This is a genomic window from Nocardia sp. CY41 (assembly GCF_009829325.1).
Taxonomy (GTDB): domain Bacteria; phylum Actinomycetota; class Actinomycetes; order Mycobacteriales; family Mycobacteriaceae; genus Nocardia.
Window position 1 is genome coordinate 57394 of sequence record NZ_VUOS01000024.1, and the last position, 57671, is coordinate 115064.

A 57671-nucleotide genomic window follows, 5' to 3' on the forward strand; every position below is an offset into this window, starting at 1 on the left:
TGGTGTTCTCCACCTCCGACAAGGGCGGCACCGGACGGTCGGTGACCAGTTGCAACATCGCCTACCGGCTGTGCCGCTCCGGTCTCAACGTCGCCTACGCCGACTTCGACCTCGGCTCGCCCACCGCCGGTGCGCTGTTCGAGATCAGCTCGACCGAACGCGGCGTGCCCCGCGGCGGCGTGCATTCCTACCTGCTCGGTGAGAGCGGAACCGTGGCCCGCGTCGACGTGGGCGCGGCGACCGATCGGCCGGAACTGAGGCGCATCGGCCCGAATTCGGGCCGGCTGGTGCTGCTGCCCGGGGACGAGGGCGGCGCGGAATTCCTCACCGACGACGACGCGGTGGTGCAGCGGTGCGCCGAACTGCTGGTGGCGCTGGATCAGGAATTCCGGGTCGTGATCGTGGATCTCAGCGCGGGACGCTCCGCGGCGCTACAGATCGCGCTGCAGGCCACTGCCCTGCCGCAGTTGCGCGAGCGCACCGCGCGCTGGCTGATCTTCCACCGCTGGACTCGCCAGCACATCCTGGCCGCCGCCGGCCTGGTGTACGGCTCACACGGATTGCTGAAGGCCGGCGCCGAATGTGGTCACGACCCGGAGGAGTTGCTCGGCTCGGTGCGTTACGTGCGTACCGCGGTGCCCGACGCCAACTGGGACGGAGTCGCCCAGCGACCCGCGCAGGCGGCGTGGCTGCAAGAACAGGACACCGCGTTGCGGCGGCTGGCGACCGCCAAACGACTCGGCACCACGGCGGTGCTCGGCTCCACCCCGATCGAGCCGGTGTTGCAGCGGCGCGAACAGCTCATCCTCGACGCCGACGTCAACGCGCAGATCGCCAACGAGGGCACCGCCCTGGCCTATGCCGAACTGGCTCGCCGACTGATCGACATCGCCACGTGGGAGAGGCTGTAGATGCGGGATACACAGGGCTACAGCGAGGCGACCGAGGAGCCCCGAATCGCTTCCATCCCGTTGTCGCACTTGTCGATCGAGGTCGGGCATTTCTATCCCAACGACATCACCTCCGATATCGAACGGGTCGGTGCGGAGTTCCGCCGCATCGTCCCGCTGGTCGCGGCCTTCGTCGAGTCGGCCAAGGTGCAGTACGGTCCGAACGCCAGGGTGAGCACCTGCTACCTGATCGACGACTACTTCCAGCCCGATACCGACCCGTCCGCCATCCTCGCCAAACTGCTGGCCGCCGCGGAAGAGTCCGGGCTGGTCATCGACTACCTGGCGCGCGAGTCGGGTTGCTGGCGCGCCGCCAGATTCGTCGACGGTGTGGCGTTCGGTGAGCCGATCCCGGTGGCGGAGCTGGTGGCCGCGCGCATCGTCGCCGAGCCCGCGCCGCCGAGCACCGGCCGCAGGCCACCCACCGCGGAATCGGGGTGGTTGTGCAACGGCCGCCGGTCCTCGGAGGACGAACGCGGCCAAGCCATGCGCCAGCGCAGTTATCAGCCGCCGGAGGAGTTCGGCCGCCGGGAACACTCGATCTTCCTCGACGTGGAATTGTGGAGCAAGCACGTCGTCGACGGGGTGACGGTGACCCGGTGGTCGTGCCCGTTCCTGGCCGCCGTCTGGCATCTGCTGCGACTCGGCATGCTGCGCTATCACGGTGACGCCGTCGTGGATCCGCAACCATGGCACCGCGACGACCTCACACCGCGCCGTTGGCACGACATCCCACCGGTGGTGCAGCTCAACCCGGCCGCGGCACCCTTCGCCGCCTACAAGACGTTGTCGATGCTGCCCAAGCGATACATCGGCATCGAGCACGCCGTGCGGCTGGTGCTCGACCACCTCGATCTCGACGACGACGTGCTCGAGCAGGTCATCGGCCGCGGCGCCGAGGAGGTTCCGCCGGTGCCGGTGCCGCGCCAGGTCAGCGAGCGGCTCTCCCACCTGCTGCTCGACGGGACGTGACATGGCCGCGACCACGCCTCTGGTCGTCCTCGGTGAGGTGCGCACCTGCCTGCTGCCGTCGGCGACCGCGCTGACCGGTGCGGAGGCCTGCGATCTGCTCGCGCTGATGCCCGGCTGCACGGTGCGGTGGCGGGAGCGGCCGGGGACGCTGGCAGTGTCACCGACCACGGCGGTCGGCGTCGACTGCGACCTGTCGCTGGGCGAGCAGACCGCGCACATCGTCGGCACCGTGGCGACCAGTGCCGTCCTGTCCGGTGGACGCGTGCTGCAGTCCACCGCGCGTACTCAGGTGATCCGTGCAGGCAGTCGGCGCAGGCAGACCTGGTCGCACTACCTCAGCCGGAAGGGCGTGACGGAGGTGATCAGCCGCATACCCGAAAGGGCTACCGCCGCCCAGGCTTTGGCCGAGGGATATCTCACCGGGCCGATCGGCGACGACACGCTGGACCTGGCCTCCATCAGCGAACGCCTGCTGGCTCGACTGCGCGCCGACACCAGGCTGGACCAGAAGCCGCCGGTGCGAGCCGGAACCACCCGGCTGCGCTGGACCGCGCAGATCGGGGGAAGCGCGGGTCCCGCGGCCGCGCTGTATCTCGACGACGCCGCCCTCCGTACGGTCCGGATGATCGTCCGCGAAGAAACGGATCTGGAGGCGGCGCAACGATTCTGCGAGGACCTGGCCGCGCACGATTGGTTGCTGACCGTGGTCGCCGATGCGCTGGCCGAGGCCGACCGCTTCCCGTCGCACAGCCGGGAACGCACCGACCTGCTGGCCCCGGTGCTGGAAGACCTCACCGGGCTGTGGATGCCGGGAGCCCACACCCCGGCATCGATGCGCGCGTTGTGGCGGGATCTGCAGGTCGATCCCGGGTTGTCCCGCCAGTGGAGCGCCCTGGTCGCGCGGCTGCGGGATCGTATCGCGGTCGCGACGCTACATGCGTTGCAGCACAAAGCCTTCGACACCGAGTGGTAGCGGTGGAAACTACATCCGGAACCATTTGCGCACCAGCAGCGCGAAGAACACCGACATCGACACTGTGCCCATCCACGCTTCCGCCGCGAACAGCGGCCGGGCGGCCGGGCGCAGATTCTCGGTGTCACCGGGCCCCAGCGGATTGATGAAGGCGGTCACGCAGGTGTAGACGGTGGCGGCCGGGGAGGGGTCGCCGTTCAGGACCAAAGCGGCGGTCGTGAACAGCAGTAGCTGCACGACCACCCAGCCGAGCAGCCACGACGGCCGGAAACCGTGGCCGCACAGCACGTAGGACAGTTGCCCCGTCCAGCGCCGCGGGCCGGGCGGCAGCGCGAGCGTGCGGGCCCGGGCCAAGCGCAGACCGCAGCGATCCTGGGCTTCGTCGTCCTCGTTCATCCGATACAGCGCGGCGCCTCGCCGGTAGGCCAGCGCCGCGTGAGCGGGCAACCCCGCCGCCGAGAACTGCGCGCCCAACTGCTCGTACTCCTCGGCCAGCATGGTGTTCTGCCTGCTGCTCAGTCGCAGTGGACCACGGAATTCGATCTCGGCCGCCAGCAACGCCGCCGGGATCGCGCTCGGCACCCGCCAGCCCGCTTCGTCGGGCGCCGGTTGCCGTGCGGCGGTGTAGAGATGCCGGAAGACCAGGGAGTCGGAGTGCCGCCGGGTACTGGGCGGGTCGTAATCGGCCAGGATGGCCTCGACATGCGCGGTGAAGCGCTCGAGTTCTGCTTGCTCGGAACGGCCGCCCCGATCTATCTCGGCGGTGTATTCCACTGCGCGCCTGGTGATCCGGGTCGAGACGGATGCGACGAAGGGTGAAAGCTCCCCCATGTCACGAGTCTAGCGGGCGGCTCCTCAGCCGGTATTCGAAAACGTCGCGCGGCTCGCCGGGCCCGAAGTACCTGTCGTCGTGCTCGACGAATTCGAATCCCGCTCGTTTGAACAGGTTGCTGGCGTGCTGATTGTCCGGCCGCACGGTCAGGTACACCACTTCGGCTCCCACCTCCCGGCAGGTCTGCAACGTGCGGCGCAGCAGGCCCCGCCCGAATCCTCCGCCCTGATACCGCTTGGCCACCGCGAAGGTGAACAGCAGTGCCCGGCCCTTCTTCTCCAGGGTGAGCGCGTACCCGATCACCGTCCCGCCCACCTCTGCGACCAGCCATTCGGATCCGTGCAGGTCGAACAGCTGGCGCAGCATCAGATACAGGTACGGCTCGGCGAACACCTCGGCCTCGATGGCCGCGATGTCGTCGAGATCGGCGAAGCAGGCCTGCCGGTATTCCGGCTGAGGCGCTTTGGCGATGTTCATCCGCTCCCTATTGCCAGGGCATAAGCCGTCCGATTCCAGCTTAAACGTCATTCACCGAGCGGGGTCAGTGTAGAACCAGCGGAATCGGTCCCCGGCGCAGCGGGTCGTCACGTGTCGCGTCCGGGCCGGACGAACCGGGAGCGATGGCACGAGACGGGCGGCCGGTCGGGTTCGCTCGCCGCGACGCCGGTTTACTTCGGCGGGAAGCGCAATGCGCCCTTATCGCTCTCAGCTGCGGGCGAAACCATGCGCGCAGAAATTCCATACTTCGGACCCGGTGATCGGATGCTGCGTCTCCTCGTCGAACGCTCCCGCGGACTGCGCGGTGCACATGACGGTCTGTATGACCATGGCCGCCGTCCGGCGCGAGTCGACCTCGGGGCGCAGTTGGCCTGCCTCCTCGGCCGCGTCCATGAGCTCGGTGAACAGTGCCAGCATCGGCGCGTGCGCGACCCTCACATGGTCGGGATGCGAGATCAGCAGCTGCGATGCGAAATCGGTGAACAACGGCCGCTGCGCGGATGGGTCCGGCCGGCACAGCTCGAACAACAGCTCGACGGCCACCTGAAGCTTGTCCAGCGGGTCGGTCCGCCCGTCGGCGGCGGCGCGCAGCTGGTCGGACGTGCGGCTCAGGGCATCCTCGAAAAGGGCGAGCAGCAGCTCGTGCTTGCCGTCGAACTGCAAGTAGAAGCTGCGCAGCGATTGTCGTGAGCGGTCCACGACCTCCTGCACCGTGAAGTCCGTACTTCCCTTCTCGGTGATGATCGCCTGGGCGGCGTCCAGGAACCGCTGCACACGCTCCTCGGCGCGCAGCTTCGCGGTGCGTAGCGAGCGCTCGACGGCGCGCTGCTTCCATGCCGGATTCTCGCCCAGGCTGGTCACGGGCGCCTCGGTCCTCGGTCATATGAAGAGAACATGACTGCACTGTACCGGAGAACGGTGTGCTTCCCGGGGTACTGAAGGACCTTGTTCGCGCCAAACGGAACTTTCCGACATCGGGAACCATACTCTCGGCGTCCGTAAGAGTCCGCGCCGACAGATCACCCGCCTTTGTGTTGCCGATCTCCGGAGACGGTGGTTCATCGCCACAGTCGCTGGCAAGGCATGGGCCGCAACGCTTCCCGCATATCCTGGTCGATTCGGATGATCGCCATTCCCCTTTCGTATGCTGCCTTCGCGAACGTGTGGGCTGCTACGGAGTCGGCCCGGTAGTGCATCGGCGGCCAACCCGGGAATTGGACTGTCACATGGCATTGCATTACTTCGGTCCCGAATATGCGGCTGTTCGACGTTCCGGGGCGCCGCGGCCTCGGCGTTCATTCGCCATTCAGGATCGGCACCGCACCACTGGGGACAGTCGTCGAGCTGGGCCACAATACGTCGCGTGAACGCAACACGCCCCCGTCCTGATCGAAGCCGACCTCGCGGCCAAGCGCCCGCGCCGCGGGCCGCTGTTCCGGACGAGGCGGGGGAGAACCGCCTCGCCCTGGCCGCGACGACCGACGCTCTGATAGCGCTGATCGTCGGATTCGCGTTGTCGCAACGCGTCTTCCATGCCTACGACGGTGTCGCGGAATTCCTCGGCGCGTTCGTTCCGTGCGTGCTCGCGGTGTCGTTCGCCAACCACGTACTCGGCACACTGCTGTTAGGTGGCAGTTTCGCGAAACTGCTGTTCGGAATGCGGGTAGTGCGATGGAAGGACGGCCGGCGTCCACGTGTATGGCAGACGGTCGCACGATGGTTGTTCGGGTTCGTGGTGATCGGGCTGCAGTACCTGCTCGAAGGCGCGAGTGTAGGCCAAGCCTGCGGGTTGCGCACGGTGCGCCGAAGCGGCCGGCGCCACCCGGCGTAGGAATCAGCGGCAAGCCGTCGAAAGACGCTGCGCCGCAGGCCGGGACTCAGCCCATGCAGCAACGGTCCCTGCCCCAGCACCGGTCCGAGCCCGATGATCAGTGAGTCGTAAGCCACGCCGAGAGCCACCAGGCCCAGCAACCAGATCCTGGCGACGCGGGTAGCGCTGGTGAACAGCAGGACCCCGCAGCTCAGCTGGACGCAGGCGGTCAGAAGCAGGACGGCGGACGCCATGACGACTCGGAGGGTGCCCGGGCTGCGCAGTATGCGAGCAGAGCGGCTCGCTCGGCCCGTCGGTGCAGTCACGCCGCGGTACGAGGGCGCTCGGCGCCTGGGGGGAGCGGCTGTGCGGGCGTCGAGACGCGTCCCGGCGACGGCGACGATCGCGTCGTTTTCCCGCCGGATTCTCGGGCTCGGTGCTCCTAGCGTCGGTGCGATGGAAACTGATCCGTCACCGCGCGCGCGGGGCACCGCGCTGCGCAACCCCGTCGTTTGGTTCATGGCGCCGGCGGCCGCGCTCGGCACCGCCACCATCTATCCGCTGCAACCGGCCATCGCGGAAGTCGCCGGTTCGCTGCATGCCTCGCTCGCGGCGGTCGGCACCGCCCTGGCGTGCGGGTCGCTCGGCTATCTGGTGGGCTGGCGCTATTGGTACCGCTGGTCGACCGGTTCCCGCCGCGGACGGTGTTGTCGGCGCAGTTCGGTGCTCTGGCCATCGCTCTGGCGGCGGGCGCGGTGGCCGGTTCGGCCTGGCTGCTCGGCTCGGTGGTCGGCCTGATCGGGGCGGGATCATCGGTCGGCGCGCAATTGAGTTCGGTCGCCGGACGGCTCGCGCAACCACGGCGGCGGGCCACCGTCCTGGGGGTCGTGACGGCGGGCATTTCGGCGGGGATCCTCGCGGGGAGGATCGTCGGCGGGTGGCTGACGGATGCGATCGGCTGGCGCGGAACACTTTTCGCGTTCGCAGTGGCCTGCGCGGCGGTCGCGGTCACGGCTCGGTTCGCGTTGCCCGCCGTAAAAGGGAATGCGACCGGAGGTTATCTGGCCACGGTGCGCGGACTTCCAGCACTGCACCGCCGATATCCGACGCTGCGCCTGGCCGCCGGTCGCGGCGCCCTGTGGTTCTTCGCCTTCTGCACGATCTGGGCCGGGCTCCCGGTAGCGCTGTCCCAGCCGCCGTTCTCGTACCCACCCGAACGGATCGGCATGTACGCCTTCGCCGGACTTCTCGGTGTCGTCGCCACGCGCATCTCGGGCGCGTGGACCGACCGCATCGGCGCGCGGCGAGTGATCGCGATCGGGCTCGTGCTCGCCATCGCCGCCTCGGCAGCCCTGGCGGCTTTTCTTTCGAATACCGTCGTAACCCTCGTTTGCCTCGGTCTTTTCGACGCCGGGCTATTCGCGGCCCAGGTAGCCAACCAGAGCACGGTCCTCGCCATCGACCCCGGCGCCCCAGCGCGCTTCAACAGCGCCTACATGATCGTCTACTTCATCGGCGGCAGCGCCGGAGCCGCGTTCGGCGCCGCCGCCGTCGGCTGGTTCGGTTGGCCCGCCACCGCCGCCATGGCCGCCGCGGCCATCGCTGCCGCCATGACGGTCACCCTGACCACTCCCCGCACCGGACAAACTCTCCGGGCGCCTACGTCCTCGGATTCCGAATCGGCCGGTTCCCGCTTGTCGGCGTAGCGTCCGGTCAGCGGCAGGACGGCAGCGCCCGCCGGATTTGCCCGACTCGGGACCGGCCGAAGATCGGCATTTCGACCACGGCCCCGCTCCGAACTTCGAGCTCCCGGCCCGCGTCCTGCGTGGACGTGGGTTTGCGGCAGGATGGCACGGTGACTCGCACTTCTGACGTGCCACCGGTTGACCTTTCGCGCGTTGTTCCTGGCATCGAGGCGCATGTGCGGCGCAGCGTCCGGCTCCATCCTTGGGTGAACTTCTTCTGTCAGCGAGAGAACGATGAGTAGTACACCAATCCAGCCACGGGCACTGACCGATCTCGAAACCGGCGTAGTCACCAAGCTGCTGTCGTCCGGCGTCGCCTCGGAATATCTCCGGCAGGTGCCGTATTCGCAGGTCGTCGCGACATGGGGTCTCGGTTCACCGAGCGTCGATCTGGCGGTGCGGCCCGGTGCGGCGCAAGCATCCGGTTCGCCGGACGGCATCTTCGCCAGCGGAGCGGTCACCGACCGCAACGGATCACCGATCGGCGAGGTGATGGTATGGGTCGAGAACGGCTGGCTCAGCGGAATCGAATATGCGTGGTATACGGACGAACGCCCACGCGCGTTGCCCGAGCCCGATCAGATCGAGGTCCTCTAGCGCGAGTTGATATTCGGGTGTGTGGCGTTGCCGTGGTCGTCACGATGTCGCTGCCACGGATGCCGCCGCGATCACCCAATTGCTGAACTCGCATGCCAGGTGCCATTGGTGCTGATGAATGAGCCTGGCGGGCAGGGTGGCGGGGAACTGCACCGTCAGCACTGCTTCGAGGGTTCCGTTGCGGTCACGGAATTGGTGGCGGACGCCGCCGATGACCAGGCCGTCGTCCAGCAGGGCTTGGCCCGCGATCTGGATGGGATAGTCCGGATCGACGGGGATGGTCAGGGCTTCGCTTCTGCTGTAGTCGATGAGGAATCGGGACGCGGTCGGGGATCCGCCGGTGGTCTCGACGACTTCTTGACGGCCGTCGGGCAGGCCGCGCAGTAGGTAGTGGTCCGGGCAGGCGTCGACCATATCGGTCTCGGCGTTGGAGACGGTGAGGTTGTCGAACCAGTCCGCGAAGTGTCCGGCGGAGTAGTTCGGAACTTCGAGGCGGGTGACGGCGTACTTCGACCGGCCCCTGCTCATGGCCACACCGATCCGTGCCATCCGCTCGGACAGGGCCAGGTCGCGTTTGAGCATGGCGTAGATTCCCGCGTGCCCGAGCCGCGTTTTCGCTGTGGTCAACACGGACCGCTGCACATCGAGAGGACCGCGGGCCGACCGGCTGGGGATCGCATCCGGCATGATCTCGGCCGCCGCGCGATCCCCGAGGCGGGCGGCGAACCTGGCGAGCACCGCCTTCATTCGGCGCGATTCCCATGCCCGCACCTGGTCGCGCGAGACTCGCGTCTCGCCGACGATCGCACGGATGTCGATGGAATCGTCCATGACCGAACCTACCTCTCCCGTTCCGGCTCCGACGCCGATGACAGTCGTCCGATGTGCTTCGCGTTCCCTGATGCGCCGCGCACGAGGGTGGACGGTGAGCTCGAGGGACAGCCCGGCCTCACGTTAAAGCCACATATACTTGCTTTAAGCATGCACGGCGAACCGCTATAAAAGCAAATTTCCATAGCTTTATTGATCACCGGTCGTCGCCGGCGCGGCTCGGGCAACCGGTGCTCGGCTTCGAAGGTCGCGTTCCCGCCACGGCGCCGGGTCTGCACGTCGCCGAGCATCGGTGGCACCTGGCGTGCGAACTCGGCAGGTGGATCGGCGCATACCTGCGCTGATCAACTCGCGCCGCGCCGCACCGGGTTCCCGGGCGTATTCGGCGCGCGGCAGCGCTGTCGAGTAGAACAGGGCCATGGAGCAGCGTGGCGGAGACCTCGACAACGAGCAACCGGCGACACCGCCGGCTCCGCGCAGGCGGACCGGGGGACGTTCGGCCCGCGTGCGCGAAGCCGTGCTCACCGCGACGCTCGACCAGGTCGCCGAGCACGGCATCGAAGGCTTGACCGTCGGCGATGTCGCGGCCCGCGCCGGAGTCGCCTTGACGACGATCTACCGTCGCTGGGGCACCCGCACCGCGCTGATCGCCGAAGCCGTCACCGAGCTCGCAGCCGCCGCCAACCCCGCACCCGACACCGGCACCCTGCGAGGAGACCTCCAGCAGCTGGCCGAGCAGATCTCGCATCTGATTTCACGTCCTGGCATCGCGCGGCTGGTCGGCACCACCATCGCCCTGTCGGCCGACCCGGAGGTCGCGGCCGCACGCCACCGCTTCTGGGAGGATCGTTTCCAGCAAAGCTCCCGGGTCATCGCCAGGGCCGTGGAGCGCGGCGAACTAGCCGAGGATGTGGACCCCCGCGAGGTGCTCGAAACGCTCTCGGCTCCTTTGTATTTCCGGCTGCTGGTCGCAGACGCAGCACTCGACGACGCTTTCCTCGTGCGATGTGTCGACAACACCCTCACCCTGCACGGCAAACCGGTCTAGCGAGTCACTTAATGCGGGTGGTCGGCCGCGTCCGGGTTGGTTGAGCGGGAACCGGCCCCCTCGTCCGCCCGGCGGTAGGCGAATGTACATCCTTCCTCGTCGGTGACAACCAGCTGATCCTCCACCACACGAAAGGCATAGGTGAGGATCGCGTCGTTGACCGTGGAGACGGCCAGCCGGCCGCCGCCCGAGATCTCGTAGGTGCCCACGTCCCAGCGGGGATGTTCCCGAGAACCCGGAGACATGCGACCGACGTAACTGCCGTCGCCGTGGAATTCGATCTCGTCGGGATAGCCCGCCCCGCACGGCTCGCCGCCGATCCTGATCCATGTGCCGACCAGGTCGGTCTGCGTCATAGGGACTCGAGCCGTCGCAGCGCGCCGTCGGCGCCCAGCGCCTGCGCCTTCGCGCTCAGCACGGCCACCAGCGGTGCGGTCTCGCGCCCGCGGCGGGTCGCCATATCCAGCAGGCGCGCGGCCTTGTCCACCTCGGCGGCCGACATGACCGTCTCCTCGTCGATCAACTCCGCTGTGCGGCCGAGATCGGCCGGGCGGTCGAAGAACGGCGCGGCGACCCGTTTGGCCTCGATGAAGGCGAAGTGGGGTCGTAGCACGTCGTTGCCGATCGCGGCCTCGATCGCCTCGACGCCCCGGTGCAGATGATCGCCGCCGATGGCCAGCGTAACCAACGCGTCGGGCGTGGTGAGCACCCGCAGCGCCGCGGCGGCGTGCGCATCGTCGACCGCCGCGGTGACCATCACCGTGGCCGCACCGGACGCCTGGAACGGGACACCGTCGATTTCCCAACGCACATCCACGCGCACCGTGTGTGGTCCCGCCGCCGGGAACAGGGCGCCGTCCCGGCCGCGCAGCAAGGTCAGCGAACCGATCACATCCGCACCGGGCCGCAGGTCGGCCAGGCGTTGTTCCTCCATGCACCGAACGAGTGTGCTGAAGCGGCGTGACGTGCCAGAGGGATCGGTGACGGTGCCCGAGACATGCCCAGCCCGCAGCGAAAGGTCCACCGGGGCGGCGATCGCCGTCGTGCCGCGATTGCGCAAGGTCAGGTCCACGCGCACCGGTGCTCCGATCGGAACGGTGTCGAGCAGTGCCGCGACGTCCAGCTCGACACCGTCGGGCGTCAGCACCGCGTCGTCGGGTGAGATCGGTGCGGTGCTGTAGGCGGCGCCGAACGCGACCCCGCCTGGGCGCACCCAGAGATCGGGCATGTGGCGCAAGCGCTTCTGGTCGTCCGGGGCGTGCGACCACCGGATGTTCTGCGGGAACTGCTGCGGCGGCGCCGCGCTCGCGGCGATGACATCCGTCGTGTTCATGAATCCGGTGTCGGCAGTGTTGTGGTAGAGGCCCATCGCATGGCCGAGTTCGTGGACCGCGGTGCGGAAGTACGCATCGACCGCGGTACCGAAGCGCAGGCCCTTGGTGAGGCCCCATGGGTCGGCGTTGGGGATCGTCCAATGCGACGCGATTCCCGCACCCTCGCGCGGCACATTGTTGGAATCCCCGCCGAAAGCATCGAACATGATCCCGCGCTCGGTCGAGTCCAGGCGCCGGGCGCAGACCACCCAGTACCGCCACTCGCGGTCCAGATCGGACGCGTCGCGCCGGGCGAGCATGGTGGCGTGCATTTCCGCATCCGACCAGGACTCACCGCTCGGTTCGGCGAGGTCGGTGTCGCTCTGGTCGACGTCGACCTGCCATTCCACCTGCTGGAACAGCGAGGCCCAGCCGTCCCCCGCGGCGTTGGCCAGCGGCGCCTCCGACTCGGGTACGCGGTCGATCTCCACGGTGATACGGCGCAGGTAGGTGGACACCCAGCCCATCGACAGCATTCCGACGATCGCGCCCGCCGCGTTCCGGACCAGCCCGAGCAGGAAGTTCGATGCACTCGGGTAGCCCGGCGGTGCAGGCATCCACCCCATCTTCGCCGTGCACGTGTCCTCGAGTGACCACGTCCCCGCCGCGTGGTCGAAGCGGTGCAACTCGAACCCGAGGGGGAAGTTCCAAGCGTGCGCCGCACCCTCGAGGATCTGCGTGACCCGCACGTAGTAGCGGTAATCGGCGATCGGGAAGACCGGCACGCCCAGCGCCGGGTCCGGCTCTCTCGGCGGCAGGGGTGTGAGCTGGGGCTGGTGCAGGTACAGGTCGCCGCTCGCGATCGTATTCACCTCATCGCGCTCGACCCGTAATGTGCCGTCGTAGTGGACCGGCAGCCCGACCGTCGCGTGCGGCGTCGGCGTGTAGCGCAAGAGGTAGCAGCCGGCCCGTAACCGGCGCGGCTGGGGGAACGGGAGGTCTGCAGGCGGGGCGACCGGCCGCGCGACGTCTTCGGTCAGCAGGTCGGCGATGTCTGCCCCGGCGACGTAATCGGGTAGAGGCGGCGACAGCACGCGCCCGTCACCCCGGTGGCCCGGCGCGAAGGGCGCCTTCGGGGCGCGGCTTCCAGGCACGCCGGCGCTGCGGTTGACTTGCTCGATCGACACGATGTCCTCCTCAGCTCGAGACTTGCAGGCATGGCGCCGCATGGCGGCGGGCGACGAATCGGTCATATCGAGCAACCGAAGTCGCCCATATGCTCTTCGGCCCGAAACCGCGAGCGGCGACGCTTTTCAGCTTCGCGACGGCACCGTCGACCAGCACGAGTGGCCGACTACTTGTCTTCACGCCGGGGTGAGCGCTGCAGCGGGTAGCGCCGCCCGACAAGCCCACGGCAGTGAACGGGAGGTGGGTCATCGATCGGCCGCATTCGATGGTCGAAGCCCGGCAGCAAGTAGTGAGCTACTTGTGAAGCTCGGCTGTTCCGGCGTCCTATGTCTTCTTCGAAGGTGAATCGCCACGGAACGCCGGGACGCTTCGACCACCGGGATACGCGACACGGCGACTCGGCCGATCGTCCACCTCCACAGCACGGGGGCTTCTCGTGGTCCGGCTCCGTTCTCGTCGGTGTACCCGGCCAGGTGACGGCCAGTGAAAACCGCTGTGCTCATGCTGTTTCGGCGGTAGCATCCTGGCTTGGAGAAGCGACTCCGAAGAATCCGTGTCCGGGGAGGACCGTGGATCTGATGACGACCAGCGATTCGATACCTATTCCGCGGCGCACGCTCCTGCGTATGGCTGTAGGAGTCGGAATAATTACTGCTGCCGGTTATTTCGTGATAGAGAACGCCGCGCCGGCCTCGGCAACACAGCGCCTGTGGAGAAGGTGTGCGCGTTGCAGTGGGCTCTGGTTCTCGGGCAACGGTACCCGCGGTGGCTGCCCAGCCGGCGATATCCTCGACGGCGGCCACCATGAGGATGGAACCGGCGACTACATCCTGAAGGAAGACCCCGACGGCGGACAGGGCCAGTCCGACTGGAGATGGTGTCGGCAGTGCCAAGGACTCTGGTTCGAAGGGAATTTCGGCTTTCACGGAATCTGCCCTTCACCGCAATTCAGTGAGCAACCCGGTCACGTGGCTTTCGGATCCGGCAACTACCGACTGGAAGACGTGACCAATCGAGACGGTGTGGGCGGAGAACAGAAGTGGCGCTGGTGCCGCAAGTGTTCGGGCTTGTTCTACGACGGCAAGACTCCAGCAGCCTCGGGTGTTTGCCCGGCCGACCATCAGCACCACGACATCATCGGGAGCGGCAACTACGTTCTCCGCGCCGCGGATTCCACACGTCTACCGTCACCGCCCTACTGATCTCTGCGGCTTGCGAGATCGGATTACTGTTCGCAATGGTGACTGGTCGGTCCAAGTCGCTATAGGACCCCACTATGTGCCACGCCTCGGCGCGGCGGGTGAGCATCGCAGAGCGGCGATTCTGGTCACGGCCGCCCGGGTATCTACTGCTGTCCTGCGTCGTCATTCCGTGTCTCGGCATACTCGCCTGGGCGAGTGATCCCGGCGGCACCGTGCGATGCAGTCCGGCCTCGCCATCAGGATGGCCGCGAACCCCCTCGAGGCCGGTTTCGAGCCGACGTCCGAAGAAAGTTAGTGGGTCGAGATTTCCCCTGCAGGGCTTCGATGTTCCCCAGTTCGTCGGCACGCGACGCGAGCACGATGTGGCCGGTCCGCAGCAGTACCTGCGCTCCGCAGGTGATCATCCTGAGATCGTCACGATCGAGCGGACTCGGGGTGACTCGGCCTCCGACCGCCCACGATGCGGAGCGCGAGGTCCGCGTAGTAATCGCCGATGTCCTCCGGTGACCAGGAACCACCCTCGTGATACCAGCGCGCGATATCGATTCCCAGCGAAAGCAGGGCGGTCGCGGCCATATGGATGTTCGAATTCTCGAACTCCCCGGCATCCGCCCCTCGCTCGATCAGGCTCCGGACCTCTCCTTCGATCGCACGCCGGGTTTCCTTGATTTCCTGCTGGTGTTCCGGGCTCAGCGCGGCGAGCTCGTAGTTGATGATCCGGGCGACGGTATGGGCGCGTGCGTGATGGATCGTGAACTCTCTCATCACGGCGATCAGTTGTTCGGCGGGGTCTTGTGCTGATGCGATGGCAGCGCGGACGCGCTCGAGGGTGTCCAGGTGACCGGCGCGCGAGATCTCGTAGAGCAATTCTTCCTTGGAACGGTGGTACACGTAGATCGCCCCCGTGCTCACTCCGGCGATCGATGTGATGTCGCGCGTCGTCGAGCCGTGGAAGCCGCGTTCGGCGAAGGCAACCACAGCCGCGTCGAGCAGCCGCGCTCGGGTCTGGTCCGCGCGCGAGCGGTCCTCTGTATCGGTCACCTGGACAGTATGGCGCTACACAGCGAGCACGAGTTTGCCGGTGTTGGCACCCGTGAACAGCATGTTCAAGGTTTCACCGAAGCGGGCGACACCGCCGTCCACGACATGCTCCCTGCTCTTGATCCTGCCCTCGGCCAGCCAACCGGAGATCTCCGCGACCGCCTCACCGTAACGATCCGCATAGTCGAAAACGACGAAGCCCGTCATGGACGCCCGGTGGACCAGCAGCGACATATACCGCGAAGGTCCCGGAGGGAGCTTTTCCGCGTTGTACGCCGAGATCGCACCACAGATGACGATGCGGGCACCACGCCGGAGGTTGGCCAGTGCGGCATCGAGGATGTCACCGCCGACATTGTCGAAGTAGACGTCGATCCCCTCCGGAGCGACTTCCCGCAGCCGCAGCAGGACGCTCTCACTCCGATAGTCGATGGCCGCATCGAAGCCGAGTTCCTCGGTGAGCATCCGGCACTTCTCGGCGCCGCCGGCGATACCGATCACCCGCGCACCTTTGATCTTTGCGATCTGACCGGCGATGCCGCCGACGGCGCCTGCGGCCGCGGACACCACCACCGTTTCTCCGGCTCGCAGCTCGCCGACCTCGAGCAAGCCGAAATACGCTGTCATTCCCGGCATTCCGAGCGTACCCAACCAGGTCGGACCGGCCGCCGAACGCAAATCGACCTTTTGCACCCCCCTGCCATCATGGATCGCGTATTCGGTCACGCCGAAAGTTCCGCTGACGGCGTCGCCGACAGCGAAGTCCGGATGCGTCGACTCGACCACGGTCGCGATGTCCAGCGCCCGCATGACCTCCCCGACACCCACCGGCGGGACATAGGAGCGCACGTCGTTCAGCCACCCGCGCATGGCCGGGTCGAGCGAGATGAAATCCACCTCGACCAGGATCTGGCCCGGGGACAGCGCGGGCAGTTCCTCGGTTGTCAGGTTCCATGTGCCCGCGTCGGGCAGCCCCGACGGCCGTTTCGCGAGCCGCACCTGCTGGGTAGTTGTCACGTGATCTCCTCTTGTTCGCCGAACAGATCGGACCCGAGTTCCGGATCGGCCATCACGGCACCAGCACCGCGACCGTCTCGGCCACGCACGCGGGCTTGTCCGAGCCCTCGAGCTGCACGGTCACTCGGGTCACCGCCTGTGACCCCATCGTGCCCGGCACGAGCGAGACCAGTTCCACACCGGCTCGGACCCGGGATCCGGCCGGAACCGGCGTCGGGAATCGCACCTTGTTGGTGCCGTAGTTGACGCCCATCGACAAGCCCCGGACCGCATACACCTGTCCGGCCAGCATCGGCACCATCGAGAGGGTGAGAAACCCGTGGGCGACGGTGGTGCCGAACGGTCCGGCGGCGGCTTTCGCGGGATCCACATGGATCCATTGGTGATCCCCGGTAGCTTCGGCGAAGCGATCGATCTGTTCCTGGGTCACCGTGTGCCAATCGCTGTATCCGAGGTGGGTCCCGACTGCGGACTCCAGCTCGGACAGGCCCTGGAATACCTGCACAGCTCTCCTTCCTCGGTTCAGTTCCGCGGGCCGCCGGCCACGTAGATCACCTGGCCGGACACGAATCCGGCGCCCTCGCTCACCAGGAAAGACACGGTGTGCGCGATATCGGCGGGAGTGCCGGTACGGGCGACCGGGATCTGGGCGGCCATCGCCGTCTTGAGTTCCTCGAAGGAAATGTTCATCCGGGCGGCCGTGGCCGCGGTCATCTCCGTCTCGATGAAACCCGGGGCGACCGCGTTCGCGGTGACGCCGAACTTGCCGAGTTCGAGTGCGAGTGTCTTGGTGAATCCCTGCAGTCCGGCCTTGGCGGCCGCGTAGTTGGCCTGGCCACGGTTGCCGAGTGCCGACGTGCTGGACAGGTTCACGATGCGACCCCACTTCTGCTCGATCATGTGCGCCTGCACCGCCCGGGCCAGCAGGAACGATCCGCGCAGGTGCACGTTCAGGACGGCATCCCAATCCTCGACACTCATCTTGAACAGCAGATTGTCGCGCAGGATCCCGGCGTTGTTGACCAGCACCGTCGGTGCGCCGAGTTCGGCGGCCACCCGATCGACCGCCCGGGTGACGGCGGCCTCGTCGGCGACATCGACACCGACCGCGAGCGCGCGGCCACCGGCCGACTCGATCTCGTCGACGACCGTCTTGCAGGCGGCCTCGTCCAGGTCGAGCACGGCTACCGCCATACCGTCGGCGGCCAGTCGCCGGGCGACGGCGGCGCCGATTCCGCGTGCGGCGCCGGTGACGACCGCGGTCCGCTGTGTCGGATCGGTCATGAATACTCCTCGAAGATGTGATCGGAAATTACTCAGGGTGTGTAGACCACTCGGCCGACGGTCTCGCCGTCCGCGAGTCGCTGCACGGCGTCGGCGACGTCCCCCAGCCCCAGCCGGGCACTGACCAGGGGGCGGATCGCACCGTCGGCGGCAAGTGCGGTCAGCGCGCGGTGGCATTCGGCGACGGCGGCCGGATCCTGGGTGTTGTACAAACCCCAGTGCAGACCGAGGATCGAATAGTTCTTGATCAGTGCGTGATTCAGTGCGGCGGTCTGGATCTCGCCGCCGGCGAATCCGACGACTACGATGCGTCCTTCGAAGGCAACGCATTTCGTGGACCGCTGGTACACCTCGCCGCCGACCGGGTCGTAGATCACGTCGGCACCACGACCGCCGGTTACGTCCTTGACGACATCGACGAAGTCCCGCTGGTGACGATCGATGACCACGTCTGCGCCCAAAGCCTCGGCGTAGGCTGCCTTTTCGGCACCGCCGACGACCCCGATCACCCGGGCGCCTGCGGCCTTGCCGAGTTGGATCGCGGCGCTGCCCACGCCACCTGCCGCGGCGTGCACCAGGAGGGTCTCGCCCGCTGACAATCCGGCGCGCCGATGCAACCCGAACCAGCCGGTCTGGTAGCCGATGAACAGCGCGGCCGCCTCCGCGTCGTCCAACGACGGCGGCGCGGGGAAGGTCTGGGTGGCCTCCAGCACGGCGAATTCCGCGAAACCGCCGTGGGGCAGCGCCGCGCCTCCGAGCACCCGGTCGCCGCCGGCGATCCCGGTCACGTCGGCACCGAGCGCCACCACTTCGCCGCACAATTCGACGCCTGGCGTGAACGGCAATGGCGGCCGGACCTGATAAAGGCCGCGGCACATCAGTACATCGGGAAAGTTCGCCGCGGCGCCGGAGACGCGCACGACAACCTGGCTCGGGCCGGGCTTCGGAACTTCCACGTCGTCGAGCCGGAGCACGGTGCCCGGTTCGCCCAGTTCGTGGACTCGCCACGCCTTCATCCGCGCCATGTCAGACCCCGCCGGTCAGCGTGACGCCGCCGTCCACGACCAGCAACTGCCCCGTCAGCCAGCTCGCGTCGTCGGAGAGCAGGAACGCCACCACACTGCCGATGTCCTCGGGCACGCCGAGCCGCTTCAGCGGGTAGGCCGCGGCGACCTCGTCCTCCCTGCCGTCGTAGAGAGCGGTGGCGAATTTCGTCTTCACCACCGCCGGGGCGACGGCGTTGACTCGCAGGTGCGGGCCGAGTTCGACCGCTAGTTCCTGGGTGATGTGCGTGAGCATCGCTTTGCTCGAACCGTAGAAGCCGATGCCCGGCGCGGGCTTGAGACCGGCGACCGACGATACGTTCACGATCGCGCCCCCGAAGTCCTTCATCCAAGCCCGGTACGTCTGCTGCACCCACGACAGCGCGGCCAGGCAGTTGACCTCGACGATCTTGCGGGCCACATCCAGCGGCAGATCGACCATCGGCCCGAACGCGGGGTTGATGCCGGTGTTGTTGACGAGGAGATCGGCGCTGCCGAACGTGTCGATCGCGCGCGCGACGGTCTCCGCCTGGTGATCGACGTCATCGGCGCGGCCCGCGACGGCCAGCGCGCGGTCCGGCCCGCCGAGTGTTTCCACCGCTTCGTCGAGGGCCTCCTGTTTGCGGGCGGTGATCACCACTCTCGCCCCCTCGTCCACCAAGCGCTGTGCGATGCCGAGCCCGATGCCTCGGCTCGCGCCCGTGACGATCGCTGTCTTGCCTTCGAATCTGTTCATCAATGCGTCCCTTTGTGGAGTCAGCGGTTACGACAGGCGCTCGAGCACCATCGCCATGCCCTGGCCGCCGCCGACGCACATCGTTTCCAAGCCGATCTGCTTGTCATGGAACTGCAGGGAGTTGATCAGAGTGCTGGTGATGCGGGCGCCCGTCATGCCGAACGGGTGACCGACCGCGATCGAGCCGCCGTTGATGTTGAGCTTGTCGAAGTCGACGCCCAGCTCCCGCGCCGAGGGAATGACCTGGGCGGCGAAGGCTTCGTTGATTTCGACCAGGTCGACGTCGTCGATGGTCATCCCGGCTCGGGCCAGCGCTTGTTTCGACGCTTCCACCGGCCCCAGGCCCATGATCTCGGGCGACAGCGCGCTGACTCCGGTCGCAACGATCCGAGCCAGCGGCGTCAGGCCGAGCTCGGCGGCCTTGGTGTCGGACATGATCACGACCGCGGCCGCGCCGTCGTTGAGCGGGCAGCAGTTGGCGGCCGTCACCGTCCCGTCGGGCCGGAATACCGGCTTCAGTTCGGCGACCTTCTCCAGGGTGACTCCCGGTCGCGGGCCGTCGTCCTTCGAGACGACACTGCCGTCGGGCAGGGTGATCGCGGTGATGTCGCGCTCCCAGAACCCGTTGGCGAGGGCGGCCTCGGCGAGGTTCTGGCTGCGGACACCGAAAGCGTCCTGCTCGGCACGGCTCACGCCGCACAGTTGCGCCACGTTCTCCGCGGTCTGCCCCATCGCGATGTAGACGTCGGGCAGCAGACCCTCGGTGCGCGGATCGGTCCAGGCCTCGCCTCCCGCGGCGAATTTCTCGGTCCGGCGCACCGCGTCGGCGAATACCGGGTTCTCGGTGCCGGGCATCCCGTCGGCGCTGCCCTTGCCGTAGCGGCTCACGGTTTCCACACCGGCGGAGATGAACACGTCGCCCTCGCCGGCTCGGATCGCGTGCAGCGCCATCCGGGTCGTCTGCAAACTCGACGAGCAGTACCGATTGACCGTGGTGCCGGGCACTCGATCCAGTCCCGCCAGAATCGCCACCACCCGGGCGAGATTGAAGCCCGACTCACCGGCGGGCTGGCCACACCCGAGCATCAGATCGTCGATGCCGTTCGGTCCGAGGGCGGGCACCTTCGCCAGCGCGGCCCGCACGATCTGCGCCCCCAAGTCGTCGGGCCGGAGATCCCGCAAGGAACCCTTGCCGGCGCGACCGATCGGTGACCGGGCGACAGAGACGATGACGGCTTCGGGCATGACTGCTGTACCTCTCGAGCAAGTTACTGAGCGCTTGTTAACCTCCCGCCACCATGCTGGACAGATCGGCGGTGGTCAATACGTCACAGCCGATTCGGACTGTGACACAGGGCACAAGGCGGTGTGACCTCAGCGAACGCTGCTCTGCTGCTCGAGGGCCGCTGGGATCGGCCACCGGTAAGAGGCGGCTCGCGCCGGTATGTCGAGTACCAGGCCATCACCTCTGACGAACATCGACCACCGGCCGCGGCATGCCGGGCCGATGGTGGCGGAGAACGGATCAGCGCCGCTGGTCGCGATAGGTCTCCAGCAGGCGCAGCCACACCTCGCTGATGGTGGGGAAGGGCGGAACGGCATGCCAGAGCCGGTCGATCGGGATCTCGCCGGTGATCGCGACGGTGGCCGAGTGCAGCAGTTCGGCCACGCCCGCGCCGGCGAACGTGGCGCCGACCACCACGTGCCGGTCCGGGTCCACGAGGATCCGCGCGCGGCCCCGATAGCCGGGAGTGTGCTGCACCGCCCCGGCGACCCGGCCGATGTCGTAGTCGACCACGTCGACCTTCCGCCCGCAGCGCTCCGCGTCCTCGGTGGTGAGGCCGACGGCGGCGATCTCGGGTTCGGTGAACACCACTTGTGGTACCGCCAACCGGTCGGCGGTGCCCGCGTGCCGCCCCCACGGACCGGTCTCGAGGGCGCGGCCGCGGGCCCGGTCCGCGATGACGGCGCCCGCGACCCGTGCTTGGTATTTGCCTTGATGGGTGAGCAGCGCGCGGTGGTTGACATCGCCCACCGCGTACAGCCAGTCCCCGCCGACCGCGGTCACGGTGAAGGTCTCGTCGGTGTCGAGCCACTGCCCAGGGGCCAGGCCGATGGTCTCGAGTCCGATGTCCTCGGTGCGGGGTGCGCGCCCCGTCGCCAGCAGCAGTTCGTCGGCGACGATTCGGCTGCCGTCGCCGAGCGTGACGTGCACACCGTCGTCCGGTCCGCCCGCCCGTTCGGCGTGCACGATGGTGGTGCCGAACCGGAGATCGGCGCCCGCCGCCCGCAGCCGGTCGGCGACCAGCTCCGCGGCGAAGGGCTCGACGCGGGGGAGCAGCCGGGACTCGCGGGCGACGAGCGTCACCCGCGACCCCAGCGCCTGCCACGCCGTGGCCATCTCGGCAGCGACCACGCCCGCGCCCAGAACGACCAGCCGGCCGGGCACCCCGCGGGCGCTGGTGGCCTCCCGGCTCGTCCAGGCGCGCACCGTGTCCAGTCCTGGCAGCGGCGGCAACGCCGCGCGGGTGCCGGTGCAGACGGCCACCGCGTGCCGGGCCTCGAGGTCCAGCGTCGCGCCGTCCGAGGTCTCGACCGTCACCCGGCGCCGGCCGGTGATCCGTCCGTGCCCGCGCACCAGGGCGATGCCCGCGGAGCCGAGCCAGTCGACCTGGTCGCGGTCGTCCCAGTCGGCGGACATGCGATCGCGGTGTGCCAAGACGGCCGCGGCGTCGAGAGGCCGGGTGAGCGCCGCGGCGACGCCGGGAACCCGGCGGGCCTCCGCGTGGAGCAAGGCGGGCCGCAGCAGCGCCTTGCTGGGTTCGCAAGCCCAGTAGGAGCATTCGCCGCCGACCAGCTCGGCTTCTACGATGACGGTGCGCAGTCCGGCGGCGCTGGTTCGGTCGGCGACGTTCTCACCGACCGGCCCGGCTCCGAGGACCACGACGTCGTAGGTCCGAGAGTTCTCGTCTGTCATGGCAGTGCTTTCGTCTCGGTCGTCAGCGGCCGGGTGCCCGCTGGGTGACTTCCTGCAGGAACCAGCTGTTGCCATCGGGGTCGTGGAAGGCTGCGAAGGAGCCGTAGCTGGCGCGTTGCGGGTGCGCCCCGGGGACGCGCTGCGCGGTGCCCGCGTGGTGGAACACGCCGGTGGCGTCGCGGAACGGCCCCTCGACCTCGACGCCGCGCTCGCGCAACTCCGCGATCGACCGCTCGATATCGGTGACGACCAGGTGCAGCCCGTGCAGCGAGCCGGGCGACGCGGCCGCCACGCCGGTGCCGAAGATGATCGAGGCTTCCGATCCCGGCGGTGTCACTTGGACGACCCGATACCCCTCGTCCACCGTGAAGTCGGCGTCGAGGCGGAACCCGAGCCCGGTGTAGAAGTCCTTCGCGCGGTCGACGTCGGCGACGGGCAGCACGACGACTTCCAGTCTCATGTCCATGATTGCGACTCTCCTGTTCTGGCGGTTACCGGTGCGCGCTCTGGGCGGCCTGTTCGATGACGTCGGCGACGACGCCGGGATGGGACACGGCCACCGAGTGGGAGGCAGCAGCCACCTCGGTGACGTGGGCGTGGGCGCGTTCGGCCATGAACCGCTGGGCCGCGACGGGAATGTTGCGGTCCTCGGTGGTGATCACGTCCCAGCTGGGCTTGTCGGTCCAGGCCGCCGCGGTGGCGGGCTCTTCGAGCGCGGACTGCGCGATGGGGCGTTGGGTAGCTGCCATGAGGGCAGCGCGTTCGGCGTCGACGTCGGCGGCGAACTGGTCGCGGAACGCGTCCGGCCGGATGTAGAGGTCCTCACCCGGCGTACCGCTGGGCCCGGTGATCGGAATCCGGCCCAGGGCGGCGGGCAGGGTCGAGCCGGGGTAGCGGCCGGTCAGGTCGAGCGCCGTCTCCCCGGGGGCGGGCAGGAACGCCGCCACGTAGACGAGCGCCGCGACCTGCGGATTGCCTGCTGCCGCCGCGCTGATCACCGAGCCGCCGTAGGAGTGGCCGACCAGTACGACGGGTCCGTCGATGGTGCCGAGCAGGGCTTTGAGCGCGGCGGCGTCGGCGGCGGGCCCGCGCAGCGGATTCGCCGCCGCCACAACGCGATACCGGTCGTGGGTGAGGCGCTCGATGACCTCGTTCCAGCTCGATCCGTCGGCGAAGGCCCCGTGTTCGAGGAGGATGGTCGGTTTCGGCGCGTCCGGCGTCGGGCCGGTGTGGGTGGTGGTGCTCGCGGTGCACGCGACGGCCAGCGCGCCTCCGGCCACGACGGCAGTCAGTGCGGTCACCGCGCGAGCGACCCGGTGGATACGGACGCTGCGGCGTCGGATGTCTTTCATGATGGCCTTTCTCGATAGGTCAGGCGGGCACCGCAGGCCGTCGGCGAAGAAGGCGATGAGTGCATCGATGACCGGGTCGCCGTAGCGCTCGTCGTCGTGCGGGCCCACCGCTTTCCGCCGCCGGACCGCGGTGACGGTTCCGGCTGCCTGTCGAGCATCGCTGTCGAGCGCACGGCGGCGAATCCGTCGGATGACGTAGCGGTGACGTATCTTCCCCGGCGCCTCGGCGGTGTCCGCTGCGCGCGCGAGCGGTCGAATGACCTCGGTACGGCCCCTTCGCGAAGGCTTCGCCGCAGTGGAACCGACCGGTTAGTCTTGCCGCAGGCGCGAGAGGAGCGACCCGACATGGAGTCATGTGCCGCGGCGATGGTGGGCCGCGACGACGAGCAAGCGCAACTTTCCTCGTTCGTGACAGCCCCGGGCGGTAGGTCGCTGATCCTGCGCGGCGAAACCGGTGTCGGCAAGAGCGCGCTGCTCGCCCACGCCGCCGACCTGGCCGAGCGCGCCGAGTACCGGGTCCTGCGCGTGACCGGCGTCGAAGCCGAATCCGAACTGCCCTACGCGGGACTGCACCAGTTCCTGTATCCGCTGCTGGCGCACGCGTGCGACCTCGACGAAGGGACTCGCGCCGCATTCGACGCCGTCTTCGGGCAGCGGGCCGGGGATCCGCCCTCGGTCATGACGCTGGGCATCGCCGTACTCAACCTGCTCGCATCGGCCGCGCGGGAGCGGCCGCTGCTGCTGGTCCTCGATGACGGCCAGTGGCTGGACACCGCCAGCGCCGAGGTGTGCGGTTTCATCGGCCGCAGGCTCACCGGCAGCGCGGTGAAGATGCTGATCGCACTACGTGCCGACATCCACGCGCGGCTGGATACCGCCGCCTTGCCCGAGACCACGATCCCGCCGTTGTCCGAGCATGCGGCCGCCTGCCTGCTCGATCAGCGCCACCCGGGCTTGACCGCGCGTACCCGCCGCCTCACCCTCGAACACGCGCGCGGCAACGCACTGGCTCTGCTGGAGTTGCCCGCTTACATCGCCGGCGCGGCGGACACCCCCGACGACATCGTCGACGAACTCGCGGTTCCACTGCCGAAGCGGTTGCAGCGCTTGTACAGCGGGCGGATCGCGGCGCTTCCCGAGACCGTGCGCGCGGAACTGCTCAAAGGCGCGCTCGACGGGGTCGGCGCGCGCGCCACCGCGACCGTGGGGCCTGCGAGCCGCTACCGGATGCGCGACGCCGAGGAGGCAGTGCGCCTCGGGCTACTCGAAATAGACCTGCGCACAGGCGATTTCACGTTTCGACATCCGCTGGTACGTTCGGCTGTGGTGCAGCAGGCCACGCCCAACCAGCGGCGGGCCGCGCATACCGCGCTCGCGCTGGTGCACCGCGACGACGTCGAGCGCCGTGCCAAGCATCTGGCGGCGGCCACCATCGATCCCGACGAGCAGGTGGCGGCGGCGCTGGAGGCGGCGGCCGAATCGGCGACCCGCCGCGGCGGGGCGCTGGCGGCGGTGGCATGGCTGACCCGCGCCGCGCAGCTCAGCGAGAACCACGAAAACCGTTCGCGCCGCCTCGGCGACGCCGCTTTCGTCGCCGGGCACGCGGCCCGGCTGGGTCAGGCGCAGCGGATCGTGCAGTCGGATCCGGCTCCGGGCGGGAACGAGTCACCGGCCGCGGTGCTGGCCTCGGCGTACTCGGCGCTGTACCAGGACGGTGACGTACGCGGTTCGCACCGACGCGTCTCGGCCGCCATCGAGGAGTTGTCCGCCCGCGGCGCGCCCGAGCAGCAGGAGGTGCTGGTCCGGCTGGTGAATCTGCTGCTGGCGATCAGTCAGTACGCCGGAAACGCCGCGATGTGGGCGCGGACCCGTGACCTGCTCGCCGACCTGGGCGACCTGCTGCCGCCGCGCACGCGGATCTACCGCGACTCGTGGAGCGATGTGGTGCGCCACGGCGCCGGCCTGGCGCAGCCGGTGGAGTCGGCCGCGGCGCGGCTGCCGGAACTGGAACCGTGGGACGTCACCCGGCTGGCGGTCTCGTCCTATCACCTGGACATTGCGGGGGAGTACCGTCCGTACCTGCAGCGGATCGTGGACCGGGAACTCGAGACCGGCGCGGTGGCCAGCGGCATCGTCATGCTGCACCTGATCATGCTGGATCAGACGCTGACCGGTGAATGGGACGAGGCCGAGCGAACCGGGCAGCGGTCGCTGCAGCGGGCCGTCGACCTGGGCTACGACCTGTTCGCCCAGCAGAGCCGCGGCTACCTGGCGCAACTGGCGGCGCTGCGCGGGCGCCTCGACGAGGCCCGTGAACTGCAGGCGGTGGTCGACTCCTGGGCCAGGCCACGGGGTCTCGGATTCCTCACCCAGGCCGCCGACGCAGCGGGCACGACAGCGGCGCTGACCGCGGGCGATTTCGAGGCGGCCTATCTGCACGCCATCGGCATCACACCGCCGGGCGAGTTCGTACCGTACGCCTATCAGGCTTCGCGTAGCCTGCTGGACCTGGTCGAAGCCGCCGTGCGCACCGGGCGCACCGAGGAGGCGCACGCACATGCCGCCGCCGCATGGGACGCCGGCCTGCCCGCGATCTCACCGCGCCTGGCGATCCTCACCTTCGGCGCCATGGCGATGACCACCGCCGACGACGCGCGCGCCGCCGACATGGTGGCTCGTGCCGAGAGCCATCCCGCGGCCGCACGTTTCCCCTTCGAGCTGGCACGGATCCGATCGGCGCACGGGCTGCGGCTCCGGCACGCCAACAGCAGGACGGCGGCCAGGCACCACCTGTCGGCGGCGGCGGATGCGTTCGAGCGGCTGGGCGCTCCGGCGTGGGCCGAGCGCGCGCGGGCCGAACTGCGTCCGCTCGGTGTCGGCGGGGCCGGGACAGCGGCGGAGCCCGCCACGCTGACCTGGCAGGAGCGTCGGATCGCCGATCTGGCGGCGGCCGGACTGACCAACAAGGAGATCGGCGTACAGCTGCACCTGTCGCCGCGAACCGTCGGCTCGCACCTGTACCGGATCTTCCCCAAACTGGGCATCACGACCCGCGCCGCACTCCGTGACGCACTCGCCCGCGTGCCGGAGGCGGGCGGCCCGCCGGACCGAGCACCGGCCGATCAGGCTCGGATGCCGTGGTCGGTCAGCCAGCCCAGGACGTGATCGGCGATCTCGGGCCACCCGCTGTCGATCACGAGGGAATGTCCTCGGTCGGCGAACTGCGCGAGCTCGCTCACCGCCACGGAGTCGCCATAGCGCTTGTACATCGCCCGCGTCATCGTGTCGGGCGCCAGTCGATCCTCCTGCCCGGAGACCAACAGCAACGGTCCGCGATCCTGGTTGCCGGTGGCCACCGTGAGTTCCGTCTGCCCCGGTTCGCTTCGCGCGCCGATGTCGCCGAGCAGCCGCAGAGGCATCGGGACGACGTGTCGGCCGAAGAGCGCGGCGGCCTCGCCCGCGTCGACCGCGTTGGCGAAGAACTGCCGGAATTCGCGCGGCGACAGGCGGGCCGGCTCGCCAGGAGATTCCGGTACGGCCGGCCGTGCGACGACCAGCCGGTTGAGATCGCCGGGCGGGATCGGCGCCAGCGCCACGGCCGCCAGAGCCAGATCCGCGCCGAGTAGATACTGGGCGATCAGGCCGCCGACACAGTGGCCGATGAGCACCGGGGGAGTGTCGAACGAGCGCGCGACGCGCACGTAATGCGCGGTCAGTGCCGCCAGTCCGAGATCGCGCCACCCGGAAGGATCGGCGCGAGTCGCGGCCACGGTGTCCAGCTCACCCGGCCACCGGGGAGCGCTCACCGCGAACCCCCGGCTCATGAGACACCGTGACCACCCTTGCCACGACGACGCGTGCAACCACGCGCCGTGCAGCAACACCACGGGTGTTCGCCGCGCGGAACTCACAAGTGGTCGGCGTCGATGATCGCCTGGGCGAAGGGCTGCGGAGCCTCCTGCGGCACGTTGTGCCCGATGCCGCCGAGCACCCGGTGCTGATAGCGGCCGGTGAATCTGCCGCGGTAGGCCGCGCCGTCCTTGGCCGCGCCGTCGAAATCACTGGCCAGGGTGATGGTCGGCACCGTGATGGCCGGAGCGGCCGCGAGCTGCTGCTCGTAGCCGTCGTACTGCGGTTCGCCCGGTGCCAGTCCGAGGCGCCAGCGGTAGTTGTGGATGACGATGTCGACGTGGTCGGGATTGTCGAACGTCGCCGCGCTGCGGTCGTAGGTGGCGTCGTCGAACTCCCACTGCGGTGAAGCGTTGCGCCAGATCAGTTTGTTGAAGTCGTGCCGGTTGCGGGCGTAGCCCTGGCGGCCGCGCTCGGTGGCGAAGTAGTACTGATACCACCAGCCGAGCTCGGCCTGCGGGGGCAGCGGCTGCTGGTTGCCGGTCAGCGAGGTGACCAGGTATCCGCTCACCGAGACCAGAGCCCGGCAGCGTTGCGGCCACAGCGCGGCAACGATGTCGGCGGTGCGTGAGCCCCAGTCGAATCCGCCGAGGATCGCGGCATCGATACCGAGCGCGTCCATGAGATCGACCACGTCGCGGGCGATCGCGGACTGCTGGCCGTTGCGCACGGTCCGCTCGGATCGGAAGGTCGTCGGCCCGTAACCGCGCAAGTAGGGCACGATCACCCGGTAGCCGGCCGTCGCGAGCAGCGGCCCGACGTCGGCGTAGCTGAAGGGATCGTATGGCCAGCCGTGCAGCAACAGCACCGGTGTGCCGGTCGCGGGGCCGTATCGGACGTATCCGACGTTCAGCAACCCCGCCTCGATCTGCTGGACCGGGCCGAGAGTTGTGTGGGCGCCCGCCCCCGCCCGCAGGGCCGCGCCCGCAGGCGCCGTGGCGGGCGTCGACTCCGCTGCCGAGCAGGCGGTGAGCGAGCCCGCGGCCACCCCTGCGGCGCCCACCGCCAGCGCTCCGCCGAACAATCGTCGTCTGTTGATGGTCATCGCAACTCCCTCGCAAGGCTCCGGCTCGTGACCGCATCCGGTCACCACCGACGACGCTAGGCAGCGTCCGTGTCCCGCCGCGTCGGTCGGATGACGTAATCGGTGACTGCCATGGCCCGGCGGATGACTGTCGGTCATCGCCGCGACCGGCACCGCAGCGCATTCGGCCGGGGGCTACTTCCGCCTCCCGTTCACGCGATGCGTGCGAATCCTCGGCGGGTAGGTGTGGGCGCGGCGCAGGCCTGCGGAGAGTCAGCGTGGACCGGCAGGTCAGTCCACGCGGGGAGCTTCGGGATCGCCGCTGAAACCACTGTCGGGCTCGCCTCCGGTGCCCGATCTCTCGCCTGCGCCTTTTCCTATTCGGCGCGGTTTGGCCATACGCCGGATACCGGCGGCCGGAGCGTCGTCACCAGCTCGTTTCCGCCGCAACGCGTCGAGGTCGATGACACTCCCACCCGGCTGGGCACTGCCCGGATCCTCCGCGGGAGCGGAGTGCTGCGCCGCGCCGGGGTCGACCGGCCACCACCCTGTCTCCCGCTGCAGTTCCGATCGCAGTACGGGCTTGGTCGGTGCAGGGTCGTAGACGGAGCCGCGTTCCGAGCGCCAAGTCTTGTGGAGACGCTCGCCGGCCTCTTCCGCCACACGCCGCGGGCGTCGCGGTAGTCGGGTGACTTTCGACGTGCCGTCTCCTGCTCCGGGAATCTCCACAGCCTTCATTCCTTCTTCCAGCGTCCTGCGCAACCGTTTCAGCTCGTTGAGGAGCCGGCGAATGCCACTGCACCCGTCGGCGCCACGACCGCCGGAACGCCGAGCTGATGTTCGAACTCCTCGCTGATTGCGTCGCTCACGTCTGTATTCTCCCTCAGGCCGTCCGCCGAGGGCACGCGGCCGCCACGCACCAGCACCCGGTCGAGCGTGCCGCCGGGGATGAGGTCGGTCACAACAGTCACTTCTGTCCGGTTTTCGGGATGCTCGCGGTCGACAGAACGGCGGCTACGGCGGCGAGGGCGGACAGGAGCAGGAAGGTCGTGGCGTAGCCGCCGAGGACGGATGCCAGAGCGGCGGCGGCGAACGGCGCCGCGGCCATGGTGATCATCAGCGGTGCCGCGAGCAGACCGGTGAGGTGCCCGTAGTGCCCGGTTCCCCAGCGGTCGCTGACGGCGGTGGCTTGCAACAGGGTGAACACTCCGCGCGACATGCCGGCGGCTATCGCAGCCGGGATCAACGTCCATGCGGTGGTGAAGACCCCCAGCAGCGCGGTGGTCGCGGCGATGGCCAGCAGGATCACCACGGTGCGAGTGCGGATGCTGGTGCGCGCGGCGAACGCGGAGTAACCGATCCGGCTGGCTACCTGCCCGGCGCCGCCGAGCCCGAGCGCGACCGCCGCCAGGCCGTTGTCGAGACCGCGTTCGGTCAGCAGCGGAACCAGGGTGACCACCACCGCGAACGACGCGAACCCCGCGGCGCTCAACGCGAGCGCCAGCGTCAGGAAGCAGCGGCTACGCGCGATCGGCCCGGGATCGGTGAGATGCGCGTGCTCGGGTTCCGCGACCGGGCGGGGTGGCCACGGCAGCCGCAGTCCGAACCAGTGCCCGGGCACGGTGACCACGGCAAGAATCGCCATGAGCACCAAATAGGTCGCCCGCCAGTCCATGTGCGCGGAGATCGTGGCGGTCAACGGGGCGAATACCGTCGAAGCCATGCCCCCGGCCAAGGTGAGCACCGTGAGAGCACGAACCCGGTCGGGGCCGTGCCAACGGGTCAGCGCGGCGAAGGCGGGGGGATACAGCATCGCTGCCATGGCTGTCCCGGTCAACAGCCAGCCGGCGAAGAACCACACCGGGTGCGCTGCGGTCGCGACCACGGTCAGCGCCGGGATCGCCAGGATCGAGCCCGCGCTCATCACTCCACGGGGACCGTGGCGGTCGATCCAGCGCCCGATCGGGATCCCGGTGAGGGCGGCGACGAGTTGTCCGGCGGAGAACGCGGCGGTCAGCGTGGTGGCCGGCCAACCGGTGTCGGTGGTGATGTGCCCGAGCAGCACGGGAAAGGCGTAGAACAGGATTCCCCAACTGGTGATTTCGGTGACGCACAGCACCACCAGCACCCGGCGCAGCCCGGCCGGGGTCACCACCGGCTGTGGTGGGGCGGAAACAGCCTCCATGGCGCGCCCCGGATGAGCTGTCAAGTCAGCCCTCCGTCCGCACGGATGTTCTGGCCGGTGACCCATCGGTTGTCCGGATCGACCAAGAGGGCCACAAGGTCTGCGATGTCGGTGGGCCGGCCGATGCGTCCGAGCGCGGTCATCGCCGCGGCCGCCTCCAGAGCTCCCGGTTGCGCGCTGGAACGGAGCAGGTCGGTGTCGGTCGGACCGAGAGAGAGGGTATTGGCCGTGATGCCTCGGTGTCCGAACTCGCGTGCGGCGACGCGGGTGAGCTGTTCGACTGCCGCCTTGCTCGCCGCGTAGATCGCTTCCCCGGGACTGGGCCAATGAGTGCCGACCGTGGAGAGGGTGAGGATCCGTCCACCGTCGCGCAGCCGCGGCGCTGCCTGCTGAAGGGCGAGGAACGTACCGCGGGCGTTCACGGCCATCACACGATTCCACTCCTCGATGCCCGCCTCGGCCAGTGGCGCACTGGTGAACACACCGGCGTTGGCCACCAGGATGTCCAGCCCGACACCGCTCTGCTCGAACACGGTGTCTGCGGCGGCGAATGCCGCGGGGACCTGGTCGGGATCGCCGAGATCCAGCCGAACCGCCGACGCGCGTCCGCCGCCTGCGGCGATCTCGGAAACCAACGTCTCGGCAGCTTCCGACCGTGTGTGATAGGTGAACACCACAGTGGCACCCGAGGCGGCCAACTCGGCGGTGATGGCGCGACCGATACCGCGCGATCCTCCGGTGATCAGGGCGCCGCGACCGGCCAGTGGCCGGGAGGAAGTGGCAGCGGGACTCATCGAAGTGGTCATGCGGGTAACAGTGGCAGTCAACGCGGCACGAATCGCTCCGCGATGGATGAGAGGCTGATCGGCATGGTGGATACCAGTGTCCGGCTTTTGCGGCTGCTCGGTTTGCTGCAGACCCGGCGTTGCTGGACCGGGGCCGAGTTGGCTACTCGTCTGGGCGTGAACACCCGCACGATCCGTGTCGATATCGCCCGGCTGCGTCGGCTGGACTATGAGATCGACGCTACGCCCGGCGTGGCCGGCGGGTACCGACTCCGGGCCGGTGCCACGCTGCCGCCCGTTCGATTCGAGGACGACGAGGCCGTGGCGGTCGCGGTGGCTCTACGCACCGCGGCGCGCGCGGGCGTGGTCGGTATCGGTGACGCCGCCGCCCGGGCCGCCGTCAAACTGGAACAACTGCTCCCGCCGCGGCTGCGTCACCGGCTGCACACGGTGCATTCGGCGACCGAACCGGTTCTCGATGCCGGCAACCTGGTGGACACCCACGTTTTCCGGGCTGTCGCCACGGCGATCGAGCGCACCGAGATACTCCGATTCGACTACTCCGATCGGCACGCGAAGACCAGTTGTCGTCGAGTCGAACCACACCGGATGGTGCACAGCAGCGGACGCTGGTATCTCGTCGGCTACGACCTCGATCGCCAGGATTGGCGCAGCTATCGCGTCGACCGCATCGACCCGAAGACACCGACCGGGCCCGGCTTCACGATCAGAGAACTTCCCGGACCGGATCCGGTGGCCTTCGTGACCCGCGGGCGGATGGCGGCACTGTGGAACTACACCGCGCGAGTCACCGTTCACGCGCCCGCCGACACGGTCGCAGCCCGTATCCCCACTGGCATCTGGACCGTCGAACCGATCGATGCACACAGCAGCGCGCTGGAAGCCGGAGCGCAAAGCCCGCAACTGCTCGCGGCATACCTCGCCGCGATGGACCTCGACTTCCACCTCGACGTCGAACAGGCGCCGGAACTCGCAGCCGCCGTCACCGGAATCGCCGCCCGCTACTCGGCAGCCACGCGCAGGACTCGAGCAGGCGCTCGCGACGCGCTCAGGGCAGATACCCGACCAGAGCACCGCTGAGACGCCGCGCCGCAACGCAAGGCTCCTGAGGTGCATCGGGCTTCGGATTCCGCGTGACGAATGCGACGAGGCCGCCCGGCACCGGAATGCCGATGTAGCACCCGATTTTGTTCGTGTCCTGGGCCGCGCGATATCGGTAGGCCGCTCGGTCGCCGACCGGCAGCGGATCGAAATCCACGTAGCGGCCGCTCTGCAGGAGATCCTGCAACGTCTGCCGAGTCGACACGATTGTGAATTCGGAGTTACCCGTCAGGGACTGCCAACGGCAGCTCTTGTCGCCGGAGTCGTCGGTGAGCACTTCCCTGCTGTCGGGGCGGAATCCCTGCTCGGTGATATCGGCCTCGGATATCCCGCAGGGGTCCCAGAGCGCGACGGGCGCCGCCGTCACGGGCTGCTGAGCGGGCGCCGGCGCGGCCGTCGCGCTCTCGACTCCGGTGTTCGAGTTCTCGCCCCCGGCGGAAGCGGTCGCACCCCCGGCGGACGTGATCGCGGCCGCAGCGGTTGTGGTAACTGCTGGCTGCGAGTTGCTCGGTGTCGGTCCACTATTACTGGAAGTGCTGTCACACCCCGCGAGCAACACTGCAGCGCCGACGGCCACGACCATGGCACCCAACGACTTCCCTCTACCAGACATTTACGAAGCTCCTTCGGTGCCAACTACTTCCGGGAGCACCGATGCCCGATGCGCCCGTCCCCGAGCTGGTTCCGGTCACGACTATGACCTCGGTGGCTGTATCGAGCACCGGTTTCCGCCCGTTACCAACTCCAAAAGTCCTGCGTCGCAGTAGAAGAGGATCGTTCGGGCGCGGCATGCCGGGTTTCATGGCCGATCACCCCGGCGAGCTGGGCCGGCAGGTCGTGCAGCAGCTGTTCGCCGATGGCTTCCTTCCGCACCCGTTGCCCGGCAGGCGGCCGGCGTAGGCGCGGTGTCGCCGCGTCCCGGATGACACGCTCGTCTCGGAAATCCGAGCGGAAGCGGAGCGGTGGCTGGGCGTTGACTACGCTGACGCGGTGTCCCAATCCGTGCCACTGACGAGACTTCTCGATGACGCGGGCTTGTTGTCGCTCGAGCACCGGCTGCACCTCGAGGACGTACTCGGCGCACACGTGTGGGAGGTCGACCTGGAAGGACGCCGGCTCGAATTCCTCGGCGACGAGCGCTCCTTCGTGTGCACCGACGTCCATCTGCTCGGCACGGCCGACGCCGAGACGTGGCTGTGGGGGTGGGTCAATCCGTGGGATTATCCGCCGTCATTGCTGCGTGCCGCCGAGACGGTGCGCCGGTTCGGGTTGCGGTACGGCGTGGCCGAATTGTGTTCGGCCGAACTGCCGGTCGTGCACGGGGGCGCGGCGCCGGAGCCCTACCAGGTCGCCGGGCTGATGGCGGATGCCGCGAAAATCGTATGTGGGCGCTGGAACTCCTACTGCGGGATCATCGACGGCGCATGCGTCGCGTTTCTCGTCGACCACCCGGCGTTCGAGCTGCCCGCGCCCACCGCGTCAGGCCTTGCTCGTGTCTTGGCGTATGGTTTCGGGGCGCTGCCGCTGACCGATCATCGGCGTGCCGTGCACAGCTACCTGACGCGGCGGGGCCTGGTCGCCGAATTCCTCGACGACCACCGGTGGCTGGAATTCGGCGGCGACGGTCTCGCGGGAGAGGCCGAGTTCGACGCCTCCGGCCAGATCGCGCACCTCGACATCCGGATCGCCGTGGCGGAGAGTGACTCGCCCGTCGCGGCGAAAACCCAGTCGGCCCCTTCGCACTGAACACTGGAGGGCGTCGGGCCCGCCGGTCAGCTCGGCGGGAACTGCTGCTGGAACCAGCCGAGAATCTCGGGCAGCGCGGCCCGCGCGGTTCCGCCGTGGTCGAGGTCGCCCAAGTCGCTCAGCGTGGCGTTGCCGCTGCCGAGAGCTCGCAGGCAGTGTTCGGCATTGGGATACGGGACCGCGCGGTCGCCGCGGGAAGCGTAGAGGTGGACGGGCACCCGCGGCGTCCAGTCGCAGGTGCCGTCGCTCTCGGCGACGGCCTTCGCGGCGGCGCCGCTCGGTTCGGTGGTCGACTGGAGGAACCGCGGGGTCAGCAGTTGCGCGGGGGTGGCGGCCAGCGAGGTCACGATGGTGATCTCGCTGTGGAAGCCGTCGAAGAGTCCTTCGACCTTGTCGGCATAGGGCAGCTGGAAGGCTTCCGCCGGATCGTCGTAGAGGTGGTGGATCCGGTTCATCGAGGTGATCCAGTAGGCGAGGAACAGCACCGCGGCGCCGGGAACGATCCGTCCGTCGAGTGCGGCGGGCGCCTGGACGTGCTGGAGATCGTAGGGCCCGCTGATCGGGGCCAGGGCGGCGACACCGAAGCCCGGGATCGTCCCGGCGTGCAGTGCCTTGCCGAGGGCCATTGCCGCGTGGCCGCCCTGGGAGAAGCCGGTCACCAGCACGTTCGGGTCCAGCTCCCGGCCCTGTCGGACCGCCAGCGCACCGGCCGCGCGCAAGAGGTCGGCCGACGCGCTCGTCTCCGAGGGCGCGTGGGTGTAGGGATGCGGCCCCGGACCGTTGCCGAGACCCAAGTAGTCCGGTGCGGTCGCCGCGTAGCCCGCGGCCGCGAAGGCGACCGTCCGTAGCCGTTCGGGGAGATTGCGCGTGTCGACCGAGGGGGCGTCGCTTCTGAGCGTCATGGTCCCGTGCTCGTAGCTGACCAGGCGCAGCCGCCGTGAGTCGGTGCGGGGCAGAACCACCAGGCCGGTGGCGGTGGTCGGTTCGTCCTGCGGGATGATCGTCCGGTATTCGACGCGGAAGGCGTCGACACCGTTGCGGACGGGGGTACGGATTCCGCCGTTGCCCAGAAGCGTCGCGGTCTCCTCGGCTGCCAGCCCCATCAGCGGCGTGGTCGATACGACTTCCCCTCGATCAGGCGGCACTTGGTGTTCGGCGTTCCCGCACCCCGCGGCGCCCAGCAGGACGACCACCGCGATCAGGCAGCGCGTCAGACGGTGCATCCGTCGGTCCTCTCGGTGGTGATCGGCTTCGCTCCATCATCGCGGTTGCGCGGCCAAGTCATCGAAGATACCGGCGGGCTACCGGATCGGCGGTCGCGGCAGGTGGCGCCGAAGACACGCAACCGCGGATGGAGCGACTCGCCGCTGTCATCCGAAGCGGGGCCCGGTATCCAGTGCCTGGTCGTAGCTGGCTGGTCCGACTGCGATCGAACCGAGCAATAAGTAAATGATCGTTTCTCCCGAACTCAACTATCTACCAGTAGTTAGAAGCGATATGTTATGAGCTATTATCATCAAGCGTTGTAGTACCGGCCGATTGCTGTCCGGAACGGCGCAAGTCTGTCGACGCCATCCGGCCGGAGCTGTCCGGTTGGCGTAGGCAGGCGATGGCGGCTGATCGAGGGTCACTACCCGAGGAGTGGGCATGGGCACGCTACCGGCGAGCGCGACTACCGGGATCTACTTCCGTGCGGCGGCCGCGACGCTGGTCGAGGCCGCGACGGTACTGGCGGATCTCGGATGCTCCCCGGTCGACGTGCCCGGGATTGTCGATCGGCTGCGCCGCGTCGAGGACGCGCTCGGCGTGGTCATCGGCAACCTGTCCACTGCTCTGGCGTCCGAGCCCCTGGCCGCCGATCACGCGCCCCTGACCGAACTCGGGCGTGCCCTCGGCCGCGTCGTCGAGCGGACGCGGGAGGCCGCCGCGGACGCCTGCGTCGTCACGGCGGTGCCGGACGAGGTGCTCGAAATCGTGGTGACGATCGGTCGCTGCGCGCACCTCACCGCCGCGGCGCTGAGTGCTTGCGACCAGCCGCTGCTCGGGTCGTATCGCGCCGAGCTGCTGCGTCTGGCGGTGCACGCCGAGCGGACGTTCACCCGGTGGTCGCTGTCGCGGCCGCGCGGTGGTGAGGACCCGACGGCCCGGCTCGGTGGTGCGCTCGTCTCCGTCGTCCACGCGTTTCTGGCGGTGGGGCACGCGGCGGCTGTGGTCATTCCGGCGTGAGCGAGCTGTGCCGGCGGCGCTTCCCATGCCGAAAGGTGAGCACTAAGTGTCCATGCATTCTTCTGTCCAATCCGCTTCCAGCTGGTGAAACGCGTCTTTAGTTAGTGGTTGTTCATCCCTTGTGATAGAACTCACTGGCGACACGAAGGGACCTGTTCGAGATGGAACCAACAGCCAAGCAACGCGCGGCGATGAACAGCATTTGCGACACCTTCAACCCGGGTGACGGGTTGACGCTACCGTCGGCGAGCGCGCTCGGCGCCGTCGATACCGTCTTCCAGATGCTGGGACGCAATCCCCGCGAGGCCGAGAAGAAGCAACTGGCCACGCTGCTGAATCTGTGGGATTCCCGGCTGACCGGTTTGCTCACCGGCAGCGGTCCCCGGCGCTTCTCGCGCCTGTCGCAAGAGGAACGGGAACGGGCGTTGCTGCGGTTGGCCGATTCCCGCTTCGAGGCGGTGCGGGTGATCTTCCAGGCGCTCAAGCAAGCGTCGCTGTTGTCCTACAACATCACCCCCGGGCCGTCGGGCACCAATCCGCTGTGGAAGGAGATCGGGTATCCGGCGCCGGCCGGGCCGCTGCAGACGGCGCCCGCGCCCGCGCTGATCCCGCTGCGCTATCGCGAGACCACCGAACTCCGGTGTGACGTCGTGGTCGTCGGCTCCGGCGCAGGCGGCGGTGTCGCCGCCGCGGTGCTGGCCGAAGCAGGTCTCGACGTCGTCGTCCTGGAACGCGGAAACTACTACGACGATCGCGATTTCGGCACCGGCGAGCTCGGCGGGCTCCAGCACCTGTACGCGCCGGGCCCGCCCGGCTCCAGCGAAGGTCAGATCACCCTGGTCGCGGGCACGTGCCTGGGCGGCGGGACGGTCGTGAACTGGAGCACGTCGTTGCCGACGCCGCCCGACGTCCGCGCGGAGTGGGCCGGGCTGGGCGCCGCCCAGTTCGCCGAGACGGAGTTCGACGAAGCCCTCGAGGTGGTGCAGCGGCGGCTCGGCGTCACCGAGCGGCGCTCGGTGTTGTCGGCGCGCGACGGCGTGCTCGAGCGCGGCGCCACAGCGCTGGGCTGGAAAGTGGACACGTTGCCGCGCAACGTCACCGACGCCTGCGATGCCGGTGTGGAGTGCGGCCGATGCGGCTACGGCTGCCGGCTGGGCGCCAAACAATCGGTGACCAAGACCTGGCTCGCCGACGCGGCCGAGCAGGGCGCGCGGCTGGTCGTGGACGCCGACGTGCGGCGGATCACCGTGCAAGGCGGCCGGGCGCAGGGTGTTTCGGCCGTCACCTCCGACGGCGTGGAGATCGAGGTGCGCGCTCGTGCGGTGGTGGTGGCTGCCGGCGCGATCCAGACGCCGGCGTTGCTGCGGCGCTCGGGATTGCGCAACGACAACATCGGCCGCCATCTGCGTCTGCACCCGGCCGCCGCGGTGTTCGGTGTGTTCGAGGAGGAGATCCGGCCGTGGGAGGGCGGATTGCAGACCCGGATCTGCCGCGAGCACAGCGACTTGGACGGCAACGGCTACGGCGTCATCTACGAGACCGGTCCGATCCATCCCGGTCTCGCCACCGGGTTCATGAGCTGGCGCGGCGCCGCGAATCATCGCACCACCATGCTCGATTTCGCGCGGTCGAACGCGATCGGCATCATTACGCGCGATCGTGATTCGGGGACGGTGTCGGTCGACCGCAGCGGTGAGCCGATCGTCGACTACCGGTTGTCCGACTACGACGCCGCTCATCTGCACACCGGGTTCGAAGGGGCGGCGAGCATTCTGGAGGCCGCGGGCGCACAGCGCATCTTCTCGGGGCACCAGGCCGGCGTCTCCTATGAGCCGGGACGGCGCGGCTCGCACGCCGAGTTCGCCGCCGCCTGCCGGGCCGCCGGATACGGCCCGGGACAATGCTCCCTCGGTGCGCTGCACATCATGGGCTCGGCCCGGATGGGCGGTTCCCCGGACACCTCGGCCACCAACCCGGACGGCGCCACCTGGGAAGCGGCGAACATCGTCGTCGCCGACGCCTCCTGCTTCCCCACCTCCTCGGGCGTCAACCCGATGGTCTCGATCGAGGCGATCGCCTATATGAACGCGAAACGGCTCGCGGCGCAATTGGTCTAGCGGTAACCGGACGGTCAGAGCGCGCGGATGCCGTCGAGCACCGCGCGCAGCAGGCCAAGATCCGATTCGGGACCGGTCGGCGGCTGGGCCGACCGGACGATGAGCCTGCCGTCGTCGAGCAGGTCGCCGATGAGGACTTTCGTCATCGTCAGCGGCAGGCGCAGGCGCGCGGACACTTCGGCCACCGACTGCGGAGTGCGGCACAACTCGATGATGGCCGCGTATTCCGGTTCGGTACGCCGCAGCGCGGTTCCGGGCGCTCCGTCGACCACCAGGGTGACCAGGTTGAGTTCCCGGCGCACCGCACGACCCCGGCCGCGGGTGATGGCGAAGAGCCGGACCAATGGTCCGGCGTCCTCCTCGTACCAGGAATCGTGCCGATCACTCATGGCTGTGTCGAAGGCTGCGGACGCCTGTCGACCGACAGGTGTGTTCCGACTCGTTGCACCGTCTGGTTCATTTCGTAGGCCACCATACCCATATCGGCGGTCTCCGACGCCAGCAGCGCCAAACAGGCGTTGGCGCCCGCCGTGGTGACGAACAGCACCGCGCGGTCGAGTTCCACCACGGTCTGGCAGACCCCGCCCGCGTCGAAATGGTGGCCCACACTGCGGGACAGACTGTGCAGAGCCGATGCCATCGCGCAGAACCGCTCGGCGTCCTTGTCCAATCGAGCCGAATGACCGATCATCAGCCCGTCCGAGGACAGCAGCACCGCGGACTGGGCACCGACCAGTCCGGTGACCAGCTCGTCGAGCAGCCAACCGATGCCGGTTCCCTGGGAGGTAGTCATCGTCGCCTTCCGAAGGTGGGTGGGGGAATTGCGGACTAGTCGAGGTCGGGACGTTTCCGGCGCCCCTGCCGGGTCCCGTTCTCGATGGCACTCATCAGATTGCGTGCTTCATCGGCGGTCCGCTGCCGCACCGGAGCCGCGGCGGGCTGCGCCGTCTCCGTCTGCTCCTCGGCAGATCGGCGGCGGCGGGGCAACGGCGGCCGGGGATCGGAAGCCGGACCGGGATACGGTGCGGAGCCCATGTCGAATCCGCTGGTGTCGTTGTGCGGAATCGGTGCCGGGGATTGCTCGGAGGGGGAGGTGAACCACGCCGACCGTCCCGTCGCCGGCGTAGGTCGAGACGGTGTGCTGTCGGGCACCGGTGCCTGCGCGGGTTCGACACGGTCGGCGTCGTTCTGCTCGCGCGAAGGCGTCTCCGATTGCAACAGAGCGCTCGGAATCAGCACCACCGCCCGGACACCGCCGTAGACGGATTCCCCCAGACGCACCGAGACACCGTGGCGGTGAGCCAATTTCGCGACCACGAACAATCCCAGCCTGGTGTCGCTGGACAAGGTCACCACACTGAAATCGGGCGGGTTGGCCAGCATTTCGTTCCGCGCGGCGAAGTCGGCTTCCGACATGCCGAGCCCCTGGTCGATGATCTCGATCGCCACACCGCGCCCGACCACGACGCCGGTCACCTCGACCCGCGCCTGCGGGGGCGAGAAGGCTGTCGCGTTGTCCATCAGCTCGGCCAGCAAGTGAATCACGTCGGCTACCGCGTTGCTCGACACCTGGACCTCCGGCAGTCTGCCGGTCTGGATCCTGGCGTAGTCGAGACTTTCCGCGACGGCGGCGCGGACCAGGTCCAGCAGCGGCACCGGCTTGCGCCAGCGCCGGCCCGGCTTCTCGCCACCGAGGATGATGAGGTTCTCGGCGTTGCGCCGGGCCCTGGTCGCCAGATGGTCGAGCTGGAACAGCAGCTCGAGCTGGTCGGCGTTCTCCTCTTGGCGTTCGGCCTGGTCGAGCAGGGCGAGCTGGCGGTGCACCACGACCTGGCTGCGATGCGCGATGTTGAGGAACACCGCGTTGACGCCCGCGCGGGTCTTCGCCTCCGCGACCGCGGCCGATACGGCCGCGACATGGGCACGGTTGAAAGCGTCGGCCACCTCGCCCAATTCGTCGGTGCCGAAATCGAGCCGCGCCACTTCGGCCTCGGAGTCGAGGCTCTCACCGCGCCCGAGTCTCTGCATGAGCTCGGGCAGCTGCTGGTCGGCCAGTTCCAGGGTGTCGCGCCGCAAGCGCCGCATGCGCGCGATGAAGCGATTGGCCAGCACCAGCGCCGCGACGAACGCGAGAGTCGCGACCAGCAGCACCGCCGCGCCGCCGAGCATGGACTGCCGTGCTGTCTCGTCGCCGCGCTCGCGAGCGATGGCGTGCGCGTCGTGACTCTGGTCGTCCCACAGCTTCAGCAGGTCCGAACCGACCTGGCCGGAGGCCTCCTGCCAAGCCGCGACGTTCATGGGCAACGGTGTGGTGCGCGAGGTCGAGCGACCGCTCTGGGTCCTACCGGACTCGTCGGAGTCGCTGCCCGCTTCCACCGGCCCCCGCAGCAGCACCGCGTCCTGCATCGCGATCACCTTCTGGTAGGCCGGTCCGCCGGTGATCTCTCGGAGCTGGGCGAGGCGGGTGCCCTTCAACACTTGGGCGGAGTAGGCGACCTGACTGCGGAATTCCCCGACCAAGCGGCTGAATTCGGTCAGTTGCGCGGGCGTGTGCTCCTCGACGGTCAGCGCCACCGCGCCCAACGTGTCCGCCATCGACAACGCTTCCGCCGCGCGCAGCGGCTCCACGCCGTAGCTCAGTTCCATGGCGATGTCGGCTTCCGGCGCCACCCGGGCGGCGAGCGTCGACGCGGCGATGATCGTGCCGATGATCTGGCTGAACGCGCCGAACACCTCGTTCGGCACGGCCTGCCGTGCGTCGACCCCGCCGCGCAACGTCGGCACCAGCGCGAACAGTTTGTTGTAGCCCTCGATCTCGGAGGCGGACCCGCCGGGGTTCAGCTTGCGAGCGGCATCTCCTTTGGCGATGACCGCCGCGAGCGCCGCGTCCGAGCGTTGGCGCGCGGCGGCGAGCCCGCGGGCGACTTCGGTGTCACCGGCCAGATACAACAGCGACAGGCGGCGCTCCTCCTCGAACGACTGGACCATGAGGATGGCCGGCACCGTCGTGCTGCTGGCCAGCTCCGCCCAATCCTTCGCCGCCTGCGCGGATCGCACCAGGTAACCCGCCGCGCCCACACCGATCGTGAGCAGCGTGACGCTCGATATCAACACGATCGCCAGCAGCCGCACCCGGACACTCACTCGGCCACGGACGTCACGCCGGCTCGAGCGGATTGCTCCCACAGCGGATTCGCGTAGTTCAGACCACTTGCTCACGGCTGGAAAATGCCTACCTCTGACACGGCCCCGCCCGACCCGGGCGGCACCTCACCTGTACCCGTCCGAAGAATAACGAAAGTGTAGCGGTTCGATCGCGAATCACACGGATTGATGACCCGCAACAAGTGAACCGCAATTATTCCTGAGTTACATAGCACATCCCGGAGTGCGACCAGAACGGCGCGTGACGTGCAATTCGCCGAGTAGTCGCGAGCGCAGCCCTTGTGATATGCGAGGTGCTCTTCCCGAAGTTCATGACTCGGAGCGATCCACTGGTGCTAACTTACCGCCTGTTCTGATCGTTTTCCGAAGTGGTCTCGACGCCGGGAGCGGTTGGTCGTGCTGCGCGATGGACCGGCCCGCGATGCGCGGTTCTCCTGGATACCCGCGCGGCAGAAGTACTTACCTGTGCGAGCGGGATCCGGGTGATGATATAGCGCTGGTTTCGGAATCGATTTCCCGCTGTTGGTGACATTCCGTCGTCCGGTGGCTTCCTGGTACCGGGCGTTGTTCCCCTCGGACCGGGGGTCGGTACCGAACTGTTTCGCCGCTGCGCGCGTTGTTCTCAGGCGGCGCACCGTCTCGGGTATCTGCTGCGCGATCGAGGCGATGTGACCGGCGCGCGGAACAGGTGTGCGGCGGGGCCGAGTCGGCTCAGACGCCCCGCTGCTCGAGCGCGGCGGCAACACAGTGCAGTGTCTGTACGGGATCCAGTCCGGGGGAGTGGCGATTCCGGTGATCCGTGACCTGCTTGCCCGTCTTCCTTTCGGCCCATGGCTCGATGGCGTCGGCTGAGCATTCGAGATGGAGGCCACCGGGAACGGTTCCGGTGGCCCGGCAAGTTCGGAAGAACGCGCGGATTCCGTCGATGACGTCATCGATACGGAAAAACGGCCCGTGGCCGAGCCGTGTTCGGGGGGTCGCGGGCATCGGATCGCACATCCAGCAGACCGGGGTCTCGCACGCCGCGGCCGCGGCGAACAACGCGGGAAGCGTGTCGAGGGTGCCTGCGACGCCGAGCCTCGGGACGAGAGTGAGCTTGCCCGGCTGCTTCCGCGGGTTCAGCGCTCGGCACAGCAACTCGACGTCGTACGGTGTGGCCGCCGGACCGAGTGCCACCGCGACCGGGTTGCCGACACGTGCGGCCACACGCATCCGGTCGCGCGCACGGTTGCCGGTGTGGTCGCCGATCCACAGCATGTGCGCCGAACGGTCCCACCATTCCCCGTGCGGGGCCTGCCGGGTCGGCGCGGCCACGTACGGCTCGTACGGCTCGTACGGCTCCCGCGAGATACGCGGGGGCGTCAGCGAAGTGTGCAGTTCGTGTGCCCCTGGTGGCGTCATCGCGGCGACGGGCACCAGGCCGCCGACCGCCAGGAACAGATCGCGACGCATCGGGTCAGGGCACCGATCCGCGGCCTGGCGGAGCATGGTCACGCACAGCGTGATGGGCAGGCGGTCGCCCGGCCACTCGGCGAGCATCGCGGCGGCGCGTGAGGATCCGGGGTGTCGCTTGGGCGCTCGTTCGATGGTGACGGTCGCTCCGCCCAGTCCGTGCGCCATGACCGCGGCGGTGGCATACATCAGCGCCCGGTGGGTGGCGACCGTCCCGGTTTCGCCGCCGCACGCGGTGTCGTCCCGGCCACCGAGGTGCAGCACGAAACCCTCTCCGCGCGTCGCCTTCGCCAAAGCCGCTGTCAGCGCGACACATTCGGCCGGATGGACCGGTGCGGGCAGAAGCCTCGAACGCTGGGCGCGGTCGAGCAGCGGTGCGGATAGCTCCCGCCTCTGCTCACCGACCCCGGGCTCGTGCGCCGCGAAGACCTCTCCCGGCACATCGAACGATTTCGCCCGCGTGAGTTCCGGTTCGTCCGACCACGGCGGATCGTCACCGGGCGCAGCGGCGTACTCGGGCGGGATGACGTCGGGATTGAACGATTCCCGGATGTAGCAGACCGGTCGATCGCCGAGCAGCATGACGTAGGACCGCGTGGCGCACAGGCGACCGTCGGGCCATCTGATCACCCCGGTCCGCAGCAGCCGCCGTCGCTGGGACACTCCGCGGGAGATCAGGCCAGATCCGATCGGTACGCGCACATCGTCCACGCCGGAAGCGGCCGCGCCCGCACGCACGGCGACGACATAGTTGACGGATGCGGTGACCAAGTCGGCGTTGACCAGGCACGAGCGTCGGACGATGAGGCGATCGGTACCGGACACACGCAAGACGTCGGTGACGGTGTCCGGCAGCCGGGCCGCGGCGATATCGTCTTGGCGCAGGACCCGCACCGTCAAGTCGGTGCCCAGAACCGCCGCGAGCGCGGGCGTGGTGAATCCGTCGCTCGCCAGCAGCGCCCTGGTCAAGGGATGGCCGAACCGGCCGATTTCATCGTGATTCGGGAAATCCGAGCCACCGGGCGGGCAATCACCCGGTGGCTCGGGGCCGGTGTGCGTGATCGTCACGACCGGCTCCGAGCGGTGGCTGTCACGGGAAACCCGTTGGGATACCGGTGCTAGGAGGTGGTGGCGCCGGCCGCCGTCGGGGGAAGGACGGGGCGAGCTACGGCGGCGACTTCCGCGTCCGTCCGTGGCCGGCCGGTCAGCCCGAGGACCGGCTCGGTCGTGATCCGCAACTGTTCTGTCGTAGTGTCCGCCAGAGGATCACGCCAGTGGTCCCATACGACGGACATGTCCAGGTGACCCATGTATTCGAGGTTCGCCGACTCCGCGTGCAAGCGTTCGGCCGCGGAGATGATGGTCTCGGTCGCGGTGCGCTCTTGTGCTCCCGAGGACTCGTCCATGTCGGTGAGACCCGCCATGATCTCGGTGAACTGAGCCTGCTTGGTGTCGCCGCTGTGCCCGGTCGTCAGGGTGCCCGCGTGCGCGAAGTATTCCTCCGAGCCGACGTACTGCTCGTACATGCGCGAAACCAGGACCAGGAATCGCGTGTAGGCCCGGCGATAGGCGTCCTCGTAGAAGCCGAGGGCGTCGGACTCGCTCAGTTCGCCGCGCAGGATCGTCGCGATCGCCGCCGCGGCGACCAGGCCCGAGTACGTCGCCAGATGCACGCCGCTGGACAACAGCGGATCGAGGAAGCACGCCGCGTCGCCGACGACGACCCAGCCGGGGCCGCAGAACCGGTCGGAGCTGTAGGAGTAGTCCTGCTCCGCCTTGACCTCCGCGACCCGGCGCGCACCGGCGAGCAGCTTGCCCATCGCCGGACTGTCGCCGATGGTCTCCAGGTAGTAGGCCTCTCGACCTTGTTCCCGAAGCTTCGGAGCGGCTTTGCGCGCGGAGACGACGTAGCCGACGCTGTGGCGGCCGTCCGAGAGCGGAATGTTCCAGAACCAGCCGCCCTCGGGCGTGGACACGACGTTGATCGCACCTTCCGGACTGTCCGGATGTAGTTGTGCCCCTTCCCAATACGACCAGACGGCCACATTACGGAAAGCCGGGTGCTGCTGGCGATCGATGACCTGGTGTTTGGCGAGTACGCCGGCCCGCCCCGAGGCGTCGACGAGGAAATCGAACTCGGTGGTGTGCGTCCGGTCGTCACCGTCGACGGTCCATTCGACAGCCGTGGGGCGGTCGCCCTCGAACAGGACGTTGGTCACCGTGGCCTGCTCGATCACCTGCGCGCCCTGCTCGGCGGCGTTGCGGAGCAGCAATTCGTCGAAGACGTCGCGTTGCACCTGCCAAGACCAGGCTTCCGCGTCCACCAGCTTGGACCAGTCCAGCAGCCAGTCGTCGTTCTGCCACTGGAAGTGGCCGCCCCGTTTGATCTGGAAGCCGTGCGCGGCCACCGCGTCGTAGGCGCCGGAGAGACGCAGGGTCGACAGAACCGATGCCAAGAGGCTTTCGCCGATGTGGTAACGGGGAAACTTATCTCGTTCCAGGAGGGTCACCCGGACCCCGGATTTGGCGAGCAGGGCTGCGGTGGTCGACCCGGCTGGGCCGCCGCCGATGACCAGAACGTGTGGATTGTCCATAGCGAACTCCCTGGAACTGCCGACAAGGATGGTGCGCCCGCTTCAGCGACGGAAGAACCCCCGGGGCGAGCCGCGGTCTTCGGCGCGCCCGGAAAAATATTGCCGCTGATTAGCCATGCTAACGGTGCACGGTCCGATTGTAGCAATTCATAGCGAAAGCTCAATAGTCACAGGCTATTTGGCAACTGTCGGACTATCGTCAGCGAGATTACTGAAGGGTTGCCAAAATCCCCGCATGAGACGGTCCCGGCCGGCCGAGGGCGCGCGGTGAGAACGGCGAGGTCGACGGGTGCCGACATCGCGTCGTGTGTGGAAGCCGTTGCGGGGAGTAAGTTTCGCCAGCTCATTGCAGCCATGGCTGGGAAGGTGGGGGGTCTGGGGTAGGCGGCGATGAGCTGAGTCGTACGGTCATCACCCCTCTTTCCCTACGGATTCAGGATACGGGGGACGCTCGTGTCGCACGAGCCGTTCACCCAGAGTTACCCTGCCGGTGGACCGGTCTGCACTCCGGCCAACTCCGGGCGACGGTCCGCAGTGGCGGATCATGTTGCGGCGCGGTTGATTTGCCCGACCTCGTGACCTGCGCGGAATGGAATGTGGCGGTGTCGGAGGATGGGACACCACGGGGTGATCTCGCGGCCTGTGTGAGGCTCGGTCTTCGTTCGGAAGGTCGCCAACGGCGACAGGGGGTGGACGAATTTCGTCGGCTGCGCGGATGGGATCCCGCGGTGCGGTGCTCACGACTCGGGCGTAGTGCGGTCATCCCGTGTGGAAGGGTGCCGCGCGGAGGCGACCCATTCGGTGCGATCCACCGCACTCGGAACCCGGGCGGCTCTCCATGTGAGAGCGATCAAAGCGAAAAGGCGGGGCTCAGGGAGTTTCCGGCGCTTCGTAGGCGCGCAGGAAGGTGTCGACCGCCGCCGCGGCCACCGCGTGCATCTCGGCGGCGGAGATCTTGCGGGTGCCCAGTCGCGAGCGGCCCTCCATCGGACCGGTGATCAGCACGAGGAACTGTTCCGCCGCGGTCGCCGGATCGCACGCGCGCAGGCGGCCGGACAGCGACAGGCGCGCCAGCCGGTCGGCGAGTGCTTCGGCAAGTTGGTCGGATGTGCGGCTGACGACGATGTCGATCAAGTCGGGGAATTGCGCGACCTGGCCGTAGGCCAGCCATCGCAGCGATCGGGACCGCTCCGCGCAGCACACCCGGATCAGCCGGTACGCCACGTCTTCCAGGGTGGCGCGAACATCGGGGTCCGGATTGCGCAACCGGTCCACCACGGACAGATTCTCGGCCAGCACCGCGTCGCCTGCGGCCGTCAGCGCGTGCCGGAACAACGTCTCCTTGTCGTTGAGGTGGTTGTAGATCGTCGGTTTGGCGACGCCGGCCTCCTCGGCGATCTCCTGCACGCATGCCTGCGCGTAACCCCGGCGCGCGAACACCACGAATGCCGCGTCGAGTATCGCCTGCCGCTTGTCGATCCGCCCACGCGAAGCCCGCTGCCCGACCGGCGATGTCACCTCTGCCACTGTCGCAGTGTAGCGAACCCTCGGCATTGTCTTTTCCGGCTGGTTCAGAATTCTGAACCAGCGCCGGACATGGATCCCGCGGAACTGCGCACGGGGCTGAACTGGCCGGTGCTGCCGCGATGACCCACGTCCACACCGGCCGCAGCGGCGGTCTCGATCACACCGCGCACGGCCACTGCGGCGGGGCATCGCGACGTTCCCAGTAATGGCGAACTACTGGCTATCGATCGGCCTATCCTGCTCGGCAGTGGCCGGATTCGGGTTTCGAGCGGGGTGAACGCCTGGTCCGTGCAGAGAACTACGTGTTGGACAGGCGATGACGCGACTGGTGCACTTCGTGGGCAGCTTGCCCGCGGCATTGACGACCGATGACAGTGACGTGCTGGAATGGTTCGTCCGGCGCAGCCGAGGCCACCGGCTCACCGGTGTACCGCGGGATCTGGATCCCACCTGGGTGGTGGAGTACCTGCGTGCGCGGGACGAACACGACGACGTCTTCGAAGTGGTGCGCAGGGGTGACTTCGCCGACTACGCCGACATGCGCGTCTACGGCCTACGCCGGGGCGCCGTCCTCGAACCTCGCCACGTGGCGATGGATCGCGCAGACCGCATCGGCGCGGCCGTCACCGCCTTTCGCGCGCTGCGGGATCGGCATCCGGAACTCGCCGACACGAGATTGCAGATCAGTCAACCCAATCCGCTCGACCTGGCGCTGTTCGTGTTCGGCGGCGCCGCGGTGGCCGACGGCCTTCCACTCGGCCGCGCGCTGCGCCACTTCCCTGCGGTCACTCCCGCGCTGCGCAACCTGCCGGTTTTCGTCGAGGCCGTGCTGGCCGAGATGGCCCAGGTCGTCGCGGATCACGGCGACGTGATCACCTGGCAGGTGGAGTCGCCGATCGCTCAGCTCGCACTCGTGAAGGCGGCCCGACTCGGGGTGCGGGCTCCGGTCGGCGTGCTGGTCGCGCGGCAGCTGGCCGGCTTCCTCGCGCGGGCGCACGGCATCGGCGCACAGACCGTCCTGCATCTCTGCTACGGCGACTACCAGCACAAAGAGTTGCTCGCGCCGCGTAATCTCGCGCCGGCGGTGGAACTGTTGAACGCCGTCGCACGAAACCTGCGCGCTCTCGGCGTGCCGCTCCCACCCGCGCACATCCCTTGCGCTTACGGTGCTCATCCGGCCCCGCTGGACCCGTCGTTCTACCGGCCGTTGCGCCGGCTGCACCCGGACTGGCGCGTGATCGCCGGGGTCGTGTCGCCGGCGGGAGCGCGAGACAGTATCCGCAGCCTGGCTTTGTTCGAAGCAGCCGCGGGCCGGGCCGCATACGCTGTGGCGACGGCCTGCGGCCTGGGCCGGTGCACCGTCGAGGAGGCTGAGCGCGCTGCCGCGGCCACGGTCGCGACCGCCGAGGGCGCACCGAGCGAAGTGGCGGGAGCGTGACCGCTCGCGGCCGGTCGACCCGGGGCAGATACGCAGCCGCCTGCCTGCGGCGAAGCGGCTGCGTATCGCCACGGTTCAGATGATCGGCCTGGACGCGGTGACTTCGCGGAGCCCGTCTTCGGACAACTGCAGCCGGCGCTGCACTCCGACTTCGGTGAGGAAGCGTTCGTCGTGGCTGACAACCACGACGGCGCCCCGGTAGGCATTCAGCGCACTCTCGAGCTGGGCGACACCGACCAAGTCGAGATTGTTGGTCGGTTCGTCGAGCAGCAACAGGTGCGGAGCCGGTTCGGCGAACAGGATACAGGCGAGCGTGGCCCGCAGACGCTCGCCACCGGACAGCGCGCCGACCGGTAGATGGACTCGCGGACCGCGAAAGAGGAAGCGCGCCAGCAGATTCATCCGTCGGGCCTCGGGCATGGTCTTCGCGAACGCGGCCAAGTTCTCCGCGACTGTGCGCTCCGGGTCGAGCAGGTCCAGTCGTTGGGAGAGATAGGCGACCCGGCCTTCGGCGCGGGTGATCACACCGTCGTCCGCCGCCAGGTCACCGTGCACGATCCGCAGCAGCGTCGATTTCCCCACGCCGTTCGAGCCGGTCACCGCGATTCTCTCGGGACCTCGGATCACCAGGTCGACGCCGGTGAAGATCGTCCGCTGCTGGTAGCGGAACCGGATGCGCTCACCGGCGAAGACCGTTCGACCGGCCGGAACGTCGGTGTCGGGCAGTTCCAGCACGATCTTCTGTTCCTCGCGCACCGCGCGCTCGGCCTGGTCGAGCTTGCTTTTCGCGGCTCCTACGCGGGCGGTGTGCGTCTCGTTCGCTTTTCCGGCCGATTGCTGGGCGTTGCGTTTCATCGTTCCTGCGAAGATCTTCGGCAAGCCCGCATCGCCCAGGTTGCGTGCGGCGTTGCTCGCACGGCGTGCGGCGCGTTCGCGCGCCCGTTGCAGCTCTCGTTTCTCCCGCTCGAGCTCCTGCTCGGCGTTGCGGACGTTCTTCTCGGCGACTTCGCGCGCGGCGCGAACGGCGGCTTCGTAGGCGGTGAAATCGCCGCCGTAGAACCGCACTTCGCCACGGTCGAGTTCGGCGATGCGGTCCATGCGTTCGAGCAGGGCGCGATCGTGGCTGACCAGCAGCAGACAGCCGTTCCAGTCCGCCAGCAGGTCGTAGAGCCGGTGACGGGCATCGAGGTCGAGGTTGTTGGTCGGTTCGTCGAGTACCAGCACCTCCGGCCCGCGCAACAGTTGCGCCGCGAGGCCCAGCGAGACGACCTGCCCGCCGCTGAGGGTGTGCAGACGTCTGGTAGGGGACAGGTGGCCGAGGCCGAGTCGTTCCAGCTGGGCTCGGGTGCGCTCCTCGATGTCCCAGTCGGAGCCGATCGTGGCGAAATGCTCCTCGCTGGTGTCCCCGGCCTCGATGGCGTTCAGTGCCGCGAGTACCGGGGCGATGCCGAGCACCTCGGCGACGGTCAGGTCGCCGGTCAGCGGCAGGTCCTGGGGGAGGTATCCGAGCACCCCCTCGACCGACACGCCGCCACCTCGGGGCCGTAGATCACCGGCGATCAGGCGCAGCAAGGTGCTCTTTCCGGCGCCGTTGGGAGCCACCAACCCGGTCCGGCCGCCGGGCACGCTGAAGGACAGGTCCTCGAAGACCGGAGTGTCGTCCGGCCAGAAGAACGACAAGTTCGAACAAACGATGTACGCATCGGACATGGCTGTTACCTCGAAGGTCGTGCGGGCGCGCAGATCGGCGCCGCGCGAGGAAGGATGGTGAAACGACGAAATGGCCACGACGGCGACGCCCTGATAGCGCCTACCGGTGGCCGTCAAATCCGGGAGCTATCCCGAGATGTCGAGTTCACCCGCCATGTTCGAACTTCCTCGCTCCGAGCACTGTCCGTCGACCATAACAGCCGCGCGCTCGACGCCGTCCACGGCAACCGTTTCGGTAGGGTCGCACCGGACCCGCAACCGGGACCGAGCTGGAGAAGGAGTGCGCGCCATGCCGCTGTTCGGGCGGGAAACCGAGCTGAAGGACCTGCGTGCGCTCGTCGACGGACCCGAGGATCGCAGTGGGATTCTCCTTCAGGGTGAGGCCGGGATCGGCAAGTCCGCACTGGTGAACGAGGCGGTCGCGGCGGCCGCCGTCGCGGGTGCCCGAGTCCTGCGCACCGCGGGCGTGGAGGCCGAGCAGCACTATGCCTACGCCGGGCTGCATCGGCTGCTGTACCCGTTGCGGAAGGGGCTCGACGAGTTGCCGCCACAGCAGCGCGACGCACTCGCAGCCGCTTTCGGCACCTCGGACTCCGGCGAGGAACCCACCACCTATCTGGTCGGGCTCGCGGCGCTGACGCTGCTCGCCGATACGGCGAGCCTGCGGCCGCTCCTGATCGTCGCGGAGGACGTGCACGCACTCGATGCCGCCAGCGCGCAGGTCCTGGCGTTCATCGCCCGCCGCGTGGACACCGAGCCGATCGCGCTGATCGCCACCCTCCGCGATGGGATCGGCTCGCCGCTCACGGACGCGGGACTGAGCCTCCTGCGGCTGGAGCCGCTGTCCGACGACGATGCCGCCGCGCTGCTGGGCCTGACCGCGCCCGGCCTTCCCGCACCGGTCCGTCGTCGGCTGCTGGCAGAGGCCAAGGGCAACCCGCTGGCGCTGACCGAACTGCCGACCGCGGTGGGCGAACTCGAAGACCTTCCCGCGGCGCTGCCGCTGACCGAACGGCTCGAACGCGCCTTCGCCGAGCGCAGTACGACGCTGCCCGCCCCCACCCGTGCCGCGCTGCTCGTCGCCGCACTCGGCGACAGTGACTCGATCACCGAAATACTGTCCGCCACCAGCCTTCTGCTGGGAACGCGGGCCGAACCCGATATCTTCACGCCCGCGGTGGAGGCCCGGCTGCTCGTCCTCGGCCCCGGCACCGTCACGTTCCGGCACCCCCTGATGCGATCGGCACTGACCGCGATGGCGACGGCCGGTGAACGCGTCCGCGCCCACGGCGCGCTCGCCGACGTCCTCACCGACCCGAATCGGCGGGCGTGGCAGCGGGCGGCGGCCACCGCGGGCCCCGACGAGCAGGTGGCGCGCGAGCTGCAAGACGTCGCAGAACGGGCACGGCACCACGGCGACGCGATCGCGGCATGGGAGCGAGCCGCCGACCTCAGCGACAACCCGGAACGGCGCGCGGACCGGCTGCTGCGGGCGGCCGAACTCGCCGTCGACACCGGCCGCCGTGATCTCGCCGAACGACTCGTCCTGGCCGCACACGCACTTCCCAGCACACCCCGCCACCGCGCCACGGCGGCCTGGCTGCTCAGTGGATTCGAGGACGGTGTGCGCGAGAATCCGTCGCGCATAGCCGAGTTGGCCACGCTGGCGGCGTCCGTCGCCGCCGACGGGCACCCCGACGCGGCGATGCGCATCCTGTGGGGAGCGGCGATGCGCTGCTTCTGGTCCGAACCCGGACCCGGCGCCCGCGACGCGCTGCTCGCCGTGGCCGACGACCTTCCCATTCCCGACGACGATCCGCGCCTGGTCGCCGTCTCCGGATACGTCGCCCCGTTCGAACGCGGCGAACGGGTGCTCGGCCACTTGCGCGCCCTGGCATCGGACACCGGCCGCGATCCCGAAGTGGACCGATTCCTGGGCAGCGCGGCCCTGCAAGTGGGCGCTTTCGACCTCGCCGCCCACTTCTCCGCCGCGGCCGCGCCGGGATTCCGCGTCCAGGGGCAGCTCGGACTGCTGCCGCGTGCGCTCACCGTCCAGGCGTGGAGTCTGACCCGGCTCGGCGATCTCGCCGCCGCGGCGCCGGTCGCGGCCGAAGCCGCGGCCTTCGCCCGCGAGACCGGTCAGCCCTTCATGCACGGGCTGGCCACCGCCGTGCAAGCCGAGATCGCCGCGCTGCGCGGGGATTACCCGCGCGCAGCGGCCCTCGTCGGCGAGGCCGAACGGATCGGACTCGCCTGCGGCGCACGGCCCGTGCTGGCGACGGTCCAACTCGCACGCGGGCTCGCGGCTCTGGGCGAGGGGCGCTACGAGGACGCGTTCGCCGACCTGCGCCGCATGCACGATCCGCGGGATCCTTCGCATTCGCCGGCGTTGCGCGCCTACTTCCTGGCCGAACTCGCCGATGCGGCGATCCGTGCCGGGCAGCCCGATGCGCTGCGGGAACTGCTGCACGGCCTGGAGCAGGCCGCGGCTGCCACGCCCTCGCCCGCTCTGCACATCGGATGGCGATACGCGACCGCGCTCCTGTCCACCGACGCCGCCGAGACACACTTCACCGGCGCCCTCGGCGCAGACCTGACCGCCTGGCCGGCCGAGCGCGGTCGGCTGCACCTGTCCTACGGTGAATGGCTGCGGCGTCGGCGCCGGGTCGTCGAGTCCCGCACCCATCTGCGCACGGCCCGCGAGATCTTCGACGCCCTCGGGTTCACCGCGTGGAGCGAACGAGCCCGGCTGGAGTTGCGCAGTGCCGGTGAGTCCAGTCCGAACCGTGACCCCGACGCCCGCGATCGGCTCACTCCGCACGAGCTGAGCATCGCCCGGCTGGCGGCGCAGGGACTGACCAACCGGGAGATCGGGCAGCGGCTGTACCTGTCGCATCGCACGGTCAGCACCCACCTGCATCGCATCTTTCCCAAACTCGGCGTCAGCTCGCGCACCGATCTGGCGGCGTTGCTACCGGTCGAGGACGACACGACCGGCTGATGCCCACCGTGCCGCGGGAACGCGGATCGGCCCACGCGCATGATCGACGGTGACTACGTCATCCGACGCCGCGACGGCATCCGGCCGCTGCCTGGCGTCGTCCGCGTAGCCGGGAGGGGCACGAGCTGCGTCTCACGTCGTCCCTTGACGGTTCCACCGATTACGTCAACGCAGCGTCGTTTGACGGATTCGCCGGGATACCCGCAGCGGCGATGCTCGATGAGCGTCCGGAACCGGAAAACGCGGCACCGGAACCGTAGACACATCCCGCATCGCCGAATCCCGAGGAGCATGTCCATGACGACGGTCCGTTTCCACCTGCTGTCCACCTTGTCCCCGGCCGAGGTCCTACAGGTGCTCACCGATTTCGGGCCCACCCGCACCCAGGTGTGGCCGACCATCGACGCCGAGCACTTCGTCGTACACGAACGCGGCGACACCTGGGCGGAGGTCACCGAGGGCACCGCGGCCGCGTGGGAACGCGCTCGCTACCACTGGGATCCGGCGGGCGACACCGTCACCGTCACGACGCTGGACTCCAAACTCTTCGGCGCCGGCGGTGGCTGGGTTTTCCGGGCCACCCCCGACCAGGGCGGCACCCGGGTGGATGTCGAACTGACCCGCACCCCACGGACGGTCAAAGGCAAGATCCTCGCGGCCCTGCTGCCCCTGGTCGGGCCGTCCTCGCTGCGCAAGTCCTTCGCGGGCCCACTGCAGACCGCGTGATGATCAGCGGCAGGAGAACGCACCGCCCTGCCGATCCGCAGACTGATCGGTGGGCAGGCGCTGCCGCTGCGGCGGCGGTCTGGGCGGGCCCGATGTCGCTGTGGCTGTGGGCCGAGTCCGCGGTGCTGCACGGCCGCGGGCCGGCGATGGGGGATTTCACCGGTTGACCGCTCCGCCGCACGGCCAGGCGCGGCGGGCGCTGCTCGATGACGCTGGTCCCGCGTGGCGCGCCATTTCGTGCGCGGCGGCTTCGGCGGCAAGCTCCAGTCGTGCTCGTGCCGCCACGGTAGTCAGGATGGTGACCGGATGCGCAGCAACGGCTCCTGCGCCGGTGCTGCTCCGAAGAACTCCAGTGGCTTACGTCGCAGCAGCGCAGGATCACTATTCTCCGGACCGGCGGGGAGAATATGGTGTCCGGTATGGGTGTACGTGTCGGTGACCGAGTGCGGCTGGTCCCCGACGGTCAGCAAGCTTTCCGGGTACTCGAGATCGTCGGCGCGTTCGCGCTCATCGCGACCGAACCCGACCTCAACGGCGGCAGGCAGTTCGGAGTGCTGACCGCGAGCCTGATCCCGAGCGACGAACAGGCGTGAACGCTCCGGATAGACGGCCGTCCCGGTCCTGTGCACGCCGGCGTCTGCCGACTCCAGGCCGCGCCTGAGGAGCGGGCGCCTCAATCGGCGTCCAGAACTTCGCGGGCGCGGTGGTAGGTCTCGTTGCGCTCGGAACTGCCGTTCGAACCGCCGTTGATCGTTCTGGTGATGGCGTCGAAGTCCGATTCGTCGGCCTGCTCGTTCAACTTCTTGGCGTCCCAGAACCAGCCCGCTGTGGCGAAGGCGTACTTCGGATCGGCGGCCAGTCCGGGATTGCCGACGAGATCGACATCGAGGGCCTCGCCCGCGTCCCGGTAGTTGTCGCGTCCGGTCAGCTGCATGCCGCCCCGTCCGTGAAAGCGGGCGCCATCACCGGGATGTTTGTTGCCGAGGCTCGGACCGACACTGGACCCGGGCCCGTAGTTACGGTTGAAGTACGACGAATCACCGTATTCGGTGAGCGTTTTGAGATTGTCTGTTTCCACTCCGAGCTGGGCGAGGAACGCGGCTTCGCGCTTCGGGGTGTCTATCCCGTAGTCGCGCATTGCCTGGTTGAGGTAGGGAAGATATTTCCGCAAGGTCGCACGCGACGTGCCCGGGAATATGCGCTCCAGTTGCTCCAGAGTCATCGGGCCCATGGTTCCCGCCCGATCGGCGTTGTGCCCGGCCACGGCGGCGAACTTCGTCTCCACCCGCACGAGTGCGGCGACGACTTCGGTCAGCAGCGCCTTGTCCTCGGCCGCCGTCAATTTCTCCGATCGCGCCGAGACCAGCACCGCGGCAGCTCGCAGGATCGGTGCGAGGCGCGCCGCTTCGTCCCTGATCGTCCTGACCAAATCGATGTGGTCTTCTGCCGCGTCTCCCACCTTGCCGGAGACTTTCTTCTCCTGTGCCTTCAGATCGGTGGCGAGCCGCGCCAGCTTTCCGGACTTCTCGTTGTACCGCGTGGTCACGATGGATTGGTTCGCGACGTCGTACAGGTCGGCCTCGTCGAGCAGCGCGATCATGTCCGGGATGTCTCGGGTGTGCCCGGTGCCGAGTTGATCGACCATGAGGTCGAATGCCGCTCGGGCGACCTCGATGACCTCGCGCACCGTGGCGGAGGCTTGCGGTGGGGCGTGGAAAGCCGCGATCTGTTCCCGGGCATCGGCGATCGCAGACGAAGCCGCGGTGGTGGATTCCGGCACTGGTGCCTGCCCCGGGACCTTGGCCGGTAGCGCGAGCAGGCCGTATCGAGCCCGCCCCCAAGGATCCGCCTCCAACGGATCGAATCGGGAGCCCATGTCCCGATTCTCACATGTCCGGCCTCGCGGTCGTCCCCACTTGTGACAGGGCGATCGGAGCGGCCGCAAGCCTCGGTGCAAGGGGCGTGCAATGAGCTGCAAGGGCGGCGCAACCCGTCCCCCGCACAGTGACTTCCATGAACGAGACATGTGAAGCGGTGGTCGTGGGAGCCGGGCCGGTCGGGCTGATGCTGGCCTGTGAGCTGGGGCTGGCGGGGGTCGATGTGCTGGTGGTGGAGCGCCGTACGGAGCCGGACCACACCATCAAGGCGGGGGCGATCAATGTGCCTACTGCTCAGGCCCTGTATCGCCGCGGGCTGCTTCCGCAGCTGCGCGCCGAGCAGGACGCCGCGCTCAGCCGGTTCGCGGAGTTCCGGCGTAACAGCGGTATGGCGCCGATCGGCACCGGACGGCGGCCCGCAGTGGGGCATTTCGCGGGCATCGTGCTGGACGTGGACGCCGTCGACTTCGACGACCCCGATTTCGCCGATGCCGGTCCGGCCGCCGGGGTCTTCCTGGTGGCCCAGCAGTCCATCGAGGCGATACTCGCCCGTCGCGCCGCCGAGCTCGGCGTGGAGGTCCGGCGCGGGACGCAGATGACCGGATTCCGCGACGACGGTGCGGGCGTCACCGTCGATTGCGGCGACCACACCGTGCGCGCCGGCTGGCTGGTCGGCTGCGACGGCGGGCGCAGCGGAGTCCGTAAGATCGCCGGGTTCGAGTTCCCCGGCTTGGGCCCGGAGATCACCGGCCGTCAAGCGATCGTGGACATGAGCGGCGCCGAGGATCTCCGGATGGGCTGGAACACCACCGCTTCCGGCCTCTACGCCTACGGTCCCATGCCCGGCCGTGTTCTCACCGTCGAACCGGACGGTCCGCCCGCCGACCGCGAAACCCCCGTGACAGCCGCCGAACTGCAGCGCAGCATCCGCACCGTGAGCGGCGTCCCGGTGGTCGTCACCGCTGTGCATTCGGCTACCCGCTTCACCGACAACACCCGTCAGGTCCCCGATTACCGCAAGGGCCGGGTGCTGCTGGCCGGCGACGCCGCGCACGTGCACTCACCTTTCGGAGGACAGGGGCTGAACCTCGGCATCGGCGACGCGGTCGACTTGGGCTGGAAGCTGGCCGCCGTCGTGCGCGGCTGGGCACCGGAAGGCCTGCTCGCCACCTACACCGCGGAACGCCATCCGATCGGCGCATGGGTGCTGGATTGGACGCGGGCGCAGGTCGCGCTGATGCGCACCGATGCCCGCAGTCGCGCCATGCGCGCCGTCACCGCCGAACTGCTTGCTTCTCGGGACGGTGCGACCAGCGTGTTCAAGAGCATCTCCGGTGTCCGGCATCGTTACGACCTCGGCGGTGGACACCCGTTGGTCGGATCGGCCACTCCCGACATCGAATTGGCCGACGGCACCCGTCTCGGCGAGTATTTCACCGGGCCCGAGGCCGTCCTGCTCGACCTCACCGATTCGGCCGACCTGCGCTCCCGCGCCGCGGGGTGGGCCGCGCGAGTGCGGGTCGTCACCGCGAAACCGGCTCAGTCGCGCGAGCTCTCGGCCCTCCTGGTCCGTCCCGACGGCTGCGTCGCCTGGGCTGCCGACCGCGGCGACCTGGACGGTCTGGAGGAATCGCTGGCCCGTTGGTTCGGCGCTCGCA

At 68.7% G+C, this 57671-nt stretch carries 50 protein-coding genes (2 of these 50 only partly in view); 19 read left to right on the forward strand and 31 right to left on the reverse strand.

Annotated elements, in window-relative coordinates; all coding sequences use genetic code 11:
* The 3 genes in view from GVY64_RS26100 to GVY64_RS26110 are tightly spaced (at most 1 nt apart) and all read left to right on the forward strand, a layout consistent with a single transcriptional unit that may run on beyond the window.
* Positions 1-911, forward strand: the 3' portion of a protein-coding gene (locus GVY64_RS26100) for an SCO2523 family variant P-loop protein (protein ID WP_159846710.1). Its footprint begins 4 nt before the window's first position; the window shows 911 of its 915 coding nt (coding positions 5-915); the start codon falls outside the window, past its left edge; it ends in the stop codon at positions 909-911.
* Positions 912-1922, forward strand: coding sequence for an SCO2522 family protein (locus tag GVY64_RS26105; protein ID WP_159846713.1), 1011 nt, complete (start codon positions 912-914; stop codon positions 1920-1922).
* Position 1923: 1 nt separating this feature from the next.
* Positions 1924-2895 carry an SCO2521 family protein gene (locus tag GVY64_RS26110; protein ID WP_159846716.1) on the forward strand — a complete coding sequence of 324 codons (972 nt, stop codon included), beginning with the start codon at positions 1924-1926 and terminating at the stop codon, positions 2893-2895.
* Positions 2896-2904: 9 nt separating this feature from the next.
* Here the strand turns inward: GVY64_RS26110 and GVY64_RS26115 are convergent, their stop codons facing one another.
* From GVY64_RS26115 to GVY64_RS26125, 3 genes are all read right to left on the reverse strand, one after another.
* Positions 2905-3726 (reverse strand): hypothetical protein, encoded by an 822-nt coding sequence (locus tag GVY64_RS26115; RefSeq protein ID WP_159846719.1) that lies wholly within the window; start codon positions 3724-3726, stop codon positions 2905-2907.
* Position 3727: 1 nt separating this feature from the next.
* Entirely contained in the window at positions 3728-4204 is a 477-nt protein-coding gene (locus GVY64_RS26120; RefSeq protein ID WP_159846722.1) for a GNAT family N-acetyltransferase, read from the reverse strand.
* A gap of 228 nt (positions 4205-4432) precedes the next feature.
* The gene (locus GVY64_RS26125) at positions 4433-5086 is read right to left on the reverse strand and encodes a TetR/AcrR family transcriptional regulator (protein ID WP_159846725.1); all 654 of its coding nucleotides are present in this window, start codon (positions 5084-5086) and stop codon (positions 4433-4435) included.
* 502 nt (positions 5087-5588) lie between these two features.
* Between GVY64_RS26125 and GVY64_RS26130 the strand changes: the two genes are divergently transcribed.
* From GVY64_RS26130 to GVY64_RS26140, 3 genes are all read left to right on the forward strand, one after another.
* Positions 5589-6056: an RDD family protein gene (locus GVY64_RS26130; protein ID WP_159846728.1), complete on the forward strand. Its 468-nt coding sequence runs from the start codon at positions 5589-5591 to the stop codon at positions 6054-6056.
* Between the two features lie 611 nt (positions 6057-6667).
* Positions 6668-7741 carry an MFS transporter gene (locus tag GVY64_RS26135; RefSeq protein ID WP_236567201.1) on the forward strand — a complete coding sequence of 358 codons (1074 nt, stop codon included), beginning with the start codon at positions 6668-6670 and terminating at the stop codon, positions 7739-7741.
* A gap of 273 nt (positions 7742-8014) precedes the next feature.
* Positions 8015-8377, forward strand: a complete 363-nt coding sequence (locus tag GVY64_RS26140) for a hypothetical protein (RefSeq protein WP_201298156.1) — start codon at positions 8015-8017, stop codon at positions 8375-8377.
* Between the two features lie 39 nt (positions 8378-8416).
* Here GVY64_RS26140 and GVY64_RS26145 read toward each other — a convergent pair whose 3' ends face one another.
* Complete coding sequence (locus GVY64_RS26145) at positions 8417-9208, reverse strand: hypothetical protein (RefSeq protein ID WP_159846731.1); 792 nt, start codon at positions 9206-9208, stop codon at positions 8417-8419.
* Between the two features lie 418 nt (positions 9209-9626).
* Between GVY64_RS26145 and GVY64_RS26150 the strand changes: the two genes are divergently transcribed.
* A complete protein-coding gene (locus tag GVY64_RS26150) occupies positions 9627-10256 on the forward strand; it encodes a TetR/AcrR family transcriptional regulator (RefSeq protein WP_159846734.1) in 630 nt (209 codons plus the stop codon).
* 8 nt (positions 10257-10264) lie between these two features.
* Here the strand turns inward: GVY64_RS26150 and GVY64_RS26155 are convergent, their stop codons facing one another.
* Both GVY64_RS26155 and GVY64_RS26160 read right to left on the reverse strand, forming a co-directional pair.
* Positions 10265-10612: a hypothetical protein gene (locus tag GVY64_RS26155; RefSeq protein ID WP_159846737.1), complete on the reverse strand. Its 348-nt coding sequence runs from the start codon at positions 10610-10612 to the stop codon at positions 10265-10267.
* Positions 10609-12756: a hypothetical protein gene (locus GVY64_RS26160; RefSeq protein WP_159846740.1), complete on the reverse strand. Its 2148-nt coding sequence runs from the start codon at positions 12754-12756 to the stop codon at positions 10609-10611. Before GVY64_RS26160 ends, GVY64_RS26155 begins: the two co-directional genes overlap by 4 nt.
* 579 nt (positions 12757-13335) lie before the next feature.
* Between GVY64_RS26160 and GVY64_RS26165 the strand changes: the two genes are divergently transcribed.
* Entirely contained in the window at positions 13336-13959 is a 624-nt protein-coding gene (locus GVY64_RS26165) for a hypothetical protein (protein ID WP_159846743.1), read from the forward strand.
* 414 nt (positions 13960-14373) lie between these two features.
* Here GVY64_RS26165 and GVY64_RS26170 read toward each other — a convergent pair whose 3' ends face one another.
* From GVY64_RS26170 to GVY64_RS26215, 10 genes are all read right to left on the reverse strand, one after another.
* Positions 14374-15000: a TetR/AcrR family transcriptional regulator gene (locus GVY64_RS26170; protein WP_159846746.1), complete on the reverse strand. Its 627-nt coding sequence runs from the start codon at positions 14998-15000 to the stop codon at positions 14374-14376.
* 15 nt (positions 15001-15015) lie between these two features.
* Positions 15016-16017, reverse strand: a complete 1002-nt coding sequence (locus tag GVY64_RS26175; RefSeq protein ID WP_159846749.1) for an NADP-dependent oxidoreductase — start codon at positions 16015-16017, stop codon at positions 15016-15018.
* A 52-nt stretch (positions 16018-16069) separates the two neighbouring features.
* Positions 16070-16522, reverse strand: coding sequence for a MaoC family dehydratase (locus GVY64_RS26180; protein ID WP_159846752.1), 453 nt, complete (start codon positions 16520-16522; stop codon positions 16070-16072).
* A 17-nt stretch (positions 16523-16539) separates the two neighbouring features.
* On the reverse strand, positions 16540-17301 hold the full coding sequence (gene fabG / locus GVY64_RS26185; protein WP_159846755.1) for a 3-oxoacyl-ACP reductase FabG: 762 nt from the start codon (positions 17299-17301) through the stop codon (positions 16540-16542).
* 32 nt (positions 17302-17333) lie between these two features.
* On the reverse strand, positions 17334-18317 hold the full coding sequence (locus GVY64_RS26190; RefSeq protein WP_159847017.1) for an NADPH:quinone oxidoreductase family protein: 984 nt from the start codon (positions 18315-18317) through the stop codon (positions 17334-17336).
* Between the two features lie 10 nt (positions 18318-18327).
* The gene (locus tag GVY64_RS26195; RefSeq protein WP_159846758.1) at positions 18328-19083 is read right to left on the reverse strand and encodes an SDR family oxidoreductase; all 756 of its coding nucleotides are present in this window, start codon (positions 19081-19083) and stop codon (positions 18328-18330) included.
* 24 nt (positions 19084-19107) lie between these two features.
* Entirely contained in the window at positions 19108-20325 is a 1218-nt protein-coding gene (locus GVY64_RS26200) for an acetyl-CoA C-acetyltransferase (protein WP_159846761.1), read from the reverse strand.
* 280 nt (positions 20326-20605) lie between these two features.
* A complete protein-coding gene (locus GVY64_RS26205) occupies positions 20606-22057 on the reverse strand; it encodes a dihydrolipoyl dehydrogenase family protein (RefSeq protein WP_159846764.1) in 1452 nt (483 codons plus the stop codon).
* Positions 22058-22079: 22 nt separating this feature from the next.
* On the reverse strand, positions 22080-22523 hold the full coding sequence (locus GVY64_RS26210; RefSeq protein WP_159846767.1) for a VOC family protein: 444 nt from the start codon (positions 22521-22523) through the stop codon (positions 22080-22082).
* A 25-nt stretch (positions 22524-22548) separates the two neighbouring features.
* The gene (locus GVY64_RS26215) at positions 22549-23517 is read right to left on the reverse strand and encodes an alpha/beta fold hydrolase (RefSeq protein WP_236567203.1); all 969 of its coding nucleotides are present in this window, start codon (positions 23515-23517) and stop codon (positions 22549-22551) included.
* A 237-nt stretch (positions 23518-23754) separates the two neighbouring features.
* Here GVY64_RS26215 and GVY64_RS26220 point away from each other — a divergent pair, with 237 nt between their 5' ends.
* Positions 23755-26574, forward strand: a complete 2820-nt coding sequence (locus tag GVY64_RS26220; RefSeq protein WP_159846770.1) for a helix-turn-helix transcriptional regulator — start codon at positions 23755-23757, stop codon at positions 26572-26574.
* Here GVY64_RS26220 and GVY64_RS26225 read toward each other — a convergent pair.
* The 5 genes from GVY64_RS26225 to GVY64_RS26245 form a co-directional block, all read right to left on the reverse strand.
* The gene (locus GVY64_RS26225) at positions 26532-27320 is read right to left on the reverse strand and encodes an alpha/beta hydrolase (protein ID WP_159846773.1); all 789 of its coding nucleotides are present in this window, start codon (positions 27318-27320) and stop codon (positions 26532-26534) included. The two genes, GVY64_RS26220 and GVY64_RS26225, sit on opposite strands and share 43 nt — an antisense overlap.
* Positions 27317-28363 carry an alpha/beta fold hydrolase gene (locus tag GVY64_RS26230; RefSeq protein WP_159846776.1) on the reverse strand — a complete coding sequence of 349 codons (1047 nt, stop codon included), beginning with the start codon at positions 28361-28363 and terminating at the stop codon, positions 27317-27319. The genes GVY64_RS26225 and GVY64_RS26230 overlap by 4 nt, the downstream gene beginning before the upstream one ends.
* Positions 28364-29109: 746 nt before the next feature.
* Positions 29110-29304, reverse strand: coding sequence for a hypothetical protein (locus tag GVY64_RS26235; protein WP_159846779.1), 195 nt, complete (start codon positions 29302-29304; stop codon positions 29110-29112).
* Between the two features lie 5 nt (positions 29305-29309).
* Positions 29310-30527 carry an MFS transporter gene (locus GVY64_RS26240; protein ID WP_201298164.1) on the reverse strand — a complete coding sequence of 406 codons (1218 nt, stop codon included), beginning with the start codon at positions 30525-30527 and terminating at the stop codon, positions 29310-29312.
* A 20-nt stretch (positions 30528-30547) separates the two neighbouring features.
* The gene (locus GVY64_RS26245; protein ID WP_236567205.1) at positions 30548-31333 is read right to left on the reverse strand and encodes an SDR family oxidoreductase; all 786 of its coding nucleotides are present in this window, start codon (positions 31331-31333) and stop codon (positions 30548-30550) included.
* Between the two features lie 63 nt (positions 31334-31396).
* Between GVY64_RS26245 and GVY64_RS26250 the strand changes: the two genes are divergently transcribed.
* Positions 31397-32413 (forward strand): helix-turn-helix transcriptional regulator, encoded by a 1017-nt coding sequence (locus GVY64_RS26250; protein ID WP_159846782.1) that lies wholly within the window; start codon positions 31397-31399, stop codon positions 32411-32413.
* On the opposite strand, the gene GVY64_RS26255 is transcribed toward GVY64_RS26250, so the two are convergent.
* Positions 32382-33017 (reverse strand): DUF3558 family protein, encoded by a 636-nt coding sequence (locus tag GVY64_RS26255; RefSeq protein WP_236567224.1) that lies wholly within the window; start codon positions 33015-33017, stop codon positions 32382-32384. The genes GVY64_RS26250 and GVY64_RS26255 overlap by 32 nt on opposite strands.
* Positions 33018-33088: 71 nt before the next feature.
* On the opposite strand from GVY64_RS26255, the gene GVY64_RS26260 reads away from it, so the two are divergent.
* Both GVY64_RS26260 and GVY64_RS26265 read left to right on the forward strand, forming a co-directional pair.
* Positions 33089-33334 (forward strand): hypothetical protein, encoded by a 246-nt coding sequence (locus GVY64_RS26260; protein ID WP_159846788.1) that lies wholly within the window; start codon positions 33089-33091, stop codon positions 33332-33334.
* 90 nt (positions 33335-33424) lie between these two features.
* Positions 33425-34180, forward strand: a complete 756-nt coding sequence (locus GVY64_RS26265) for a DUF6882 domain-containing protein (RefSeq protein WP_159846791.1) — start codon at positions 33425-33427, stop codon at positions 34178-34180.
* Positions 34181-34206: 26 nt separating this feature from the next.
* Here the strand turns inward: GVY64_RS26265 and GVY64_RS26270 are convergent, their stop codons facing one another.
* A complete protein-coding gene (locus tag GVY64_RS26270; RefSeq protein WP_159846794.1) occupies positions 34207-35403 on the reverse strand; it encodes an alpha/beta hydrolase in 1197 nt (398 codons plus the stop codon).
* A 424-nt stretch (positions 35404-35827) separates the two neighbouring features.
* Here GVY64_RS26270 and GVY64_RS26275 point away from each other — a divergent pair, with 424 nt between their 5' ends.
* Both GVY64_RS26275 and GVY64_RS26280 read left to right on the forward strand, forming a co-directional pair.
* On the forward strand, positions 35828-36406 hold the full coding sequence (locus GVY64_RS26275) for a hypothetical protein (RefSeq protein ID WP_159846797.1): 579 nt from the start codon (positions 35828-35830) through the stop codon (positions 36404-36406).
* A gap of 161 nt (positions 36407-36567) precedes the next feature.
* Positions 36568-38523: a GMC family oxidoreductase gene (locus tag GVY64_RS26280; protein WP_159846800.1), complete on the forward strand. Its 1956-nt coding sequence runs from the start codon at positions 36568-36570 to the stop codon at positions 38521-38523.
* Positions 38524-38537: 14 nt separating this feature from the next.
* Here GVY64_RS26280 and GVY64_RS26285 read toward each other — a convergent pair whose 3' ends face one another.
* The 6 genes from GVY64_RS26285 to GVY64_RS26310 form a co-directional block, all read right to left on the reverse strand.
* Positions 38538-38912, reverse strand: coding sequence for a DUF742 domain-containing protein (locus tag GVY64_RS26285; RefSeq protein WP_159846803.1), 375 nt, complete (start codon positions 38910-38912; stop codon positions 38538-38540).
* On the reverse strand, positions 38909-39316 hold the full coding sequence (locus GVY64_RS26290) for a roadblock/LC7 domain-containing protein (RefSeq protein WP_159846806.1): 408 nt from the start codon (positions 39314-39316) through the stop codon (positions 38909-38911). The genes GVY64_RS26285 and GVY64_RS26290 overlap by 4 nt, the downstream gene beginning before the upstream one ends.
* A 35-nt stretch (positions 39317-39351) precedes the next feature.
* Complete coding sequence (locus GVY64_RS26295; protein ID WP_236567208.1) at positions 39352-41667, reverse strand: sensor histidine kinase; 2316 nt, start codon at positions 41665-41667, stop codon at positions 39352-39354.
* A 732-nt stretch (positions 41668-42399) separates the two neighbouring features.
* Complete coding sequence (locus GVY64_RS26300; RefSeq protein WP_159846811.1) at positions 42400-44208, reverse strand: 3-deoxy-7-phosphoheptulonate synthase; 1809 nt, start codon at positions 44206-44208, stop codon at positions 42400-42402.
* Between the two features lie 50 nt (positions 44209-44258).
* Positions 44259-45734, reverse strand: coding sequence for an NAD(P)/FAD-dependent oxidoreductase (locus GVY64_RS26305; RefSeq protein ID WP_159846814.1), 1476 nt, complete (start codon positions 45732-45734; stop codon positions 44259-44261).
* An 870-nt stretch (positions 45735-46604) separates the two neighbouring features.
* The gene (locus tag GVY64_RS26310; RefSeq protein WP_236567210.1) at positions 46605-47261 is read right to left on the reverse strand and encodes a TetR/AcrR family transcriptional regulator; all 657 of its coding nucleotides are present in this window, start codon (positions 47259-47261) and stop codon (positions 46605-46607) included.
* 316 nt (positions 47262-47577) lie between these two features.
* Between GVY64_RS26310 and GVY64_RS26315 the strand changes: the two genes are divergently transcribed.
* Positions 47578-48699: a hypothetical protein gene (locus GVY64_RS26315; protein ID WP_159846820.1), complete on the forward strand. Its 1122-nt coding sequence runs from the start codon at positions 47578-47580 to the stop codon at positions 48697-48699.
* A gap of 75 nt (positions 48700-48774) precedes the next feature.
* Here the strand turns inward: GVY64_RS26315 and GVY64_RS26320 are convergent, their stop codons facing one another.
* Positions 48775-50409 carry an ABC-F family ATP-binding cassette domain-containing protein gene (locus GVY64_RS26320; RefSeq protein ID WP_159846823.1) on the reverse strand — a complete coding sequence of 545 codons (1635 nt, stop codon included), beginning with the start codon at positions 50407-50409 and terminating at the stop codon, positions 48775-48777.
* Positions 50410-50698: 289 nt separating this feature from the next.
* Between GVY64_RS26320 and GVY64_RS26325 the strand changes: the two genes are divergently transcribed.
* The 3 genes from GVY64_RS26325 (at position 50699) to GVY64_RS26335 (ending at position 54729) form a co-directional block, all read left to right on the forward strand.
* Complete coding sequence (locus GVY64_RS26325) at positions 50699-53410, forward strand: ATP-binding protein (protein ID WP_159846826.1); 2712 nt, start codon at positions 50699-50701, stop codon at positions 53408-53410.
* 297 nt (positions 53411-53707) lie between these two features.
* Positions 53708-54136: a hypothetical protein gene (locus tag GVY64_RS26330; protein WP_159846829.1), complete on the forward strand. Its 429-nt coding sequence runs from the start codon at positions 53708-53710 to the stop codon at positions 54134-54136.
* Positions 54137-54555: 419 nt separating this feature from the next.
* A complete protein-coding gene (locus tag GVY64_RS26335) occupies positions 54556-54729 on the forward strand; it encodes a hypothetical protein (protein ID WP_159846831.1) in 174 nt (57 codons plus the stop codon).
* A gap of 80 nt (positions 54730-54809) precedes the next feature.
* On the opposite strand, the gene GVY64_RS26340 is transcribed toward GVY64_RS26335, so the two are convergent.
* Complete coding sequence (locus GVY64_RS26340; RefSeq protein WP_159846834.1) at positions 54810-56012, reverse strand: glycoside hydrolase family 19 protein; 1203 nt, start codon at positions 56010-56012, stop codon at positions 54810-54812.
* A gap of 137 nt (positions 56013-56149) precedes the next feature.
* On the opposite strand from GVY64_RS26340, the gene GVY64_RS26345 reads away from it, so the two are divergent.
* Positions 56150-57671: the 5' portion of an FAD-dependent oxidoreductase gene (locus GVY64_RS26345; protein ID WP_159846837.1), read on the forward strand. The gene runs 11 nt beyond the window's last position; only the first 1522 of its 1533 coding nucleotides appear in the window; the start codon lies at positions 56150-56152; its stop codon lies beyond the right edge, outside the window.

Bases quoted from the DNA above. Each gene is read 5' to 3' on its own strand.
- GVY64_RS26105 (WP_159846713.1), top strand. From the start codon at position 912: ATGCGGGATACACAGGGCTACAGCGAGGCGACCGAGGAGCCCCGAATC.
- GVY64_RS26110 (WP_159846716.1), top strand. From the start codon at position 1,924: ATGGCCGCGACCACGCCTCTGGTCGTCCTCGGTGAGGTGCGCACCTGC.
- GVY64_RS26115 (WP_159846719.1), bottom strand. From the start codon at position 3,726: ATGGGGGAGCTTTCACCCTTCGTCGCATCCGTCTCGACCCGGATCACC.
- GVY64_RS26120 (WP_159846722.1), bottom strand. From the start codon at position 4,204: ATGAACATCGCCAAAGCGCCTCAGCCGGAATACCGGCAGGCCTGCTTC.
- GVY64_RS26140 (WP_201298156.1), top strand. From the start codon at position 8,015: ATGAGTAGTACACCAATCCAGCCACGGGCACTGACCGATCTCGAAACC.
- GVY64_RS26145 (WP_159846731.1), bottom strand. From the start codon at position 9,208: ATGGACGATTCCATCGACATCCGTGCGATCGTCGGCGAGACGCGAGTC.
- GVY64_RS26150 (WP_159846734.1), top strand. From the start codon at position 9,627: ATGGAGCAGCGTGGCGGAGACCTCGACAACGAGCAACCGGCGACACCG.
- GVY64_RS26155 (WP_159846737.1), bottom strand. From the start codon at position 10,612: ATGACGCAGACCGACCTGGTCGGCACATGGATCAGGATCGGCGGCGAG.
- GVY64_RS26165 (WP_159846743.1), top strand. From the start codon at position 13,336: ATGACGACCAGCGATTCGATACCTATTCCGCGGCGCACGCTCCTGCGT.
- fabG (WP_159846755.1), bottom strand. From the start codon at position 17,301: ATGACCGATCCGACACAGCGGACCGCGGTCGTCACCGGCGCCGCACGC.
- GVY64_RS26190 (WP_159847017.1), bottom strand. From the start codon at position 18,317: ATGAAGGCGTGGCGAGTCCACGAACTGGGCGAACCGGGCACCGTGCTC.
- GVY64_RS26200 (WP_159846761.1), bottom strand. From the start codon at position 20,325: ATGCCCGAAGCCGTCATCGTCTCTGTCGCCCGGTCACCGATCGGTCGC.
- GVY64_RS26205 (WP_159846764.1), bottom strand. From the start codon at position 22,057: ATGACAGACGAGAACTCTCGGACCTACGACGTCGTGGTCCTCGGAGCC.
- GVY64_RS26210 (WP_159846767.1), bottom strand. From the start codon at position 22,523: ATGGACATGAGACTGGAAGTCGTCGTGCTGCCCGTCGCCGACGTCGAC.
- GVY64_RS26220 (WP_159846770.1), top strand. From the start codon at position 23,755: ATGGAGTCATGTGCCGCGGCGATGGTGGGCCGCGACGACGAGCAAGCG.
- GVY64_RS26230 (WP_159846776.1), bottom strand. From the start codon at position 28,363: ATGACCATCAACAGACGACGATTGTTCGGCGGAGCGCTGGCGGTGGGC.
- GVY64_RS26240 (WP_201298164.1), bottom strand. From the start codon at position 30,527: ATGGAGGCTGTTTCCGCCCCACCACAGCCGGTGGTGACCCCGGCCGGG.
- GVY64_RS26245 (WP_236567205.1), bottom strand. From the start codon at position 31,333: ATGACCACTTCGATGAGTCCCGCTGCCACTTCCTCCCGGCCACTGGCC.
- GVY64_RS26250 (WP_159846782.1), top strand. From the start codon at position 31,397: ATGGTGGATACCAGTGTCCGGCTTTTGCGGCTGCTCGGTTTGCTGCAG.
- GVY64_RS26255 (WP_236567224.1), bottom strand. From the start codon at position 33,017: ATGGTCGTGGCCGTCGGCGCTGCAGTGTTGCTCGCGGGGTGTGACAGC.
- GVY64_RS26260 (WP_159846788.1), top strand. From the start codon at position 33,089: ATGCCCGATGCGCCCGTCCCCGAGCTGGTTCCGGTCACGACTATGACC.
- GVY64_RS26270 (WP_159846794.1), bottom strand. From the start codon at position 35,403: ATGCACCGTCTGACGCGCTGCCTGATCGCGGTGGTCGTCCTGCTGGGC.
- GVY64_RS26275 (WP_159846797.1), top strand. From the start codon at position 35,828: ATGGGCACGCTACCGGCGAGCGCGACTACCGGGATCTACTTCCGTGCG.
- GVY64_RS26280 (WP_159846800.1), top strand. From the start codon at position 36,568: ATGGAACCAACAGCCAAGCAACGCGCGGCGATGAACAGCATTTGCGAC.
- GVY64_RS26285 (WP_159846803.1), bottom strand. From the start codon at position 38,912: ATGAGTGATCGGCACGATTCCTGGTACGAGGAGGACGCCGGACCATTG.
- GVY64_RS26290 (WP_159846806.1), bottom strand. From the start codon at position 39,316: ATGACTACCTCCCAGGGAACCGGCATCGGTTGGCTGCTCGACGAGCTG.
- GVY64_RS26305 (WP_159846814.1), bottom strand. From the start codon at position 45,734: ATGGACAATCCACACGTTCTGGTCATCGGCGGCGGCCCAGCCGGGTCG.
- GVY64_RS26315 (WP_159846820.1), top strand. From the start codon at position 47,578: ATGACGCGACTGGTGCACTTCGTGGGCAGCTTGCCCGCGGCATTGACG.
- GVY64_RS26320 (WP_159846823.1), bottom strand. From the start codon at position 50,409: ATGTCCGATGCGTACATCGTTTGTTCGAACTTGTCGTTCTTCTGGCCG.
- GVY64_RS26325 (WP_159846826.1), top strand. From the start codon at position 50,699: ATGCCGCTGTTCGGGCGGGAAACCGAGCTGAAGGACCTGCGTGCGCTC.
- GVY64_RS26330 (WP_159846829.1), top strand. From the start codon at position 53,708: ATGACGACGGTCCGTTTCCACCTGCTGTCCACCTTGTCCCCGGCCGAG.
- GVY64_RS26335 (WP_159846831.1), top strand. From the start codon at position 54,556: ATGGGTGTACGTGTCGGTGACCGAGTGCGGCTGGTCCCCGACGGTCAG.
- GVY64_RS26340 (WP_159846834.1), bottom strand. From the start codon at position 56,012: ATGGGCTCCCGATTCGATCCGTTGGAGGCGGATCCTTGGGGGCGGGCT.